Origin of the sequence: Sphingobacterium sp. 18053 (assembly GCF_902706145.1) — a bacterium.
Taxonomy (GTDB): domain Bacteria; phylum Bacteroidota; class Bacteroidia; order Sphingobacteriales; family Sphingobacteriaceae; genus Sphingobacterium; species Sphingobacterium paramultivorum.
Genome location: NZ_CACSJW010000011.1, coordinates 115,343 through 173,013 on the forward strand (window position 1 = coordinate 115,343; position 57,671 = coordinate 173,013).

General features: G+C 42.3%; 38 protein-coding genes (2 of these 38 running past the window's edge). 9 read left to right on the forward strand and 29 right to left on the reverse strand.

The features are described from left to right. The 12 genes from GVK91_RS23945 to GVK91_RS24000 form a co-directional block, all read right to left on the reverse strand. Nucleotides 1–475: the start of a glycoside hydrolase N-terminal domain-containing protein gene (locus GVK91_RS23945; protein ID WP_159731649.1), read on the reverse strand. The gene continues 1,877 nt to the left of window position 1, outside the view; the window shows 475 of its 2,352 coding nt (coding positions 1–475); the start codon lies at nucleotides 473–475; its stop codon lies off the left edge, out of view. Nucleotides 476–493: 18 nt separating this feature from the next. Continuing rightward, entirely contained in the window at nucleotides 494–2,467 is a 1,974-nt protein-coding gene (locus GVK91_RS23950; RefSeq protein WP_159731651.1) for a sialate O-acetylesterase, read from the reverse strand. Between the two features lie 97 nt (nucleotides 2,468–2,564). Then, a complete protein-coding gene (locus tag GVK91_RS23955) occupies nucleotides 2,565–4,763 on the reverse strand; it encodes an alpha-galactosidase (protein WP_153845198.1) in 2,199 nt (732 codons plus the stop codon). A gap of 12 nt (nucleotides 4,764–4,775) precedes the next feature. Continuing rightward, a complete protein-coding gene (locus GVK91_RS23960) occupies nucleotides 4,776–7,016 on the reverse strand; it encodes a glycoside hydrolase N-terminal domain-containing protein (protein ID WP_159731653.1) in 2,241 nt (746 codons plus the stop codon). Nucleotides 7,017–7,038: 22 nt separating this feature from the next. Beyond that, nucleotides 7,039–8,634, reverse strand: a complete 1,596-nt coding sequence (locus GVK91_RS23965; protein ID WP_159731655.1) for a solute:sodium symporter family transporter — start codon at nucleotides 8,632–8,634, stop codon at nucleotides 7,039–7,041. Nucleotides 8,635–8,651: 17 nt separating this feature from the next. Continuing rightward, on the reverse strand, nucleotides 8,652–9,692 hold the full coding sequence (locus GVK91_RS23970; RefSeq protein ID WP_153845195.1) for a GntR family transcriptional regulator: 1,041 nt from the start codon (nucleotides 9,690–9,692) through the stop codon (nucleotides 8,652–8,654). A 9-nt stretch (nucleotides 9,693–9,701) separates the two neighbouring features. Next, nucleotides 9,702–11,726, reverse strand: a complete 2,025-nt coding sequence (locus tag GVK91_RS23975; RefSeq protein WP_159731657.1) for an alpha-galactosidase — start codon at nucleotides 11,724–11,726, stop codon at nucleotides 9,702–9,704. 11 nt (nucleotides 11,727–11,737) lie between these two features. Beyond that, nucleotides 11,738–12,916: a DUF4998 domain-containing protein gene (locus tag GVK91_RS23980; protein WP_159731659.1), complete on the reverse strand. Its 1,179-nt coding sequence runs from the start codon at nucleotides 12,914–12,916 to the stop codon at nucleotides 11,738–11,740. A gap of 20 nt (nucleotides 12,917–12,936) precedes the next feature. Continuing rightward, nucleotides 12,937–14,124 (reverse strand): DUF5000 domain-containing lipoprotein, encoded by a 1,188-nt coding sequence (locus tag GVK91_RS23985; RefSeq protein ID WP_153845192.1) that lies wholly within the window; start codon nucleotides 14,122–14,124, stop codon nucleotides 12,937–12,939. 25 nt (nucleotides 14,125–14,149) lie between these two features. Further along, nucleotides 14,150–16,075 carry a RagB/SusD family nutrient uptake outer membrane protein gene (locus GVK91_RS23990; RefSeq protein ID WP_159731661.1) on the reverse strand — a complete coding sequence of 642 codons (1,926 nt, stop codon included), beginning with the start codon at nucleotides 16,073–16,075 and terminating at the stop codon, nucleotides 14,150–14,152. 13 nt (nucleotides 16,076–16,088) lie between these two features. Further along, the gene (locus GVK91_RS23995; RefSeq protein WP_200845693.1) at nucleotides 16,089–19,280 is read right to left on the reverse strand and encodes a TonB-dependent receptor; all 3,192 of its coding nucleotides are present in this window, start codon (nucleotides 19,278–19,280) and stop codon (nucleotides 16,089–16,091) included. Between the two features lie 280 nt (nucleotides 19,281–19,560). After that, nucleotides 19,561–19,866, reverse strand: a complete 306-nt coding sequence (locus tag GVK91_RS24000) for a hypothetical protein (protein WP_075993880.1) — start codon at nucleotides 19,864–19,866, stop codon at nucleotides 19,561–19,563. Between the two features lie 222 nt (nucleotides 19,867–20,088). Between GVK91_RS24000 and GVK91_RS24005 the strand changes: the two genes are divergently transcribed. The 3 genes from GVK91_RS24005 to GVK91_RS24015 all read left to right on the forward strand — a co-directional run bounded on the left by GVK91_RS24005 (nucleotide 20,089) and on the right by GVK91_RS24015 (nucleotide 22,888). After that, a complete protein-coding gene (locus GVK91_RS24005) occupies nucleotides 20,089–20,961 on the forward strand; it encodes an AraC family transcriptional regulator (protein ID WP_159731663.1) in 873 nt (290 codons plus the stop codon). A gap of 135 nt (nucleotides 20,962–21,096) precedes the next feature. Then, entirely contained in the window at nucleotides 21,097–21,429 is a 333-nt protein-coding gene (locus GVK91_RS24010) for a hypothetical protein (RefSeq protein ID WP_159731665.1), read from the forward strand. A gap of 493 nt (nucleotides 21,430–21,922) precedes the next feature. Further along, nucleotides 21,923–22,888: a DKNYY domain-containing protein gene (locus GVK91_RS24015; protein WP_159731667.1), complete on the forward strand. Its 966-nt coding sequence runs from the start codon at nucleotides 21,923–21,925 to the stop codon at nucleotides 22,886–22,888. 399 nt (nucleotides 22,889–23,287) lie between these two features. Here the strand turns inward: GVK91_RS24015 and GVK91_RS24020 are convergent, their stop codons facing one another. The 8 genes from GVK91_RS24020 to GVK91_RS24055 form a co-directional block, all read right to left on the reverse strand. Next, complete coding sequence (locus tag GVK91_RS24020; protein WP_159731669.1) at nucleotides 23,288–24,751, reverse strand: polysaccharide lyase 6 family protein; 1,464 nt, start codon at nucleotides 24,749–24,751, stop codon at nucleotides 23,288–23,290. Nucleotides 24,752–24,779: 28 nt separating this feature from the next. Beyond that, nucleotides 24,780–25,547: a hypothetical protein gene (locus GVK91_RS24025; RefSeq protein ID WP_153845186.1), complete on the reverse strand. Its 768-nt coding sequence runs from the start codon at nucleotides 25,545–25,547 to the stop codon at nucleotides 24,780–24,782. 24 nt (nucleotides 25,548–25,571) lie between these two features. Continuing rightward, on the reverse strand, nucleotides 25,572–27,134 hold the full coding sequence (locus tag GVK91_RS24030) for a RagB/SusD family nutrient uptake outer membrane protein (RefSeq protein ID WP_159731671.1): 1,563 nt from the start codon (nucleotides 27,132–27,134) through the stop codon (nucleotides 25,572–25,574). A gap of 58 nt (nucleotides 27,135–27,192) precedes the next feature. Then, complete coding sequence (locus GVK91_RS24035; RefSeq protein WP_159731673.1) at nucleotides 27,193–30,291, reverse strand: TonB-dependent receptor; 3,099 nt, start codon at nucleotides 30,289–30,291, stop codon at nucleotides 27,193–27,195. 204 nt (nucleotides 30,292–30,495) lie between these two features. Further along, on the reverse strand, nucleotides 30,496–32,631 hold the full coding sequence (locus GVK91_RS24040) for a TIM-barrel domain-containing protein (RefSeq protein ID WP_159731675.1): 2,136 nt from the start codon (nucleotides 32,629–32,631) through the stop codon (nucleotides 30,496–30,498). Nucleotides 32,632–32,637: 6 nt separating this feature from the next. Continuing rightward, complete coding sequence (locus GVK91_RS24045; protein WP_235032984.1) at nucleotides 32,638–33,777, reverse strand: glycoside hydrolase family 105 protein; 1,140 nt, start codon at nucleotides 33,775–33,777, stop codon at nucleotides 32,638–32,640. A gap of 162 nt (nucleotides 33,778–33,939) precedes the next feature. Next, the gene (locus GVK91_RS24050) at nucleotides 33,940–35,178 is read right to left on the reverse strand and encodes a M57 family metalloprotease (protein WP_159731677.1); all 1,239 of its coding nucleotides are present in this window, start codon (nucleotides 35,176–35,178) and stop codon (nucleotides 33,940–33,942) included. Nucleotides 35,179–35,852: 674 nt separating this feature from the next. Then, complete coding sequence (locus GVK91_RS24055; protein WP_159731679.1) at nucleotides 35,853–39,104, reverse strand: carboxypeptidase regulatory-like domain-containing protein; 3,252 nt, start codon at nucleotides 39,102–39,104, stop codon at nucleotides 35,853–35,855. A 465-nt stretch (nucleotides 39,105–39,569) separates the two neighbouring features. Between GVK91_RS24055 and GVK91_RS24060 the strand changes: the two genes are divergently transcribed. After that, a complete protein-coding gene (locus GVK91_RS24060) occupies nucleotides 39,570–40,046 on the forward strand; it encodes a hypothetical protein (RefSeq protein WP_159731681.1) in 477 nt (158 codons plus the stop codon). Between the two features lie 77 nt (nucleotides 40,047–40,123). On the opposite strand, the gene GVK91_RS24065 is transcribed toward GVK91_RS24060, so the two are convergent. From GVK91_RS24065 to GVK91_RS24080, 4 genes are all read right to left on the reverse strand, one after another. Next, nucleotides 40,124–40,936 carry a M48 family metallopeptidase gene (locus GVK91_RS24065; RefSeq protein WP_159731683.1) on the reverse strand — a complete coding sequence of 271 codons (813 nt, stop codon included), beginning with the start codon at nucleotides 40,934–40,936 and terminating at the stop codon, nucleotides 40,124–40,126. A gap of 126 nt (nucleotides 40,937–41,062) precedes the next feature. Beyond that, nucleotides 41,063–41,713: a glycerol-3-phosphate 1-O-acyltransferase PlsY gene (gene plsY / locus GVK91_RS24070; protein ID WP_075993893.1), complete on the reverse strand. Its 651-nt coding sequence runs from the start codon at nucleotides 41,711–41,713 to the stop codon at nucleotides 41,063–41,065. A gap of 15 nt (nucleotides 41,714–41,728) precedes the next feature. Continuing rightward, nucleotides 41,729–42,586 carry a carboxylating nicotinate-nucleotide diphosphorylase gene (gene nadC, locus GVK91_RS24075; protein WP_120336251.1) on the reverse strand — a complete coding sequence of 286 codons (858 nt, stop codon included), beginning with the start codon at nucleotides 42,584–42,586 and terminating at the stop codon, nucleotides 41,729–41,731. Nucleotides 42,587–42,663: 77 nt separating this feature from the next. Next, nucleotides 42,664–43,122 (reverse strand): DUF4783 domain-containing protein, encoded by a 459-nt coding sequence (locus GVK91_RS24080; protein WP_159731685.1) that lies wholly within the window; start codon nucleotides 43,120–43,122, stop codon nucleotides 42,664–42,666. A 173-nt stretch (nucleotides 43,123–43,295) separates the two neighbouring features. Here GVK91_RS24080 and gpmI point away from each other — a divergent pair, with 173 nt between their 5' ends. The 4 genes from gpmI (at nucleotide 43,296) to GVK91_RS24100 (ending at nucleotide 48,384) form a co-directional block, all read left to right on the forward strand. Continuing rightward, entirely contained in the window at nucleotides 43,296–44,828 is a 1,533-nt protein-coding gene (gene gpmI, locus GVK91_RS24085) for a 2,3-bisphosphoglycerate-independent phosphoglycerate mutase (RefSeq protein WP_159731687.1), read from the forward strand. Continuing rightward, nucleotides 44,809–45,396 carry a hypothetical protein gene (locus tag GVK91_RS24090; protein WP_159731689.1) on the forward strand — a complete coding sequence of 196 codons (588 nt, stop codon included), beginning with the start codon at nucleotides 44,809–44,811 and terminating at the stop codon, nucleotides 45,394–45,396. Before gpmI ends, GVK91_RS24090 begins: the two co-directional genes overlap by 20 nt. A gap of 215 nt (nucleotides 45,397–45,611) precedes the next feature. Then, a complete protein-coding gene (locus tag GVK91_RS24095) occupies nucleotides 45,612–45,926 on the forward strand; it encodes a hypothetical protein (protein WP_159731691.1) in 315 nt (104 codons plus the stop codon). A 163-nt stretch (nucleotides 45,927–46,089) separates the two neighbouring features. Beyond that, nucleotides 46,090–48,384: a TonB-dependent receptor gene (locus GVK91_RS24100; protein WP_159731694.1), complete on the forward strand. Its 2,295-nt coding sequence runs from the start codon at nucleotides 46,090–46,092 to the stop codon at nucleotides 48,382–48,384. A gap of 98 nt (nucleotides 48,385–48,482) precedes the next feature. Here the strand turns inward: GVK91_RS24100 and GVK91_RS24105 are convergent, their stop codons facing one another. Continuing rightward, nucleotides 48,483–49,037: a ferritin gene (locus GVK91_RS24105; RefSeq protein WP_153845174.1), complete on the reverse strand. Its 555-nt coding sequence runs from the start codon at nucleotides 49,035–49,037 to the stop codon at nucleotides 48,483–48,485. Between the two features lie 233 nt (nucleotides 49,038–49,270). Then, nucleotides 49,271–49,927 (reverse strand): tetratricopeptide repeat protein, encoded by a 657-nt coding sequence (locus GVK91_RS24110; protein ID WP_070563675.1) that lies wholly within the window; start codon nucleotides 49,925–49,927, stop codon nucleotides 49,271–49,273. A 342-nt stretch (nucleotides 49,928–50,269) separates the two neighbouring features. Here GVK91_RS24110 and lon point away from each other — a divergent pair, with 342 nt between their 5' ends. Continuing rightward, nucleotides 50,270–52,747 (forward strand): endopeptidase La, encoded by a 2,478-nt coding sequence (gene lon / locus GVK91_RS24115; protein WP_159731696.1) that lies wholly within the window; start codon nucleotides 50,270–50,272, stop codon nucleotides 52,745–52,747. A gap of 224 nt (nucleotides 52,748–52,971) precedes the next feature. On the opposite strand, the gene dctA is transcribed toward lon, so the two are convergent. The 3 genes from dctA to GVK91_RS24130 form a co-directional block, all read right to left on the reverse strand. Beyond that, nucleotides 52,972–54,234, reverse strand: a complete 1,263-nt coding sequence (gene dctA, locus GVK91_RS24120; protein ID WP_220801672.1) for a C4-dicarboxylate transporter DctA — start codon at nucleotides 54,232–54,234, stop codon at nucleotides 52,972–52,974. A gap of 132 nt (nucleotides 54,235–54,366) precedes the next feature. Then, the gene (locus GVK91_RS24125; protein ID WP_153845171.1) at nucleotides 54,367–56,277 is read right to left on the reverse strand and encodes a class II glutamine amidotransferase; all 1,911 of its coding nucleotides are present in this window, start codon (nucleotides 56,275–56,277) and stop codon (nucleotides 54,367–54,369) included. Nucleotides 56,278–56,397: 120 nt separating this feature from the next. Further along, a protein-coding gene (locus GVK91_RS24130; protein WP_159731698.1) for an Nramp family divalent metal transporter crosses the window boundary here: on the reverse strand, nucleotides 56,398–57,671 show its 3' portion. It continues 604 nt past the right edge of the window; the window shows 1,274 of its 1,878 coding nt (coding positions 605–1,878); its start codon lies off the right edge, out of view — the gene reads right to left on this strand; it ends in the stop codon at nucleotides 56,398–56,400.

Here is a 57,671-nt window from a genome sequence, read left to right on the forward strand (position 1 = left end):
GATCCAATTCCCGGCGATAGTTCTGCACTGCATTGAGATCCGTTTGTCCGTCAAAAGCAAGCATCAGATTGCCGAGCACTTGGTAACAGCCCCATTGCTTGCCGCCCGATCCGGGGCCTTTGCAGATAAAATGCTGGTCTATCAGACGCTGAGCAAGGTCGTTTTTCCCACTTTTGATCAGATTTCGAATACTATCCAAATACCTGCTGGCCTCATAATTATTGGCATCCTGAGGACTTCCCGACCATAGTGTGATATCATTGAGTACAATATGGTCATTCTTCAATCCACCGTCGGGCATCATACCAATTTTTCCATTACCCAGGGGTAAGGTCTCCTCCCATTGTTTTGCCGGCTGCCGATACCAAAGTTTGCCGCCCTGCACTTGCCCAAATAAGTTGCCCGAAAAAAAGAAAACCACAAGCGTGCAAAGTAACTGACCTTTCCGAAGATTTATTTTTGATGATCTATTCATGTGGTTTTAGTTTTTTGTCTAGTCATCAGTTCGGAAGGGAGATCCGGGTATCCCGGCTTCGTTGTATAAAGTCAGGTCCGGGTTATCGGCCCAGCCGTAGCGCACTGCGACGGGCGATGGTACTTCTTTGGCAGATACGATCAGCTTGTTTCCGACCTGTTTGACTTCAGCAGGATAAAAAACCTGATCGGCACCAGCAATTGTGAAACTACCGTTGCGGTTATCCGTTCCTTTCAGCACCAGTTTTTTGCCCATGGGGTTAAAACTAAGTTCCATTTCTGCAGCTTTTGTCGTCCAGTGCTGAAGGACAGGACCCGAATAAGGGATCTTCTTGCCATAGAGCTGCGCTGTTGCGATCCAGCCAAGTCTTCTACCGACATCCTGCTTATTTTTCGGATGAATATCCTGTGCATCGCCGATATCCGTTATAACAGCCATACCTGTATAAGGCAATTTGAGTGTTTGTCGTTGCGCTTCCCGTAATCTCGCCCAGGAAGAAGGCTGCGGTGTTACACTTTTCGCCTTAAAGTTGGCCAGTTGAACAAAATAAAAAGGCATCTTTTCATTGTTCCACTGCTGGCGCCAGTCCTGAATCAATGCGGGCAGCAGTTGCTGATAAGGAGCGTCTTTTGAATCCGCGTTACTTTCACCCTGGTACCAAATGGCGCCTTTTATTTTAAAATCCACAAAAGGCTTAACCATGGCATTGTAAAGCACAGTAGGTCTGTTGGGACCCTCCATCGCATTAGGTTTTGCGGGCAGCTTAGCCAGATCATAACCTACTTTGCATTTCCAGTCTCCAACCAGAGATAGCTGTTCACCATTTGGTCCTTCCAGTCGCGGCTGTTCTGTACCGCCATATATTCCACCATCGCCGGCTCCATCAAATACGCGAACGGCGATATGCAATAGGCTGCCGTTGTTGGCCGTTGCAGGAACAGTATACTTCCGAATCTGGTCGTAACCGACAGTTTCGCCCACTTTTGTACCATTGACATAAGTGATATCGTTGTCATCAATCGCTCCCAAAATCAACTTGAGGGGTTTACCTTGCCAATGTGCCGGTAGTTTAACGTCTTTGCCAAAATAAACGACACCATCCATTCCCGGAAATAGGTTCTTGTCAAAAAAGCTCGGAATAGTAATCGTAGACCAGCTGCTTTTATCCAATTGTGGCGCAAACCACTCGCCCTGCGTTGCTGTCTTCACCTGATCCTGCTGTTCGGCGACGCGATTCCATTCGGCCAGATCTTTCGCATAGATTTCCTGTGCATCCGGACGTTGGATTTTTTCAATGGCCGCCGTATAGGTTGAAAAAGGTGTAAGTGCCTCTCGGCTCATCCAGGCTTCAATGATTGTTCCGCCCCAGGAAGAATGGATCAGGCCAATGGGAATGCCTGTTTTCTCGTAGATCTCGCGTGCAAAAAAATAGGCCGTCGCCGAAAACTCCGGAATACTTTGTGGCGTCACCGGATTCCATCCACCCGACTCGACCTTCACTGCTGTGGTAGGTTGATTGGCCGTTGCTTTTGGGATCTGCAAAATACGAATATTGGGAAAGTTGGCTGCTTTGATTTCCTGCTCAAAGTTATTGATCTTACCCCAGCCCGCCAGGGGCATTTCCATATTTGACTGTCCTGAACAAAACCAGACTTCACCGATCAGAATATTTTTTAGGATCAATTGATCACCATCGTTGATGGTAATTTGGTAGGGTCCACCGTATTTCGGTGTCTCCAGATAGACTTGCCAGGCTCCTTGCTGATCGACCTCAACCTGATAGCTCTTGTTGTTCCAGCTGGTGTTTACGCTAAGTTCCTTGCCGACTGCGGTACTGGTTCCCCAGATCTTGACCTTTTCTTTCTGCTGCAGCACCATATTGTCGCCAATAAAAGCCGGCAACTGTACTTTGGCCTGTAGGGCAGAAAATCCACTGGCAACGCTGAGTAGCAGGGCCAACAAAGTCCGTTTATACTGTTTAGGTTTTATCATGATTTTTGAGTTTGTTGCTCAATTGGGTTTATACATTTGGCGCATCCAAAGTCCCGACTGTTGGAGTCGGAGCTTCGGATATGCCACAGTTATTCTTTTAAAGTGCCGATATTTTTAGTAAAACACTGGTACGGTTGCTATTCAGGTCTGGATTTACGCCAACTTTCATCAGGTAGTCGCCCGAATAAGTTTGTCCCTGACCTAAGCTCGACTTGGTTCCCGGATACAGGTTGATCTCCTCCACCCGGTATTGCTTTTGGGCATCCAGTCCTTTTAAACGAACAGGATCGGTTGTTCCGATACCATAGCGATTATTGACCAGGTAGTTGAAGATGACAGCCTCGGTTTTTTGGCTATTTACATAGCTGAGGGCGGCAAAGTCACCTTCACGTGGATCGGCCAAACGATACTGCTCGCCATGCCAGATTGTTCCTTTTAGCGCGTCGTAATTCTTTACCGCCTGCTGGCAGAATAGCAGATCCTGTTCTTTCAGGTGGCTCACCACAATATCAAAACCCAGTTTGCCCATCATCGCTACATCCGTACGGAATTTGAGGGACTGTTTTCCCCAGTCTGTCACATGGTTTGAGGTGCTGATTGCCGGGAAAAAGTACGAATACTCGTACTGCATAAAAATACGTTCCAAAGGGTCTGTATTGTCCGAAGGCCAAAATTCGGTAAAGTACCGAAGTGCCGCATAGTCCACACGACCACCACCGCCCGAACATAACATCATCGGCACTTTCGGATACTTCAAACGAATGCGCTCCAGCACTTTATAAAGGCCTTCCACATAAGAAACATAGAAAGCACCCTGGTCTTTTAGAAATGCGGAATGCGCATTGTAAATGACCGCATTACAGTCCCATTTGATATAGGCCAATGCCGGATTTTTAGTAAACAGATCGTCCAGAATCTGGAAAACAAAATCCTGCACCTTGGGATTTGTCAGATCCAGGATCAACTGATTACGGAAGTAATGTTCTTCGCGCTGTGGCTGTTTGACGACCCAATCCGGATGTTGCTCGTAGAGTTCGGATTTGGGGCTAACCATTTCGGGTTCTACCCAGATTCCAAATTTAACGCCCTGTTTGGTCGCTTCTTCCACAAGTGTCGCGATACCATTGGGTAGTTTTGTCCGGTTCGGTTGCCAATCTCCTAGACTGGAATGATCGCTGTTACGCGGATATTTATTTCCAAACCAGCCGTCATCCAATAAAAATAGATCTACGCCTAGTTTTTTGGTATCCTGGAGCAAACCTTTTAATTTTTGTTCATTAAAATCAAAGTAGGTCGCCTCCCAATTGTTGAGTAAAGTCAGGCGTTCGCCATTTCCATCCAGCAGTTGATATTTACGGGCCCAATTGTGCAGATTTCGGGAGGCGGTGCCTTTTCCCTTTGTCGACAAGGTATAGATCAATTTGGGTGTTGTAAATTCCTGGTTGCTGGCTAATTTTACATTGGAAGCATAGTTATTTATGCCGGCAATGATACGCAGGTTATTGAGGTAATCCACTTCAAAATCCACCTTAAAATTCCCACTATACCCAAGGCTTGCCATCAGTACTGTCCCTTCATCTTCGGATGCCGCCTTGCCCAGTGACACCATAAAGGAAGGTGGCTGAAATAAATTCGCGCGTGTTCCGAGCTTACTGTCCAGCACCTTAATGCCATGTGTTAACGGAGCCTCGTCCACCTGCATTTCTTTTGCCCAGTCACCATGGTACTGCCGTAGCCAATACGCGTTGGAGCGCAGGGTCAGATTGGCCGAAGCAAATTTTTCCAGCGTGACGGCTTTCTTTTCCTTATTCTGGATCGTTGCCCACTGCTCGATGATATCCTCATTCAAAAACGATTTGTAGTGTAAAACGACGTAAATATCGTATACCGGATCTTTTAGGGTGATATCAAGCTGTTTGACATTGGCATCTAGGTTTTTCACCGCATGCTTTTCATAGCGCAGGTCCAGGGAGCGGTTACCATCGGCATGAACGACACTGATGGCTGGTTCCAATAGGTTTTTCGAACCTGAGGGGGTATACGCCGCATTGGAGAGGCCACTATAATCTGTCAATTGCTTATAACCGCTTGCAATGGTCGAGTACTCTTTAGAATCACTCAATTTTTCACCGTAATAGAGCATTTTCAGTGTTTTCGTGGAATCGTACTCCAGCACTAGGGCATTCGATCTGGTTTCAATAGGAATCTGTTTGGACTGCGCCTGTGCCTCCAGATGGACAAGCCCCTGGGTCATCAAAAGCCCGAGTACAACATGTTTAAAATGATGGGTTGGCATATATAAATAGATTTAGGATTTGTTAACGAACTTGACTATTTTGTTTGCTTTCAATTGAATCTTATAAAGGTATTTACCATTGATTTCCTGCTGTGGGCTTAGACCTGCCAATTGGGAAGGACTTAACACCTGAATCGTTTGATCTTGCGGCGATGAAAGAATAAGCTGCCTAATACTGCTGTTGTTCCATTCCATCTTTTCGATGTGTACATTGCCACGGGCTTTGAGCCCTTTAACTGTTCCGGCCGACCAGCGATCAGGCAGTGCAGGAAGTAATTCCAGCACATCCGTCTGCGACTGCAGCAACATTTCACTCACCGCAGCCACATAACCCAGGTTGCCATCAATCTGAAAGGGTGGATGCGCGCAGAGCAAGTTGGCGTAAACGCCACCGCCATTGTTGTAATCAATACCATCGCCGCCAACGAGGTTAATGAAATTAGTCAGGATTTTATAGGCGTGATTCCCATCCTGCAAGCGGGCCCAAAAAGCCACCTTCCAGGCCATGGACCAACCTGTCGATTCGTCGCCACGCGCGGTCAGCGTAACTCGTGCAGCTTTGGCCAGTTCCGGTGTTTTTAAAACAGAGAATTGTTTACCGGGGTACAGACCAAACAGATGCGAGACATGGCGGTGCTTGTCCTGTGGATCATCACGATCCGTTTCCCACTCCTGCAGCTGTCCCCATTTACCGATTTTGGGTTTGAGCAGCGCATCGCGAAGTGCCGTGATATGCTTACGGTAATCGTCGTCCAACTTTAAAATTGTACTCGCCTGGATGTAGTTGTTAAAGAGATCGTAAATAATCTGGTGGTCGTAGCTCACGGCATCCTCTGTGGGTCCATGTTCCGGCGACCAGCCCTTTGGCGCCACCACAGTTCCGTCTGGTCGTCGAACCAGACGATCATCCCAAAACTCACTTATTTCTTTTAAAATCGGATACGCAAATTCGCGTAGGTATTTCTCGTCCCTGTTAAACGCATAATGCTCCCAAAGTGCCTGAGCATACCAGGCACTTCCGGGCGTGTTCCAAAGGAAGCTCTCCCCACCGAAGATATTATTTTCGGTCTTTACGGTCCAGCCTCTTACGCCCGGAAATTCCTTCTGTGTATTTATTTTTTTCACCTCACGCATGCTATTGATATAATCGAGGTAAGGCCAGGCCGATTCACGCAGATTAGCGACTTCTGCAGGCCAATAGTTCATCTGTACATTGATATTGGAATGGTAATCTGAGCGCCATGGTGGATTGTTACTGTTGTTCCAGAGCCCCTGCAGATTTGCAGGCAAACCGCCTTTCCGTGAGGAACTGATCAGCAGATAACGTCCATATTGGTATACCAAAGCTTCCAGAGCCGGGATCGGCTGTTTTTTATAGGCTTCCAACAGCGCTTTTGTTGTTTGCTTGGCGTCCAGCTGGCTATGGTCGAGATCAAGCTCCACGCGGTTGAACAGCGCTGTATAATCTGCAACGTGCCGTGCCAGGAGCTTATTTACGCCATATTTTTCCGCTTGCTGCAGATAACGTTCATTGACCTTCATCGGTTCTTCGGCCGACTTCCATTTGGTCGCCCGTGTATTGGCGTAATCTGTTGCGGCACTCAGCAGCAGAACAATTCGATCGGCAGATTTTACGTTAAGGACAGCCTGTCCTTTTTCATCTGTCGTTTTGGAAAGTGAACCACCTACGACCTGTACGCGTACCTGTGCGGCATACCGCATACCATTGTCGAGCGTTCCCTGAAACCACAGATGACCATCTTCTACCTGCACCGCCTGCCCATGTGCATCCTGAAGTGCGATCTGGGCATTGAGTTTCCCTTTTTTACTGTTCGCATACTCAAATACCATGACCTGATCGGGCTGACTCGCAAAATACCGACGGTTGATTTGCTGTCCATCCTGCTGATAAGCTATTTCATGCAGCCCTTTATCCAAATTCAATTTCCGGCTATAGGCGGTAAAGGATTTATTAACGTCGGAGTCAAAGCGAACAAAAAGATCACCAAAAGCCTGATAGGCACCTGTTTCCTGTTCATCACCTGTCCATAGGCTATTTTCATTAAATTGAATATGTTCCTGATTTACGCCCGCGAAGATCATGGCGCCAATTCGTCCATTTCCGATGGGGTATGCTTCAGTCATCCAGTCCGTTGCGGGCTTATTATCCAAGAGGTAATAGCGTTGTGCCTGGGAAGTGCCAAAACAAATGATCAAGAGTGTTAAGAGAACGTATTTTATTTTTGTGTGCATCAACATAGCGGTTTATACAATTTTATTGGGCAATGCCCAAGGGTGAAAAAACAAGGTATATGACAATCATCAGGACAATCAAAATTGCGCCCACACCATAGCGGCCTTTCCAATAAGCTTCTTTATCCTGGCCCGAAAACTCAAATTGATACTCCGATAGATAGTTTGGCTGGCTCAGTTTACTTCCCCCCCAGATAACCAGTGCCACAGCGATAAACAACAGCGCGAACAGGTGCAGATAGTGTAGCTCTGTTTTCCAGACAAACACCAGAAAAAAATAACTGAACATGTATAAAAACAATCCAATCTGTGCCATGCGCGGTGTCACACGGCGGGATAAAATCCCCAAGATCATAATCGTGAAAATGGGCATATTAAATAAGCCCGATACGGTCTGCAAATAGGTATAAAATCCATCGTGGGCAAAAAGGATAAAAGGGGCAATAAACATCGCTGAAATTGAAATAATCAATTCGAACAATTTCCCTTTTCGTACCAATTCCTTTTCACTGTATGGCCTCTTTTTATAAGCCAGATAGGGTTTGTAAATATTAAAAATAAATAAACTGCCACAGCTCTGCAGCCCTGCGGTATATGTTGTCATCGCAGCGCCAAAGACCAAGGCCAAGGAAAAACCGATCAGGATATCGGGAAAAATTAAAACGATAAGTTTCGGAAAAACAGAAGCCGTAGGCTGTACATGCGGCAACAGATGCACAGCCAAAAGTCCCGGCAGATTGATCAGCAAGGGCATAAGGAGCTTACCTCCCGCAGCCAAAGTCATCCCTTTTTGTGCCTCCTTTAAATTCTTAGCACTCAGGGCCTGCTGTGCAATATAGGGTTCCATCCCCCAGTAATAGAAATTGATCAGCAGCATTCCGGTAAATAAGGTCGAAAATGGGACCGCATCATGCTTTCCGCCGACAGCATTGAGGTGCTCTTTTTTTTCATGCAGTAACTGCGCTAGACCAGACCAGACATCGCCACCTCCAAGGTGCCAGAGCGCAAAGACAGGAATGAGCACAGCAAGTAAAAACAGACATAAGCCTAAGCTTAAATCCGATAAGGAGATCAGCTTGAGACCTCCCAAAATACTATATAAACTACCTATCACGCCTAAAGCCCATACCAGCAACCAGATGCTCTGCCAATAGGTAATATGCAATAACGCCGGGACATCAAACATGGTCGCAAGGCTCAATGCTCCACCATACAATACAGGAGGCAGCAAATTGACAATATATCCAATCAAGATGAGGATAGAAACCAGCATTTTTGTTTTGGTGTCAAATCGCAGTGCCAAGAAATCCGGAACCGTCCGAAAGCCATGCTTAAAATAAATAGGTAGCAGAAATTCCGATACCAAAAGCATGGCAACAACGGAACTAATGCCCCAGCCGATAACTGAAAGATTATTGATATAAACCGATTCGTTTTCACCTATAAACTGGTTGGCGCTCAAGTTTGTCAACAGCAAGGCTGAACCAACCATCCAAAAGCTATTGCTCTTTCCAGCTAAAAAGAAACCGTTGAGCGTCGTGGAATAGGTGGTCTTAAATTTCCATAAAGACCATAACGCAACCAAACCGGTAAAAAGACAAAAACTAAAAATTATCATCGTAAAACTTTCTTTTTTTATACAGAGCCGCGATCTGCCAATGTTGTCGGCACCACTTCCCGGATCAATGTTCTTTCGAGCACAAACTTGGCTGCTTCGGCCCCAATCCGTGCAAAACTTGTCGAAAAGGTGGTAATACCACCGCTGATAATCTCTTTAATAACATCATCATTATGCGATAAAATCCCCAGATCCTCACCCAAAGTCCAACCCTTTTGCAGCACCTCTTTTAACATCTGGTAGAGCTCCGGATTATGAATGGTAAAATACAGTTTCCCCTTTTTTAGATCACCTACATGGTATTGCTTTTCGATATGCCCTTTTACCTTATAGTCTTTCAAAAAGCGCAAGAACGCATCTTTGATTTCATTGGGTTCGGCTGTATTTTCCCTAAAATAGAAGATCACTTCTTTATACTTTTTGATCTTTGGATAAAGCTCCTGAAACACGGCATAGGTGGCTGCTTCAAATTCCTGAGAAACATAAGAATATTCCGCACCCAAATCCATCAGACGGTCGATAATCAATAGTTTTGACACAGGAATATTTCGCAATAAACGCTCAGAATCGGCATTTTCAATCGGAGCGACAATATATACCGTATAGCGTCCCTGAATACGATTGAAGATATCTTCAAAGGTTTCCATATTGTTGTGATGGAAAAAAAGATCGACCGTCACTTCCTCCGGAAGATTGGCCCGCAATTCGGATACCAAGGTATCCTGAAAAGTATCGTAAGCATATAACAAGACGGCAACTTTCTGTTTCAACTGCGTGTTATTACTGACTACAAAATATCCTTTTCTATTTTTGGATTCCACGACTCCATGGGCAATCAGATCGCGGTAAGCCTTAGCGAAGGTTTCGCGTGCATAACCCAGGTATTGGATCAAGTTATTGACAGAAGGTAAACTGGCATGTACCTCCAGTTCATTGGCATCAATGGCATCCAACACGCCCTGCACAATACATTCATGTTTAGAGAGTGTATTCAATGCCTCCAGGCGTTTGATCCGATCGATCAATACTTTAAAATTTTCTTCTTTGCTTATCTTCATATGTTGTGATTAAAACAGGGCAATCTTAAATAATTTTGCACCTGCCTGCTCAAAGGCAATGGATTTCTCAGCGACAAATTCCTGCGCTGTTTTTTCAAACAGTTCCACCGCCTTATAGGTTGTATTTGGCGCTAGGCCAATCTGTTTAAAATCTATGTTTATTGCTGCCGGGGCTGTATTGAAATTAAATACGGCCACATACAGCGTTGTTCCAATCTTTTTGTAATAATACGTATTTGCGGCTTTTCCTTCTACAAATCCTGCCGGACGGAAGCTTTTACCGTCGGCTATAATTTTTAGAATTTCGGGATCCTGCAGATATTGATTCATCTTAGGCTGCCAGTTTTCTTTTTTCGACAGGTCATCACCAAGGATAATGGTCCCCGTTACCACACCGGAAAGCAATCTTGCCTTATTGACTTCAGGACTTTCATCGTGAAAGACCAGGTGGTCGGCATCGATAAAATCGTAGAGATAGGTCTGCCACCAACCGTAGCTGACACTATTTAAGGTATACTGTGTTTGGTCGATCGTCTTCCAGGCATCGCAGGCTATTCTGCGCATGTGTGCAAATTGGGCTGTTGCCAAGGATGGCGAAATTGCTGCGTAGATCAACATTTTACCCTGCAGCACGTCGACGAGATGTTTCATCCCCACAGCATAAGCCTGCATACCTGTCTGAATTTTCTTATCGTAAAAACCTGTGGATTCGATTGCCGCGTGAGAGAGGAAATCGACCTTGATCATTCGGAAGCCACAGTCGACCAATTTGCCCAGGATCACATCCATACGGGCCAACGTACCGGGATGTGTCGGGTCAAGAGCCCGACCACCATCTAAATTGTGGTAGCCTTTTTGGGTTTTGGTCCAAAGCTGGCCAAAGGTAAACTGGCTTCCCTCCGCCTTGCGGTCGGGACCACTTCCATGCCCCCAGTCTGTAAAAGGGGCCCAATACACACCGGGCTTGAGGCCCAAAGAATCACAATAGCGAACAAATTGCTTCAGCTGCGTGTAGTCACCTGACATACCTCCGGGCGTCATATTATCCCAGAAAGAGTCAAGATCTATAAAAGCCTCGCCATCTGCGTTCCGGAAATAAGGAATATCTTTTGCGAAATAGTCTGCTGTGCCTGTGGCATTCTGAAAATTAAGTTTTTCCTGTATCACGCCCCAGCTGTTCCAGCCGACAGGTGTGGCTCCTTGCCAAGATTTCACATAGGCCGGCGATAGCTTCCGGTGGATTTTAGCATAGTTTTCGAGCCCAATGCGCCAATCCTTGTCGTAAGACACGAGGTATTTTGGAGAGTGAATGACATCCCCCTTCACCGTCCCGTGCGCCATGGAATCACGTGTGATAGTTACATCTGTAAATCCCGCCTGTACTGCCAGGTGGCTATATTGCCCCTGATCTCCTTCGATCGCGATACCCGATTTCCAGACGGATTGATCCAATGAACCAATCAACAGACCGTTTCCGCTGTCCTTATCGTATACAACGCCGACCTCGGCGCTGCGCTTACTATTCATTGCAAGGACATTGTTTTCATACGAAATAAACGTATCGTTATCAAAAGGAACAGCCAGCTGGTACAAGGATTTTCCCAAGCCGGCAATTGAAGCATTTGACCAGATCGGCACAAGTTCATTACTGGCTATATTTTTACCCCTAACTTCCAGTTCAAGGATGACACCATCTATTGTGTCGTAGAAATAAAAATGCTGCAGCAATGTGATGCCCTGTTGGGTTTTAACAGAAATGGTATACTGTATACCTTTGCCCAAATTGTCCTGAATAGGCTTTTCTGTGACGCTGCGGGTTCCTTTCAGTTTATCTGTACTAATTTTCTGTCCATTAGCAAGTGCCACATAGGCACTTGCTTGTTGGATATAGGCGACTTGATCTTTACTTAGTGAATATGTTCCATCTTGTTTGTTATAGGTCAACGTTAGGCCATTTTTCTTGACCTGAAAAGGCTGCGCGTATAACATGAAGGTACATAGCATAAAACTTAGCGCGAAAATAACTGTCTTCATTCTGCTTGATATTATTGTAAATTGATTTGAAAAGCGTTGATCTTCATGTAATGGTCAGGTTGAAAATTGACCAGCATTCCCATATTGACAGTAACCTTTTCTTTGATTTCAAAATAAACACCATCTGATTTAACATCAGCATGGGCCATTGCCTGTTGAATCTGCTCAAGATCTGGAATTCCACTGTTTGCTTTGCTAACAACCAGTTTTGCTGGTGGTTGATCATAATTTGTCCAGGATAAGTTACAAAAAAAACGATACTTACCGGGTAATAAGGTTACTTTTTGCTCTATTTTACCATTTATGATAGCCGGAGCTCCCCAGCCTGCTTCAATGTTGACCACGCCGCCATCGTCCGATCCAAAACCACCGTAACCGTTATGGTTTTTCATGGCGGCGTTTGTCATCCAGTTGTCCAAAACTCCCCAGCGATTACCGTCATAGACCGTCGCTGTAAATGGTGTTTTATAATTCTGGAGGTACCAAGGTGTGATATTGTCTTTTTTCACAGCCAATTTGGTCGATTTGACCATAAAGGTATCGATGGCCGAACTATCGGGTCTGAACACGGTACGATAGGAAACTTCGGCACCAGGAAGATAGCGTTGAAGGCCAATCTTTTCATCCTGATTTTTAGTACGCACCACGGTATCTGTGGTACCACCATCCCAATTTCTATACGCGATACGCAGTCCATCAAAGCCCATGGTTTCCGATACATTTTGCAAACCCAATTGCAGTTGCTGTCCAGCAATAAAATTCTGTTCGAGTACCACACGTTGGTAAAGTCCTTCGCGATAACGATCGCCATATACGTTCCCCACCACATAGGTCGGAACAGAAAAGCGTCCTGCGGCATCCACACTACGAATTTCTAAATTCATAGGCCCTTCAGGCAGTTTATCGATTAAGTAACGTACGGTATCCACCTTACCCGTCAGTTTGACCGGTATCTTCATCGAATCCTGCTTACTGTTCCAATAGATCCGTAGCTCAGACACACCCGAGGAAGCTCTATAAACACCTTCTACTTGTATACGGTATTTTCCCGAACGAACTCTAATCGAGTCGAGCTTTGCCGGGTAGATAATTGCTTTCCCGTCTGTGTGCTCGGTAAACTCGTCCATTTTGGAACAGGCCGCCAACAGCGCCACGATAAACAAGGACAGCAATACGATATATCTTTTCATAACTTTGCTTTTTAAATTGATTAATAAACGCCCCACACCTGAATCTGGTTAATCTGCATAAAATAACTACCCCGCCAATTGCGCAGATTGCGAATGCGCAGGTATTTGTATTTCGGAGCATCTTCCGGTAGATCAAATGACCAGCCAGAGGTACCATACACTTCGTCTGCATTGGTATTTGTTCCCGACGGTGTTCCCGATGGTTTACGTACCGTGCAGGTAGCCAATTTGGTCCAGGACTCCCAAGAGCCATCCAAATTCGGCGTATTGCTTCCCCAGATCTCAAAATCACGTAAATTGCCCTTATCGTAGAAGCCGTTTTCCCGTCTTGGAAAGATCACCACGCGGCTTAGTTTTGCTTCTCTACCGATCGAGAAAGTGACCGATTGCGGTACCCCTGCATTCTCTACCGTATAAAAGCTTGGCCATTTGCCCGTATTGAGATTGCCATCCCATAGATTATCCATAGAACCGTAGAGGATTTGCGCATCTCCGGGCAAGCGTAATGGCGTAAACAATTGCCGGTTAAACAGATTTTCCTCCAATGGCGTAATCGAAGTGTACAGTGTATCGGATTTATTTAACCAGCGATCACGGACATAAAATGCGAACTTCATTTCTTTGGATTTCAATCCACGGACATTATATAGGATGATAGAATCCTGTCCATAGTAATTGTCCAAGGGCAGGTACTCCCCATTGTTGAGCGAGTCTACCATCGGTACGATCACAACATTTCCTTTTTCCTTATTGGTCGAGGTAATGCGGATACCGCCAAAGGCAGCCGTTACTTTCATCTCCCCAAACACCAGATTAAAGATCGGCGTCTTGGGCTCAACAATCACATCTACGGGATCCGACACAACCTCAGCCTTGCTTACCGCGTATAGTTTAACGGTTTGCGGCTTGGTATCGGGGAATCCATCAATTAAGATTTCATTGGTGTACGTCGATGATTTGACAACACGGGTGGCGCCACTCGCCATCACGTATTCGGCTTTGACATAAAGTATGTTGTCATTCTCCGGAAGGCTATAATGTATGGTTGCCTGTCCATAACCGTTCACGACGGAGGGATGCTGTACCAGTCCCGGTTTGGTCTGGTCGTCCTCCATTAAAGTCCAGCCTTTTTCCTCTTTACAGCCGAGCAGCAGAAACAGCAAACCAGCCATGACATAGATACTATTGCGATATATTCGTTTTTTCATGATTTTCTTCAATTTAATACGCTAATTACCAGCCTGGATTTTGTACCAAATTCGGGTTGACCAACAGATCGCTTTCTTTAATCGGCCAAAAATAGTCCCTTGGTGCCACGAATCGTTGTTGATAGAAGGTCTGTTCCTGATAGAAAAGCTCCGGATGGTCCTTATCCTGATTGCGATCCCAGCCCGTGATATTTTTGTTGAGTTCCTGCGCGGCAAGCTTCCAGCGTCTCAAATCCCAAAAGCGGGAACCTTCAAAGCTCATCTCAATATTACGTTCACGTTGTATGATAGCACGGAGTCCTTCTTTTGTCGTTGGTTTAGCGCTATTAAAAGCATACTTTGCCCAGGATTCTTTCACCCCTTCCAGACCAGCGCGCTTGCGAATTTTATCGAGATAGAGGAATACATCGGCTGTCGGTCCTTCACTTTCGTTCAACGCCTCGGCATACATCAGATACAGGTCGGCAAGCCGTAGCATAGGCCATGGATATTCTTCGATATGCGAGCTGTTTCCATCCTTAAAGGCAAATTTCCAATTGACCAGTTTCTTTGGGTAATAGGTTGTGATCGGCACGGAAACACCACTGCCAAATAAGCCTAAACGAAGCTGTGTTGTCCAGGTATTTTCGTCTGTCTGACTTGGGCTATTTTCCATGTACCAAACCCCACCGTCAAAGCCCACATTGGCGTAGAAACGATTTTCACGGTCAAAATGCAAACGCGCTGTTCGGTAATTTTCGATATTGTTGAAGCGTTCGTCATGCGTTCCAGTACGCAATTGATTTTTATTGCTAAAATCAAGGGTTTTGTCTTCATCCATCGGCACCCCGTTTTTCGTATAAAACTGTTCAATGATTTTAATTGTCGGGGCCAAGGTACCGTTGACGCTGTTGTTGCCGGCATTATTCGGATCGATATGCGCCATGGACGAGTACTGCAACTGCCATGTCCGCGAATTCGAATTCCCCCAGATGATCTCGCGGTTCCATTTTTCCGTCACAGCGTTACGAATGCTCATCTGAATCATTGTGGTATTGGACAGTGGACGTACCGGTGTTGGAAATTCGTATAGATTCATACCCAGCTCCTCACAGGCAGCAATAGCTTCTTTTGCAGCCTGCGCTGCTTTACGCCATTTCTCGGCTTGGAAGCTCTGATTAAAAAATAAGGTGCCGTCCACATTTTTGAAGGTTGCATAATCCGTATTACCATTGAATAACGGGCTCGCTGCATATAATAGGACTTTCGCCTTGATGCCTAAGGCAATCGGTTTTGTGATATGCCCCAGATCAGTTACTGGCGACTGCACCGCACTTGGCAGCTTACTTGCGGCCTCATCCAGTAGCTTCACGATATAATCCGCTACTTGGTCAATCGGCTGACGCTTTACCTGCGTATCCTCAATTGGTGCTGTGACAGGTACGTTGACATCCATAATGGGAATAGGGCCATAGTGACGCATCAGCATAAAGTGGTAATACGCTTTTAAAAACAGGACTTCACCCTCCCAGGTGGTACGTTCATCTTGCGTCATATCACGTACCTTTTCGGGATTTTGAATGTTTTCCAAAAAGATATTACAGTCGCGAATGGCATTGAACATCGACCGTTCGCGAACATTATTGATTATATGTCCGTCCCAATAGTTGACATAAGGATCGGTGACACTTTGATTGCCACGGGCGATGTTCCAGTTTGTCCCGTTGATACTCCGCGTTGGGTAATCCAGCCAGAGCTCATCTCCTGCCATAAAAGCAGGATTTATAGTCGGTTCACCATCATTGGGCAAATAAGAATAACAGGTTGCCAAATATTTGATCGCTTCGCTACGCATGGTAAAGGCATTATCTATTGTGGGGGCATTGTCGGGTACGACATCCAAATAGTTGCAGGATTGAAAAAACAATAGACCTGATACCACCATCGATTTAAATACAGTTAACTTTTTCATGATACATTGTTTTTTATAATCCTACATTGATTCCGATATTATATACCGCCTGAACCGGGTACCCCAAACCATCACCGCCCATTTCAGGATCCCACATTTTAAATTTGCTCCATACAGCAAGATTCAGGGCATTGGTATAAATGCGGATATTGGACATCTTCCAGCGATCCAGGATCTTCTTTGGTACCGTATAGCCCAATTCAACAGATTTTAGGCGAAGGAAGGCACCATTGCGCATCCACCAGGTCGAGAATTGATTATTGTTGTTATTGAATCCGTCGGTCAATCGTGGCCAAAATGCACGGATATCCTGATTATCTTCCGACCAGTGACTATCGGCCACCTGTTTTAACAGTCCATTTTGATAGGGGCCATTGATGGCGAAAGGCGTGATATTTCCGGGATTAATAAAAAACGATGAACGTGCAGAGCCCTGTAGGAAAGCACTGACATCAAATCCTTTGAAACCGACGGTGAATCCCATACCGTAGATAATTTCAGGATCCGTTGGAAAACCGATGGGCACTTTATCCAGATCAGTTATTTTGCCATCACCGTTAATGTCACGGTATTTGATATCACCGCCCATTGTTTTCAATGCTCCACCAAAATTTTGCAATGGCGAATTATCGGCTTCAATATCATCTACAAATAAGCGTTCGGCGATCAAACCATATTGTTGTTTAATCGGATAACCTAAATGTGTCAGGTAAGATAAATTTGCCGGATAGTTTGGCTCTTCGTTGGTCAACAAGCGATTGGTCGCATAGGTCATATTACCGCGCAACTGCGTCCACCAGGTATTTGCAAAGGATTTGTTGTAATCCAAAGCCAGGTCAAATCCCTTGCTTTCCGCTTTGCCCATATTGGATTGAATATCGGCCTGAAAACCTGCAGTCGTCGGAATCGTTGAGCGTACCATTAAGATATCACTTCGCTTGGAGTTGTAGTAGTCAAAGACAACACCCAATCCATTTTTAAGATTCAGATCAAAACCTGCATCAAATGTTTTGGCACGCTCCCAGGTAATATTGGGATTGGCGTAACGCGAGATGGAATAACCCGGTCGGGTATAATCCCAAAGATTTCCCCAGGAAAAGCCTTTTCCATTATCATTTGGATTAACCTGCGATAAATAGAAAAAGCGGTCGCGGTCGTTACCGATCTGGTCGTTACCCACCAAACCGTAGGTTGCCCGTAGTTTTAAACGAGATACCACCGGTGTCATAAATTCAAACATCGGCTCTTCCTGGAGGTTCCAGCCTACCCCAAAAGAGGGGAAAAAGCCAAATCGTTTATCTTTAGAAAAGCGCTCGGAACCGTTGTAACCAAAGTTTGCTTCGAAAAGGTATTTATTTTTATAAGCATACGTTGCGCGTCCAGACACACCAATGTTACGTGCTGGCAGAGAGGCCTGTAAATTGCCCCCGTTTGCTGTCTGATAATTGCGCATGATACCGATGAGCATACCCGTGATGTCGTGATCCTTTCCAATGGTTCGGTTATAATTGACCGCAAATTCGCCATAGGTCGTTGTATTCTGTATCCTATCGCCTTGACTGTAGTCCAGGTATTCCGTTCCCTGGTTTTCATTCAGCAAGCTCAATACCGTATTGTTTGTACCCGGTATTTTCAGCAGATTATAGTAGAAGGGCTCAAAGCTTCTGCGTACTGAAAAATACGAGTACCGTTGTGTATAAGCCATCAAACGGGCCGACAAGCCTTTTGTGATAAAATCAAAGTTCTGTTTCAGCTCCAATTGTACATTGACGGTTGAACTATTGTATTCCTGAAAACCGTTGACCATCTTGGCATAAGGGTTATTGTACAAAGTCTTTGTCGTCGGTATAAAGCTATTTCCGAAGAGCGGATGGGTTGTAAACGGTGCGTAAGAAGCTGGATAGACTGCCGGGAACATCACCGGATTGGACCAGATGGCCTCTTTGAATACCCGTTGCCCCCCATTGATCAAATTACCCCAATCATCATAACCACCGATGGGTCCCTTATAATCGTCAAACTGTGCCGATGTACGGATAATTCCTATGGTCGTCGGGGTTACATTTAAAGTGATATTGGAACGTATCGAATAATTTTTGAGGTTAATGTTATTGTCAAAATTATTGCCGCTTTCTGATTTCAAAATTCCCCTGTCATTGTTGAAAGTACCCGCGACATAATATTGCGCCAGGTTTCCCCCGCCAGTTACGTTGAAATTGAAACGCTGGTTGTTTGTATAATCTTTAATCAATTGATCGATCCAGTTATTATTTGGATAAAGTAGCGGATCGTCGCCCCTTGCGGTATGATCGATTTTATTTTGGTCATAAGGCAAAGCCCCTTTGGGATTACGCGTCAATACCGCTTCATTTGCCAGGTTCATGTAGGTAATGTTATCGGCAAATTGGAAATTTCGTGTATTGGTAGAAATTGAGTTTTCGAAACGCGCATTAAATTTTGCTTTTCCCACGATACCACTTTTGGTATTCACCAGAACCACACCATTTGCACCTCTGGCACCATACAATGCAGAGGCGGCCGCATCTTTCAGTACCGAAAAACCAGCAATATCATCGGGCTGTAGCCGCGCTAAAGCTGTTGTATTCGATTCCATCCCATCGATCAGAATCAAGGGATCTTTTTTTCCGGCACCAAAGGTCCCGACACCACGAATAAAGAACGAGGCATTATCATTTCCGGGTTCACCACTGCGCTGATACGCAATTAAACCCGCTACCCGACCTGCCAGCATGGTGGTCAGATTGGAGGTAGGGCCTTTAATTTCTTTTGGATTGATCGAGGTGATCGAAGCGACCATACTCGTTTTCTTCTGTGTGCCATAAGCGACGACAGTTACTTCATCCAGGTTTGAACTTGATGAAGACAGAAAGATGGTCATCCGGTTGGTACTGGTGACCTGAACAGTTTTTCGGTCGAATCCGACCGAAGTCAGGACAAGCTGATCGTTGAGGTGTACATCTTTGATCAGGAACTGCCCCTGTGCATCCGTTGATACAGCAGCGCTTTTTCCCACAAAAGCGATTGTAACATTGGAAATGGGTAAATGTCCGACACTATCTAATACAACTCCTCTTAATTCAAATGATTTGGACTGTGCGTTCACAAAGCCCGTTAGCAGAAGAAAGAGGAAGACAAGACTACATCGCTGCCATTTACAGATTCGGTAATACATGTGGTAGATCATAAATTGGTCTTCTTATAGATTGGTTATTAGTTTATAGTATAGTGGCTAGTAATCTATACTATTCTATACTACTTTACAATAGTAAAAACATTTTCTGACATGGGCAAATATTTTTTTCAATAATAGGTTCAGGCTGTGTGTCATAACTAGGCTAGCGAGCCACTATTTACCACGAGGAAATAAGGGAAAAATAAAGCGGGATGTACAATCATGGCTGATTATACATCCCGCTTAGTAAATAATTTAAAAAATTTTGATCACAAAAAAAGGTAGGCCTAGCCTACCCTTTTGTCAATGAGTGATGATATTTTAACGTATGATTGAGTGAATGTGCGGTCTGCCGGGCATCGTCCTGATAGGACGATAAATCTTGGCAGGCTCGGATATCTGCTACATCCACCTTGTTTCTTACTTTGCTGATGACCTGATTTAATTCCGATTTCCAGTTGCCTGGATCGCCAAAATCGTCCACCCAATTTTTGTTGATAAACCTTTTATAGTTCAAAAGCAAAATATACAATTCCTCACCACTACCGGCGCGATTGATTGACGTGCGCCAGTTCTCTAATTTTTCTTTAAAACTCATAACCAGCAATATACAAAAAAAATATTACTTTTTCAAATTAAGGAGATTATACAGCCTTTCATTGACCTGAATATGACATGACTCGTATTTTTTTGACCGGTAGCCCTTGCATTTCACGGATGGGGCCTCAATTCCCTGTCAAGCAATATTCAGAAAAACTATTATATTTATTCATTGCGATTTTAACGCTTAGGCGTTTCCTATTGGCTTGAAGACATTATTATGCGTTATTTTGATTTTGACGACAGCAAATACGGCTTTCCCTTAGCGATGGATGCCCATCGGTTCGAGGATAATACCGATCTGATTTTTGAGGCCGGTCCGCACACCATCAACTTTTTTGAGATCATGTTTTTTGAACAGGGAAACGGAGTCGCATATACCAATGAAAAACGCATCGAATTATGCCCAGGCACAATCTTATTCGCTTCACCCAACCAAATTAAGCAATGTGACTTTGATAAAAACGGTGTCAAAGGATTTCATTTAATCTTTAAGCCCGAGTTTTTGGAATCTTTCTTTCAGGATAAAACACTGGTATACAAACTCCCCTATTTTTACAACTATTCGTTTGCACCTTATATTGTCGCGATGGAGGGTGATTTTGAGTTGTTCAAGTCCATGCTCTCCGAAATTGTTTTTGAAATCGGCGCGTTCCGATCCGACAGCCCCAATATGATTCGCGCATTACTTGCCAGTATTTTACTTCGACTGGACCGGCTATTTCGTGCATTTCATCATATAGCCAGCGAAAGCGCGAACAACAATTTGTTCACTCGATTTAAAATGCTCCTGGAAGAGCATGTCAATTCCAACCTGAACTGCAACCAATATGCTAGTTTACTAAAAATACACCGCAATGAGCTGAATAACAAAATCAAAGCCTACACCGGACATAGCCCAATTACCCTCCTCCAACATCGAAAAATACAAGAAATCAAACAGCGGCTGCTATTGGATGAACAGTCTATCGCCCAAATTGCCTTTGAACTTCATTTCAGCGATCCTAATAATCTTTCCAGATTTTTCAAAAAACTGACGGGCTTATCTCCTTCCGCATACAAGCAGAAAATGCAAAATGATAGTTTTTCATAAGCTTGTGATATGTATTCAATGACGCAGCAGGCTACCTTTGCATAGATCGTCATTCCAATCGCGAGGTGAGGATCTCCGTTTTAAGATTCATCAGCTGGTTACCTGTATGTTATCGAGCTACACCCTTGGAAAAATATGCTAAAACTACTGCTACTCTCTTGTTCACTGTATGGGCTGTTTACTACTCCACCTTACCGTATTACGGGTCGGTTAGTTGACCATCAGTATAACCCCGTTGGGTATTTTATTATTGAAACCTATGCGTCCAATAAGGAAAGGGAACCCTTGGCTTTATTAGGTCGGGATACCGTTAGAAATAGCAATGGCGAATTTAAAATACAGGTGGTAAAAAAGGGCAGCTATCTCCTGCGAATAGCCGTTCCGAATTACACCGATTATTCCCTGTTTACCACGATCCAGGATTCCAGCTACTCCTTTCCCGAAATACACTTACAGCCGACCAAATAAGTGCCATCTATGCAACCTTGTATCCAGCCTTTTGCTGTTAGGAAGCTTAGCTTACCCATAGACCCTGTTTTTGCGATCGCATTAGCCTTCTCTAGGGTGATTGGTCGTATTCGCGTAAGGTATGCTAGGGACATACTGGCCCCCTTGCTTGCTTATTCTTTGCCTATTCTGTGCCGATTGGTTGCTATTTAATTACCATTTTAGCAGAGAAACAGCGAAGAAACACCAAAGAAACACCAAAGAAACGGCAAACGAATAGCAAACCATTCTCGAAGCAGATACGAAGAAGACCCGAAGAATAAGCAAAGAAACGGCAAACAAACAGCAGAGGAACAGCAAAGAATCAGCAAACAAACAGCAGACCGATCTCGGAACAAGGGCAAGATAGCGTACAAAAAATTTAATTAATGACTAAACTTTACTCGTATTACCGGGTCTCATTAACAAGAGTACACCATGATCATTTGCTTTCAAATTTAACCCGATGCCCTATATGATGACAAAAGTCCCATTTAAAACCATGCTCGTTCTTCTTTTGTTGACTACTGCCACACAGGCTATTTGTGCAAATATTGCGCAATATAACCGTACTGCCCTTTTCCTTCAGGACCATCTGGGCGATGGTTACAGCAAAATCGGATCACGCGTTTATTATCGCGGTAAAGAAATTCCGAACGCCAATGCCGGTTCATTTCAATTTTTAGGTTCGGGTTATGCAAAGGATACCTGGAAGGTTTATTTTCGAGGAGCAATAATAGCTGATGCAAGTCCATCCACTTTTCAATTCCTGGGAGACGGTTATGCTAGCGATGCCTGGAGGGTTTATTTTAATGGCAAGCCACTGTCAAATGCAACAGCGTCTTCTTTCAAGATACTGGGAAATGGTTACAGCAAAGACCCCTGGAAAGCTTATTATTTAGGCAAGGAAATTAATGGAGCCAATGCTTCAAGCTTTGAAAATCTCGGCCGGGGTTATGCAAAAGATAATTGGTCGAGCTATTATAGGGGTGAAAAGAATGATAAATTTGCAGGTCCTAACACACAGCCCCTTGGCGGTCAATACACCAAGGATAATTGGTCTGTTTTTTACAAAAATCAGAAAGTGGAAGAGGCTTCTGCTTCAACCTTTGAATACCTTGATGATGGCTATGCCAAAGATGCCTGGAATCTTTTTTATCGCGGAGTCAAAGTCGAGGGCGGCAGCCCCAACTCGTTCAAATTAATCGGAAACGGCTATGCAGCAGATCCCTGGGTAGTTTATTATCAGGGGGTAAAAGTTAAGGGTGCCTCGCCATCTACATTTAAAGCGCTTGGAGGAGGTTATGCAAAAGACTCCTGGGCAGTTTTCTATCGGGGCCAGGAGTTAAAGGGAGCCGGTGCTAGCACGTTTGAGTACTTAGACAACGGCTATGCACGGGATGCGTATACGAAATTTTATCGGGGCGAAAAATTGGATTAATTCATTCTATAATAATGTTAATACCGACCATTTTAGCCTTGTATTTAATCTTTTCGATAAGGCCATAGTAGCTCCAGTTACGCAACAGGAATTCATTGAACAATAGCCAATCCACGGAAAGATAGCATAGCTGCAGCAAACGAAGATCAGAGGGTGACCAAGTTCGGTCTTTTTACAGTGCTCGTTCAGTGATTGTTCAGTGCTTGCTCAGTGACGACTGAATAAACAATGACTGATTACTGTCTAAAAGCTGATTGAAAATTGTTTTTAGGTATAATTTGGTAGCAGTATGTTTCCGTTGATCTCAAAATTATATGCGGCAAATACAAGCATTATTTACCGCAAAAAAAGCGGGGAATAAACGATTTATTCCCCGCATAAAATAATGTTTAGTGTCTTTTAAGGATTAATGACCAAACTATTTCCCAGGCCGGTCATAAATACAGGACCTATATTTTGGGCTTTCAGCAGATCGCGGTGTTTTGTATCCAGTTTAGGCGCTCCAGCATCTGCCGCTGCCGCAAAAGGATAATTCCCTACAAAGGCACCCAATACCGGGCTGCTACTCGTTGGCTCATAGATGCCATCTGTTGTTAGCGTATACTGTGGATTAACTCGGGTAAATCCAGCCGGCAGTTGTTGACTTGTCGGTACATCAAAAACGATGTTTCCCTGATACACAAAATTGACCGGTTGATCGGTAAAGGTCAACATGGTAGATTGGGCAGATTGAGAAACCACGTTATTTGCGATATGCCCATCCGTTGGCGGCAATGTCCGGCTATTGCCACCTTTGCCTGAACCTATATCAAATGACTGCTTACACTTGATCATTGTATTGGCAACAACTTTCACGCGTTTTACCTGAAAGTAACCGCTTAAAGGTGAATTTGGTACACCGTCCATAATGGCCAACGCAGCCTTTTGCCCCGTGCCGGCCATATTCTGGAAGTAATTGTTGTAGACAAGATGATCTTCACCTATGATACGAATACCGCCAGCGGCGCTATTGCCATTACCAACAAAATAGTTGCCATAAACGGCAGATCCATTGCCATGCCGCAGACATAGGGTTCCTTGGCTTTCATAGAAATAGTTGTTGCGGATCGTATCGGCCCCCATCTTATTGGATATAATTTCCGTTTCGCCGTTACAGCGCTGAAAAATATTATCTTCAATGGTTGTCAGTGCATTTGTCATCGACCAGTCGCTGGTTCCGACACGGATGGTTTCCCCGCCATTATCCGGTACCGCAGCACGCTCACCAAAGAAGTTGTGATCAATTCGGTGTTTCATTGGTTTACTGGTTCCCCATACGACCATGGTCGGTCCCTGATGGGTCTTTCCTTTTAAATAGCAGTGGTCAATGCGATGGTAGGATCCATTGATGGAAACCCAACGGTAGTCGGTCGTTGCTGCCGGTGGATTATAGTCTACAATCGACGTATTGGTAAGGCGGCAGTTTGAAGAGGAAGAGGTGAAATCCACCACATTTTTTCCTGTCGTATACCCTTCCTGGAATACAAGTCCATCCACAACTAACCATTGTCCCGTGATACTAACAGAAGAAGTACCTTTCATGATAACTGCCCCCCGCTGCTCTGCCATCAATACAATAGGTTGCTGTTTTGTCCCCTGAGCACTGAAGGTTAGTTCCTGATTGGTCCATTGGCCGGACTTCATAATGACCGTGTCTCCGGGCTGTAAGCTCAGTGCCTGAAGATCCGCTGCCGACTGAATGGTGTGGCATTGCACACAGGCAATACTGTTTAAAGTGAGTTTTTCGGCTGGCGATTTCTCACAGCTAGTTCCTACCGCCAATAGCAGCAGAAGTGAAGCAATAACTGAATTCTTTTTGATCATATTTAAATTTGTTTAAAAGGTTCTTTCGTTAAAGTGCTCCCGAAAAAGGATAAACTGTTGTATTGCCCTTGCTTCCAAAGACATGAACCACGCCATTCGTCACAATATACCCCCCGGACCGATTGGTTGTTTTATTGTTAATCTGAATCGGCGCCAAATCGCTGTTATTAACCAGCCGTAACACCATCAGCCCTTCCTGATCAAAACCTTTGCCTTCATTCATGTATCCCAATAAAGAACTTTTGCTGGCAACAGTGTTCGCTGGAAGCATCGTTTTGGCTTTGGTGTTTTCAATAGTTAGCTTATCGAAGTTGTAATTCCCTTGCAGCATGAGATAAAGAAAATAGTTACGGACATCATCTTTATTGTATTCTTCCCATTTTGTTGCCGGCCTCGTAATCGGTTTGCCTGTTCCATCCACTCCGGTCACAATTGGGAAGTCAAAAAACAGGCCTGCTGTCACCTTCTTCGTTTTAGTATCCCAAGTCTTTATGGCTTCGTTATGTAAGAAAATAAAGGTTCTATCGTTTTTCTCAAATTCTTCCAAAGGAATTCCTGCATATTCTAAGCCCTTCCGCATCCATTTGAAAACTGTATCCGTTGGGTTTTCTACCGTCTCATACGATCGGTTCTCCAAAAATTTCCGCGCACTTATCCCAATATTGGGATCTAAAGTTTTATGTTCGTAGTCGTAATCTTTTTGCAGTTCCAAATCGAAAAGTGAACAACTTGTCATTAATAGACTTGCTACGATGATAGCGCTATATGTCCATTTGGTCTTAAACATTCTTTTCATGACTCTCTGATTTAAATTCTTCTATTAATCTGTATATCCGGGATTTTGAACCAATGATTTATTGGAGTTTAAAACATTCCGATGAATAGGCCAATACACTCTGTTTGTTGGATCTAGGAATCCAGGTTTTTCTAAATTACCCGCTTCTTCCTGTCTACGTTTCAAGATTGGATCCATCACGTCCTTCACACGTCCAGTGCGTACCAGATCAAACCACCTCTTACCTTCACCAAAAAGTTCCAAACGACGTTCATCCAAAATTGCCGTTTCCAACTGGTAGCTTGTGGCAATAGTTGCATCATTTGCATCATACTGTGGCAGGCGTGCACGCTTGCGGACAAAGTTTAAATATTTGAGGGCATTGGTTCGGTCCCCGAGGCCATTCAACGCTTCAGCGTATAAGAGATACATGTCACTCAGCCGGTACATGGTCAAATAAACCGGTAGGGCCTGATTTGTCACCGGCCATGGATCCGCTTTGGTTGGATTTGCATCGGTTGGATACCACTTAATAAAGCGATCTCTCTTGTTGCTTGGCAATCCAAAATAGACATCCAATGTTTGCTGAGGTCGAATATCAGGACTTGGCGAGGTTGTCGTTTGTGGCTGAAACCAGGTTGCCCACACTCCTTCATCGACTATGATCTGCTTATTATTGGGAGACCACGACGTTTGCATACAGGCACAGCCATTTTTTAAGTAGTCCCAATGGATACTCCAAATCGTTTCTTTACTGGAAGTTGGATTGACAAAAATAGTTTTCCAGCTTGCGCCATCCTGCAAATTGGTTTCATTGGTTCCGGCATAGCTCACTCCTGTAGGAGACTTTGTCAAAAACAGGCGTGTAATCCATTTTGTTGCATTTTGATAATCCTTTTTCCACATATACACATCAGACATGATCGCGCATATTCCTGCCCCTCCGATTGTCCATAGGGCGTTTTTCGCATCTTTATCGACCAAAGAATAGGCTTTTTCCAGATCTGGAATAATGACCTCATTCAATATCTTATCTTTCGGTTCACGTGCGCTGGCAGCGGGCTGTTGTACATCCTCATAAGGTTCAAGCCATATCGGAGCATCGCCCCATACACGGACGAGATAGAAATAACACATCGCTCGAAGCGCATAACACTGCGCGAGATAATCCTTAAGCATCTCCGGGGTAATACGGCTATCCAATTCCGCTGCCTTTGGAATATACTTGATATTGTTATTGATACGCCCAATGGCGGTATAGAGCCCGCTCCAGTCTGAAAACTGGTTGGTTGGTGTAAGGCTATTTAATACGATCTCGTCTACATAGTCTTTGGTGTAACTAATTGCACGGTCAAAATTATCGGCACGATACTCGCCCCAATACAGGTATTTTTCGAGATAATTGTCTTTGTTGTCCTGATAATTCCCCTTACCGACCATTTCAAGCTGAAAGGCGCTATACATTCCGGCTATTGCGGCCTGCACATCGTATAAGTTTTTATAATGCTGGTCCAGCGCAACTTCGGCCAACGGCTTCTCTTCCAAGAATTTGTTACAGCCCCCCAATGTAGCTGACAGCAGTAACAGTGCTAAGATCTTTGTTTTCATGTCAAAAATATTTTATCTGTCCCATCCTTCAGACGGAACTTACCCTAATCGATAAATGCTAAAAATTGATATTTACGCCAAATCCAAACTCCCGTCTCCTCGGATAACGGCCATCATCCTCTCCCGGTGTCAGCGGATTGTTTGTACTGAATTCGGGATCGTAGCCCCTATAATTGGTCCATGTCAACAGGTTGCTTCCATAAACGAAGACTGTAAGCCCTTTCATTTTTAATCTGTTGATCAACTGCGGATCGAAGGTATAGGCCAACCGCGCACTTGACAGACGAACAAATGTTGCATCTTCGATATAAAGGCTATTCTGGTTTGTTTTTAGATTTCCACGGTTGTTTCTCTCCACATAATTTGGATATTTGGCCACATCGCCGGGTTTGCGCCATACATTATAGACCATATCCGGAGATCCTGCTCCTGTGTTGGTCGGATAATTTTGACGTTGCAGCAGCGCATTGTAAACCTCACCCCCAAATGAACCATTAAAGAGTACATTTAGGGTAAATCGTTTGTATCTAAAAGTCTGCATAAAACCAAAGTAGAAATTTGGTGTCGCATTGCCGAGAATCATACGGTCTTCGTCATTGATCAAACTATCTTTCTTATTGTTAAGCCATTCAGCATCTCCACCTTTCAGTTTACCATCGGGTGCATATAGCTGATGTACTGTACCCTGGTAATCACTACCATTGAAGGTATAGACTGCTTTTCCATCACGATACATCGGTTTGCCCTGATCGTCAAGTACAAGTGTCAATTTCTCCCAATTGTCATTGTAGGCATTAGACTCGTCCCAGGCATAAACCCCTAAATTGCGCCAGCCATAGAAATTTCCGATACGGCCGCCTTCTTCCGCGTACCATTTATTGCCCGGGAAAAATGGAATGCCATCTGCCAGCTTCACGATCTTACCGCGTTCAAAAGAAATATTACCATTCACTTCCCAGCTGAAATCAGGTGTTACGATTGGTTTTCCACTAATTACAAACTCCATTCCGCGGTTGCGAATTGTTCCAAGGTTGACATTCACCTTTGCATATCCGGTCTCCTTAGCAAGCTCCCGTGGATACAGTAGATCGGTGGTGGTCTTGACATAGTAATCTGCCGTAAATCCTAATCGGCCATTTAAGAAAGTCAGGTCTAAGCCCACATTGTTCTGGGTGGTTGTTTCCCATTTGATCCGATTATTTCCAAATGTACTTGTCAATGCAGCTCCGCCGACACCATTATAAGACCCGCCAAAGGCTACTTTTGTATACGATTCATAATCGCCTACTTTATCATTTCCAAGCTGTCCAATGCTGTATCTTAATTTAGCATCTACCAATGCCGGCTTCGCCCATTTCATGAAATTCTCGTCCGAAAAGCGCCAAGCAGCAGATGCTGAGAGAAAGTTTCCCCATTTATTTGTCGCGCCGAACCGCGATGAACCATCCCTTCTGTAGGATCCCTGAACGAGATAACGTCCTTTGTAATTGTAGCCAATCCGGCTAAAAACAGAGGCAGAAGCGTTGGCCGTTGCTGTGGTATAGGTTTTTGACGGCGTGAGGTAATCTGGAAAAGTCACCAGAACTTCCTCATTGACGCTATTCATATATTCAGAATGAAAACGATCATAGCGTCTGCGATCCGAGCTGAATCCCAATAAGGCCGTGACATTATGGTCCTGTGCAAAAGTCTTATTATAATTCAGGTAGGATTGAAACTCCCAAGTGAACGTTTTATTAAACTCGTTTGTTCCGCTATTCTGATCCTTGTTTGCCGATAAAAACCGTGGTGAGAATTGGGTATTCTGTAAATTGTCCAACCGCACATTAAACAAGGTCGTAAATTTCAGGTCGTCTCGAATTTGATAATCCAACTGATTGTTAAATTGCCCGGAATAGGTTTCATCCATATTTTTTTCAAACAAGGCGTTGGCGACAGGATTCCGCTTCGAACCGATGTAGCTTGTTAAAGAGCCATCAGGATAGTAAATCAAGGAATATGCCGGACGGTCCATCACGACGCGAATCGTATTGCCGATTGGAATCGTATTGCCTTTTTGCCAGGAAAAAGAAATGTTGTTGGAATACCTCAATTTGGATGAAAACTGATATTCAACATTGATACGTGACTGTAAACGCTTGGCGTAACTATTCAAGATGATCGATTTATCATCCAGGTAATTCAAACTGCTGTAGTAACGGAGATTTTTCTGACCACCGGAAACGCTCATCTTGATTTCCTTCTTTTGAGCAAGGTTTCCCAACAAGATTCTTTGTAAATCGTTGTCGGAATTGAAACTTGGGTTGATGGAATCCGTATTGGTATTGAGGCCTTGAATATACCGGAAAGCCCTTACTTCAGCAGAGTTACTTACCGGGATATAATGAGCTAGACGGCCGAAAAGATGATTGTAATTGACATTAACCATGGGTCTTCCCTCTGATCCGCGCTTGGTTGTGATGAGGATTACGCCATTGGCTGCACGCGATCCATAAATAGATGCAGAAGCAGCATCTTTGAGGACCTCGATATTCTCGATATCTGTTGGATTTATGGTGGCACCATCGGGGTTAATTACTCCATCGACCAGGTATAAAGGACCATTTCCCCCATTCAACGTGGAGGTACCCCGCACCTGAATAGAGCCTGTCGCCCCAGGTGCTCCACCACCGTCATTGACAATAAGGACTCCGGCAGCCTGCCCCTGTAAGGCATCGAAAAGGTTAATGGGCTGACGTTCTTCTATTTTCTTTGCGTTGACGGAAGAGATAGCGCCCGTAAGGTCACGTTTCTTTGCAACACCACCATAACCCGTAACAACAATTTCATCCAGCGCATTGTCACTATCTTCCAACGTCACATCTAGTTGCCGCTGGTTACCGACAGCGCGCTCCTGCTCTTTCATGCCTACTTGACTAAAGACAACGGTACTGGATGATACAACATCGAGCTGATACTTCCCCGTGGCATCTGTACTTGTCCCCTGACTTTTCCCTTTGATACGAACAGTGACTCCCTGCAGTGCCTCTCCTTTTTTGTTGGTCACCTTTCCTGAAAGCCGAATGTTTTGTTGGGCAAAGACCGGTAAGCCTATACTCCCCAAGGCTAGAAATAGGAAGAGTACAAAGCACCCCATTTTTGTGATACTTTTTATCATAATAAATCAGTTTTTATGGCGATTGTCTATCATGAGAAGATGATCGATAACCCGGCCATGCATTTAATAAATTGGTTATTTTTTATAATCAGTTACCTCAAATATCAGTCAATCTGCGAGGTTAAACAGTGTATTTTTTGGTCTTTTTAGCGGTAAAAAATGGTTTTTAGGGGCTTAAAACATAGATTATTGTTCGAAACAATATCAATGCCCCATAAATTCAAACTTTACTGTACCTATCGTATTCGGTTTATTTTTGGCTGGTGCCGAGATATCGCCTTCCAGTTTCCCGGACGCATTTCTTTTCAGGACTACCCTACGCCAAGAATAGGCCCCTTTCTCATAATCGAAACTCAGACCATCATCGTCATACAGGTTATACATCCCCTCCTTCTCCCCATAATGCCGGATAACCAGGTTTACTTTTTCTCCTGCTGCAGGCGCATGAAGCCGCGCTGTCGTCATTGGAATGATGCCACCATCTTTTACATAGACGGGTATCCGATCGTCTTCGGGTTTGGCAACGATTTCCTCGCCATTACCGACATAACGGCCCGAATAGAAATCGTACCAGTTACCCTTAGGCAAAAGCACCTTTCTAGTAGACTCGCCTGTAAATAAAGGCGCCACCAACAGATATTCACCACACATGTACTGATCTTTTACCTCCTTGTTTACCGCTTCCAGATAAGGATTGGTTTCCAGATCCTGATTGCTCAGGCTCGCTTTTGTTTGCCCCTGAAATCCCTCTTCTAAGACCATGGCCCGAAAAGGAGGTGTTCCTTCAAAATGATATTTTGCAAATTCAGAATAGAGATAAGGCATCAATTCCATCCGCAACTGCGCATAGTACTTCACTTTTTCGGCCACTTCAGGAAAAGACCAGGGTTTTGTTCCACTCGACCAAGCATTGATCATGGCCATTGGTGAGAATACAACAGTCTGGAAACGGCGCAACCACTCCTCGCCTGTTTTGGAGCCCCTTACCTCCGGTGTCCACAGTACGCCGCAAAACCCGCTATTGACCAGTGCGGTGATGAAGTCCTGATGACTATAATAGTCGTTATAGATCACGTAGGGCATGTTGTTGGCTCCAGCGTTGGATGCACGCACAAGTCCAAACGTCCGTTTGTTGTGCTGGCGGTATAGACTGTCGGTCAATTTTTGTGCAAGTACACCATAGGTTTGCCGCATTTGTATCCCACTGATGCCTGAGGGAAATTTCGCCATGTCCGGCCAAAGGTAGTAGTCGTAACCATCGACTTCATCAATCTTATATCCGCTGATGCCGATATCGATCTGCGAACGGCTCAGTTGGCCTGCAAGGATGCGTTTTGCGTCTGGATGATTCAGATCAGGAACAGTTCCATTCCACACCGTATGCGAGCCGGTAAAAGGTTCAATAGTTTTACTGATAGGAGATTCTGGAGAGATATAAGGGTTTGTCCATAGGTTTAGGCGCACACCTTTATCGGCCAGTTTCTTTATCAAGGCTGCCGGGTTTGGAAAACGTCCCTTATCCCATTCAAATGAGCAAGGGTAAGCCTTGGACTGCCAGCCGGGTTCGAGACCAATAAAATTAAGCGGGAAGCCATGTTCCTCAAATTCCGCCACCTCCTTGATCACCTCATCAGCCGTATAAAGCTTTTGTACACGTTGCGTAAAACCAAGCCCCCATTTCGGCGGCAGGGCACCACCACCACAAAAGAGGTTATAGCGTTTTATGGCATCGAGCGGATTGATGCCTGCAAATACATAAACTTCCGCTCCTTCTGTAGGTACATATACTTCCACCGCATCGGAGTAAGGCCGGGAGTTCCAGCTTTTATCGGTATTGCGATCTTTTACCTCTGCAGGAACTTTAGCATCTTTCCGTACGCCTGTTCCCACATAATACGTTAAATATTGTGCTGAGTTAACCAATACACCATATCCTCTGGAAGAGACGTAGAACGGAACAGGTGCATGGGTGCGCCCATTATCTTTGCCACCGTAATGGTCGACATGCAGATTAAGAATCTTCCCTCGCTGATGTACCGTCTGAAAATTAAGTCCCAATCCGTAGATCTGTTCGTTTTTTTGCAGTGGGAACCGCAGGTATGTTTTACCATCGATCAGTTCGGCATGCACCTCCATCTTGGGTAAAGGAAAATCGACAGACTGCAAGCGTTCGAGGGTCGCAGCTTGAGGTGTGGCCCCTGCTGCAGATAGCAGCGTATAATTATCGGGTTTGCCAAATGTTCCTTTCCAAACACCGGGGTATTGTTCCTGCCAACGAATAGGTTGTGCCGATGCTGCTGTCGCCAACAAAAGCAGCAAAATTATCCATAATCTCATCATAGCTGGTTATTTTTTTAATAAAGCGTACACACACCAAAGTATGGGCGCCTGGCCGTGCATATCCCCTGTTTTCTGTTTTCGATCGAGGTAGTACTGGTAATCATTTTTTCGGTTGGTACCTTCACAGACGTTGCTGATATCGCCGTCTTTGTTGATGTAGCCCGTCAAAGCAATCCATGCCTTGCGTGCGATCGGCGTATATTCCTTAGCATCGAGCCATCCCTGTCTTATGCCCATAATAATGGCATAAGTGAACATGGCGGAACCCGAAGTTTCTACCCAGGATTCAGGTTTATCAATCAATTGCCCCCAAAGGCCGTCCGGACGCTGATACTTCTTTAGGCTTGTGATCATTTTGCGGTAAGCAGCCAATATTTTGGGTCTATTGGGGTTATCTTTCTTTAATGAAGATAGCAATTCGCTCATTCCCGCGGCCATCCAGCCATTCCCGCGTCCCCAAAAGAAAGGCGCATCCGGTGCATGATAAAAAAGACCATTTTCTTTTTGAATAGTATCGAGATAGACCACCATTTCATGGGCGGCACGATCAATATAGTGCTGATCTCCCGTTACCTGAAAGGCTTTTGATTGAATCATGGTAATCATATACATATCGTCAATCCAGTAGCGGGTCTGCCAGGTAAGTCCTTTATCGAGAAATTTCTGATAACCGTCTTTTACAACCTGAGGGGAGTCAATCGGAATGGACCATTGTGCATTTGCAAAACGCATTCCCATGGTATAGCATTTCTTGTTTTTCGTTTGCAAATAGATTTCCAGCGGAACCGTTCCAAAGACGGAAAAGTCCACATGCCAAGGTCGCGGAACAAGGTGTTTTTCCGTGTCAAACAAAGGCATAAAGCGTTGTGTCAATTGCGTCAATAAGGTCTTATTGTTGCTCACTTCGGCATACTTCAATGCTCCATACCAGGCACAGACTTCGGGATAAGTAATGTTTTTTGGTGGAGCTGGCGGTTTAAAACTGTTATGCGGACTTGCCACAAAACGTTGAGCCACGAGATCACCTATTAATCTGGGGTCAGCCTGCGCCGGCCAATTAACCAGGTCTGTGCTTTGCGCAAATGCACAAAGAGACATGCAGACGCCAATACCCAGGAGTATGGACATACAGAACTGCTTCATCATCAGTTGGGTTTATAATTAAGTTATAACCAAATATCAGCAAGCCAGTCTGTATTAAGGGGGTAGTTTTTGTTCGTTTAGGTGGAAAGATCGATTAGTATAATGGAAAAGGTCAAGATTATCTCTTAACCTTTTCTGTTATATATTATGTTATAATGACATATACTATCTCATTAAATATAAGTCATAGTCAGGATATACAATTACCTGATATTCATCTTGAGATACAGTCGTTCCCCATTCTAATACAGAAGTATTGGTATATGTTCCAAAAACATAAGATTGAACTCCCGTAGGAATGTTTATATTTAATTGCTGAACAAGCGAATTATTATGAAAAAGAGCTCCCCGAAGTATAAATGGAGAAGTAGGGTAATATGGGATTGTTCCGGCTTGATCTTTGTAAAATTTCGCTTCATATTTAACGTCATAATCATTATAATCGCAACAAGAACTATAGGAAGATCTATCTTCCAAAATAATAGTGCTTAAAGCTACATAGAAAGACGGGACTTTTAGCGGATAAATTGTTTTCAATGCTAAAATATCATTTTGAGTAAAGGGTTTATCTAAGCCATCACTACAAGCTAACATAAAGGAATTTGTCTCGCCATCCGTGGGAGTTCCAGGTATATGCACTGCTCCTTCCGCTCCACTCCCTTCATTAGAAGGTGTAGGTCGTACACCACAACTAAACACGCGATTCATATAGTCCGTATGTCTCAGCCCAATACAATGACCAATTTCATGGGCCAATGTTGAAGCAATATCATACCTTATTGTATTATTATTATAGTAGTTGGTATTGACTAAAATACTATTATACGGGGCTCCTGATGATTGTGGAAATCCAGCTTTCATAAGGTACTTTTTCGGTGTGCTATTGTCCGCCGGGGTAATTCTTATTGAGGCAACATTTGCATTTTGAACCCGAATAAATTTTAGCGCAATGTCTAGATTGTTATAACGAGTGATAGCCTGATCTAATCCATTTCCAAGAACGTTATTTAATGAGGGATCTAAATAGAGAGAAATTGTTTTTGTGTAAGAACTGTGATCAATGAAACTAACAATATTTGTAGTACGATATTGTGATTTTTTACCTCCACCTGCTTTTGCAGAATTCAGTGAAGCATAAGTACTCAAATCATGTAACTTCACGACTTCAAGTAATTTTCTATTTGAATGATAATCGATATCCTCTTTAGAGAGAAAAATATCATTTTCAACTATAAAACCACCATCATCCTCATAAAAACCCTGCGATAAATCGAAACCCAGTGCTTTAAGTTTTTCAATATAAACATCATTTTGTGATATTTCAATCGAAGTAACATCAGCCTTATTACATGAATGTAATAGCAGAAAGATCCATACTAATGGAATGCATAAAATTCTTTTCATAAAATATAGTCAATTAATTATACACTAATATAATAAAACCAAGAAAACCATCAGTAAACAAGTCGTTAATTAATCAAAAACACCTTTCTATTTATGAAAAAAAAAGAAAAAAACTAAACTTAGGTATAACTGAATGGTCTACGGAATTTTTTATTCAAGTAAAATGGATTGCGATACTCTCTAAAATACTGTCTATTATTAAATAAAAAAGCCGATCAAATCGATCGGCTTTTCGAGTTTTTAATGTAGTTAGCCTATCATTAATTAAAGATATAGTGAATACCTAACTGCATTGAGTATCTGGAATCAATACCTGTATTATTTCTGAAAGTCTGCTCTTTAAGATTTTGGTTAATAGTATAAGTAGGCTTATTGTTAGCCACACCCTGATATTGCATTAGGTTGGTAATATTAGGTATTTTCGTACCCCCTATTTGCTATTCAACACGTTACCAGCATTGATAATATCTAGAGAAACTTGTAACCTGTGATTATCTTTTATTTTTATCAAGCGAATTATTCGAGATACTTAATACCTATTTTGATTTTGCGTAATCAATTTACAATTAGAAGATAAAATATAAATTCAAAAGAGAAGAGAACTAAATGGATATAAAAAAAGAGGTCGCCATATTAGTTACAGCGACCTCTTTCTCTTAAATGGGTTATTCAGACTAGTTGAAGATATAACGAATTCCCACTTGTGCAGACCATCTTGAATATATGTCTTGCACATAATAAGGTACATTATTATTTATATTAGACAACCTGTAAGTAGGTTTCTTTGTAGTTCCTTCATATCCCGCAAATGTAACAGGTATAAAACTATTGTCCCAGAAACTTCCTGCCCCAGTATATTGTTTACCCCAATTGCCATTTAACAAGTTACCAACGTTCATGATATCAACCGAAAGCTGAAGTTTGTTTTTAGTGTTTCCGATGTTGGTAAACAAATCTTGCACAATTTTCAAATCAAACTTATGAGAAAATGGTGATCTAGCGCCATTTCTTTCTGCATATTGACCTCTTCTGGATTTTAAATAATCATTTGATTCGATAAATCCATTCAAAGCTTCCCATTGTTGCTGTGGAGTCTGATCTCCATTTTGAACAAAAGTAATTTCAGACTGATCCCTAGGAATGTACATTAAGTTGTACTGATTGCTAGATGAAGTTGCATAGCCAGTTAAGTTACCTCCAGCTAAATAAGAAAATCTTGCACCAGATTGGCCTGTATAAACAAGAGATATTGATGTACCTAAATGTTTAAGGTATTCTTTCGAGAAAGATAAAAATCCGATAACTCGACTTCCTGTACTAAATGGGTTATTCGCAAGGGTTACGTTGTTTGAACCATTTACAGAAGCTACTCTATACCAATTTGACTGATTTTGGGACGATGTACCAGAGATTAAATCTTTTGCAGCAGTATAAGTATATGCTACTGATGCATCCAAGCCAAATAAGAAACTTTTTGCCAAAGAAGCCGTTGTGGACCATGAATAACCTTTATTTACATTATTTACATAAATAACTTCCGTATAATTATCCAATACACGGCGGTTATTATTATTCGCATCATAAACTAAACGATTATCAGCTCCTTCTAAGGTTCCGATCGGACGTTCTAAGTTTAAATCTCTAAAGTTAAATGCACTCAAATTTTTCGAGTAAATGAACTCTAAAGTACCCTTAATTCCATACGGTAATACTTGATCAACTCCTCCTGAGAAACGCGCGATTTGAGGCAATTTCAAATTCTTATCAAGTACTGTAATATTTCCGGATGGTGTTACAGCTCCACTATATTTAGGCAACTTGTTAACGTCACTGATAAATGGAACATTTGCATCTGTACCATTACCGAGACTATTACCACCCAATAATGCACCACTTTGGGTAAATGCACCTGCCGCCCAAACAAAAGGAACCCTAGAAGTAAATATTCCCATTCCCCCACGTACAATGGTTGAACGATCTCTATTCACATCCCAGTTGAATCCAATTCGAGGTGAGAACATCAACGCTGGGCTTGGCATACGATTGGTTTGTACATTATACTGCTTTGCCAAAATCGAATTGTTAAAGTCAGTATTTTCCATTGGTTTATCCAAATATATTGGAATATCCACACGAACCCCTGCAGTAATTTTCAAATTATCCTGCATTTGAAATTCATCTTGAGCATAAAAACCTAACTGTACAGCATTAAACTTGGCGCCTTGACGTGGATCATCCGTGTTGCTATAACCATATTGCATACTATTAGCCATTCCACGCTCAAAGTTTTCGATCGCTGTATATGCTTTTCCGGTAGCCGGATTTATATCAGCTGCTTTGGAATCACTAAATACAAATGCGCCATTTGAATTCCCTGTATATGCATTGTACATTTTATAGAACTCATTGTGCGTACCGAAGGTTAATGTATGTAATCCCTTATACCAAGTTAAGTTATTGGACAAAGTATAAACATCTTGATCCAATTGATTAATATTAGTGAATGGGTCAACACCTAAGTAGTAGGTTCCCGTCACAGTCGTTAATTTTCCATTGACCTCCACTTGTCTAGGAACATTTATACGAACATTTGGAAATAACTGACCTTTATAGTTTCGTGCATCTCTTACGCGACTATATCCTGCAATAAAGCTATTAGCCAATGAATTATTTATACGGCTGCTTAATTCTAAAGTAAGAGTATTTGACTTAAAATCCTTTAATATAGCACCATTACCAAAAGTCAAAGAAGATTGTGTTCTAGTATTGCTTACATCAACGCCATCCACATAATTGTATCTCAAAGAAAGTTTATTTTTTTCATTGATATTCCAATCCAAACGCGTCATTACTTTATTAGATGTATTTTCATCTGCTAAGTCTGTATATGAACCAGCATCGTAATTATATTTACTTAATGCAATATCATAAATACGTTTAGCATCAGCATCTAATAGATTAGAACTTGAGGATCCTACAGGATAATTTTCTGGCGTATTATTTTTCGTATGTTCGTAATTTACAAAGAAAAATAACTTATCCTTAACAATAGGTCCTCCTAAACGCACACCGTATGTTTTTTCAGAAAAGTTTGCCAATTTAGTTCTCTCTTCACCATCTTTAACCAAAGATTTTGGGGTTTTTCCAGTAAAATCTTGATTTCTGAAATAATGATAAACCGAGCCCTGAAATTGATTTGTACCTGATTTTGTTACTGCGGAAATACCACCTCCAGCAAATCCACTAGAGCGAACATCGAACGGTGCAACTTGAACGGACATCTGTTCGATAGCATCTAACGATATTGGATTTGTACCACTACCACCACCGTTCAAACCATTTGCGTTAAGACCAAACACATCATTAGTAACAGCTCCATCAATAGTGAACTGATTGAATCTATTATTCATACCGCCAATTGAAACAGACTGTCCTTTCACATCTGCTTGCGGAGTCAATCTAGTAAAATCTTCAATTGAACGAGAAACAGTTGGTAAATTTTCCATCTGTTTTCTTGAAATAGAGGTTTCAGCACCAGTCTTCAAGTTTTTAGAACCGCCTGTTCTAGTTACTGTGACCTCATCTAAAACTGTCTCATTACTTCCAAAAGTACTATTTAAGACATAAGGCTGACCTAATTGTATATAAACATCATTATAAACAATAGGATTTTGTCCAACATAGGTTACTTCAATTTTGTAAGGTCCACCGACACGCATCGCTGGTAGGTTAAAACGACCTGCAGCATTCGAGGATCCAGAATAAACCGTTCCTGATGGCACATGCGTTGCCTTAATTGTTGCTCCCGAAGTTACACTGCCGTTTGCTTCTTTTACAATACCTGTAACGCTACTTGTCGTAACCTGAGCTTGTACAGCACCATAGCTGGCCATAACAAGAGCGAAAAAGAGTAAAGATCTTTTCATATAATGTGATTTGTTAAAAAATGTTAAGCAAAATTACTAAGAGATTTCAAATTACAAAGGACTTAATATAAACTTAACACACTAAACCACACATACTTCATGAAATACACACGAAAATTACTATATTAACATACAATTTCTCAGCAAAAAAAACGTTGTAACATGTTTTAAACCAGCATCCCCCTCCGCACAAACTGTTCTAAAATAATTTTCCACATCAAATCCGCAAAAATCTTTTGTAACAACATTCTTCCAATCGGAATTTAACTTTTTAAAAATTTTTAACTAATTTCCTTTCAATCGAGACTTTTATTAAACAACTCAGTTTCTTGTCGAATTTGAGCCACTGTAACCTATTCTGATCGAAAAAATCAAAACGATTGTATAGACGTGATGGTTTATATAAAAAATGTTTCAAAAGCCGAGAACTTTTCAGAAATTCGCGCACCTAATAATTTATGCTTCATGGAAGACGGTATTCAAAATTCTTCTTTTCAAGAACCTGCAGACATTAAATTGTCTCCGGCAGGACTCTCCTTCTTGGCTTCAGCGGCCAAATGGGCCAATTTTTTGGCCATTGTCTGTTTTATTTTCATCGGCATTTCTGCCATAACCATGGTCAGTCTAATCTTCGGAGCCAGTGCATTATCACTTGGGGCCGACGAATATGTAACAGCAGGGGCTTTATCCACATTCGGTGTACTTTACCTCCTGTTTCTTGCTTTCTTCTGCCTTCCCATCTATTACCTCTATAATTTTGGATCTAAAGCAAAAAAAGCAATAGAAAATCGCGACAGCATTCAACTCGAATTATGCTTAGATGCCCTCAAAAAGCATTACAAATTTATTGGCATTATGGTTATCATCACCATCGCCTTTAATTTTATGGGGCTAGTCGTTGGTGTCGTGCTCGGCATTAGTGATGCTTTTGCGGGCGTATAATACTTTCGTAAATAAGGCTTATAAAAAAAGCGGAGTATGCTAGGTGCATACTCCGCTTTTTCAATTGTATTGACTCTTTATTTTTTATAATATTTCATCGCGTTTGGAATCAATCTCTGAATATCCGCAATCCGTCGCTCATCACTCGGGTGCGTACTCAAAAACTCAGGCTGCCCTTTCTGACTACCCGATGCCATACGTTTCCAGAAGTCTACAGCCTCATTTGGATTATAACCTGCCAAAGCCATAATAATCAAGCCTGCTGCATCCGCATCAGATTCATCGCTTCTTGAAAATTTCAATTGCGCCAGGTTTCCACCTAAACCATACAGATTGTTAAAAACACCAAGCGTACTGTTTCCAGATACCCCTGCAGCTGAACCTAAAATCTGTCCTCCCAGCTGTAAAGCAATCTGATTCGAAGCCTGAGCTACAGAATGCTCCTCAATAGCATGTGCGATCTCGTGCCCCATAACGGTTGCTAACCCCGCTTCTGTACGTGTTACCGGCAATATTCCGGTATATACCGCAACTTTACCTCCAGGCATACACCATGCATTCACATCATCGCTCTTCACCAGATTAAACTCCCAGTTGAAGTTAAACTGATTTGCGCGGCCTGTACTTTGCAAATACTGGTTAACCGCAGTTGCAAGCTTGTTACCAACGCGTTTCACCATGGCTGCATCTGCAGTTCCGGTTACTACTTTAGCATTATTTTTCGATAAGAAATCTTTATAAGCCAATGCAGCTTGTTGGTTCACTTGATCTGCGCTGACCAATTTCAAATATTTTTTACCCGTAACAGCTGAAGTTGCGCAACCTGACAACCCCGATGCCAGTGTTACACACGCTAATACCATAGCCGAATACTTAAACACTCCTTTCATATGTATATATTTTCTTTCAATGGCCATATGGAATATCCGAGCGATGGTGATCGGCTTTCAGCTTTTCCAACATGGATATTTCACAATAAATTATTAAATACGTTATAGCGGATGCAATTATTGTGCCTATTCTTTTTCCTTCGGCTTTTTCTTAAAGAGATAAATCTTGGATTCATGTCCCTTTAACAGACGCTCTATATTCTTTTGGTGGGTAATTAACAACAGGATACAGATGGCTATCCCATAAAGCAGCACAGAAGGTATGGTTGTTTTAAAAATAAAGGCCAAACTAAAAGGAAATGCAAAACCTGCTGAAATGGAACCGAGCGAAACATAATGTGTTGTCAGCAGGATGATGATAAACACTGAAACACAAACTAAAGCGGCAGGCGTATGTATAGCGAGGATCATACCACACAGGGTTGCCACCCCTTTTCCACCTCTAAACCCTGCAAATACAGGAAACAAATGCCCCAATACCGCAATAACGCCAAGTGCCAGCTGAAAGTTGACAAATTGGACATCGCTCGTATTTTGCCCCAGTTCTATTAAATAAGCCAGGTTTGTTGCTGTCCAGCCTTTAAATATATCTACAAACATCACGATCGATCCCGCTTTAGGGCCCAATACGCGAAAGGTGTTAGTCGCCCCAGCATTACCGCTACCATACTCACGAACATCTACCCCATAAAATGCCTGTCCCAACCAAACTGCTGTAGGTATGGATCCAAACAAATAAGCTAGTAATACTGCAGTTACTAAATAAATTGATATCATTAATTAAATCAGTTCTTATATTAATTTGGCCTTCAGACTAAGATCCAGGCTCCTTACACTGTGTGTCAAAGCACCTACTGAAATATAATCTACCCCAGCCTCCGCATACGATCGGATCGTGTCGAAAGTTATTCCCCCAGAGGCCTCTGTCTTGAATCGATGGTCAATAATCTGAACAGCTTTGGCTACATCCTGCGGCGAAAAATTATCTAACATGATTCGGTCCACTTCGCCAAAGTTAAGAACTTCATCAAGCTCCGCAAAATTTCGGACTTCAATTTCTATTTCTATTGGTTTATTTAGGTTCTTTCTGTAATCATTTGCGCGCTTTAGAGCCGGTACAATACCGCCACTATAGTCCACATGATTGTCCTTAATTAAAATCATATCAAAAAGACCAAAACGATGATTGGTTCCACCTCCTATACGAACGGCCTCTTTCTCCAATACACGCAATAAGGGGGTGGTTTTCCGTGTATCCAAAACTTTCGTATCTGTACCTTTGAGAAGGTCTACATATTTTCGGGTAGTTGTCGCAATGCCACTCATACGCTGCATGACATTCAGCACCAAACGCTCTGCCAGCAAAATACTTTGGATATTTCCCCTCACATAAAAAGCAATGTCACCTACTTTAACCTGACTTCCATCCTGGATAAACACCTCACAGGCCAACGTATCGTCAATATAAGCAATAATCGCCTGAGCGACTTCAACCCCTGCTAAAATACCATTATCCTTAACAATCAATTTGGCTTCACCTTGTGCCCCAGTCTCAATCGTAGAAAGTGAGGTATGATCTCCATCGCCCAAATCCTCCGCGACAGCCTGTTTTACAAAATGGGCCAGATAGTCCTTGATTTCCTTCTCCATAAATACTATTTATTGGGCTAAGATGTGGAATAATTTTTTAATCGAAAAATAGATTTATAAAAAAAGCATCGCTAGCTTTAATTTTTGTCGATTCTTAGCTCTTCAATAGATTGGTTATTATTTCCTACGCCGATCTTAATAAAGACACGATAGTTTGTTTGTTCTGTAGCTAATGTAAATGTAAAATATTGATAGCCATTGTTCGCATTGCTGGCTTGCGTCAATTTAACAGTCTTGGGTTTATGCTGATTAAAAAATGCCGCCAACATGATTTCTGACTGATACTTTGTATAGACGCCATTCTCCCCCAAAATAGATAAGGTTAAGTTTGAACCGAAATACTTGGCCATATTTTTTGCATTACCTTCTTTCAAATACGATTTCAGTTCTTCTGAAATACTTCCTAAAGAATCATCATCACCTGGCAAAGCTACCTTTACCGCTGTATTCACTTCTCTTAAATAATGCCCGAAGGCCGCAGTGTGTACAAAAAGACTATTAATAAGTATAAATGCGCAATAGCTTAAAAATTTCATATAGCTCAACATATTATAGAACAGCTTCTATCATCAATATCAATCATTAGGTAGTTCCGCTTTTTAACCAAACATAAACTATGCCACAAACCTATAAAATTATTAGGGATTAACAAGGGAACTTTTTAAGATGCGTTGATAGATTCTAAAATTAAGATTATCTTTGTTATACGATGAATAAGAAAAAAGTTGCACTCATGATCCTAGACGGACTAGGATATGGAAAACATGATAAATCAAATGCAGTTGAAGCTGCAAACACCCCATTTTTAGATCATTTATTAGAAGCTTATCCAAACTCGAGCTTAGAGGCCTCTGGTGAAGCTGTAGGTTTACCTGCTGGACAAATGGGTAACTCGGAGGTTGGTCACATGAATCTTGGCGCCGGAAGAATCGTCTACCAAGAATTGGGTCGTATTCACAAAGCTGTCAATGACGGCGTATTCAATTCGGATCCTATTATTCAAGACGCATTTAAATATGCATTGGAAAATAACAAAAAGGTACATTTAATCGGATTACTTTCTGATGGTGGTGTACACGCACATACAAAGCATTTAAAAGGCTTATGTGATGCTGCAAAACATGCCGGCTTGACAAGTGACCAAGTTTTTATACATGCATTTTTAGATGGCCGTGATACGGATCCAAACTCCGGCATTGGTTATGTTAGGGACTTACAAGACTATTTAAAGACGACAACAGGTACTTTTGCCTCTGCAATCGGCCGATATTATGCAATGGACCGCGATAACAGATGGGAACGTGTAAAATTAGCCTACGATCTTTTAGTAAAAGCGGAAGGTGAAAAATCCAATGACCTTGTTGCATCGATCCAAAAATCATACGACGAAGGTGTAACCGATGAGTTTGTGAAACCAATTGCATTGGTAGACGCAAATGGTGCGCCAGTGGCAACAATCCAGGAAGGTGATGTTGTATTCTGTTACAACTTCAGAACAGATCGTGGCCGCGAGATTACAATCGCGTTGACACAAAAGGCATTTCCGGAATATGATCTACAACCATTGGATCTATATTATGTGACTATGACTTCTTACGATGAAACATTTCAAAATGTCAGAGTTGTTTTCCAAAAAGACAACTTGTCCAATACTTTGGGTGAAGTGTTGGAAGCAAACCATAAAACACAAACGCGTATTGCCGAAACAGAGAAATATCCGCACGTGACATTTTTCTTTTCAGGAGGTCGTGAACAACAGTTTGAAGGTGAAAACCGCTTGTTGGTTCCCTCCCCAAAAGTAGCGACTTACGATCTTCAACCGGAGATGTCTGCCAAAGGAATTACAGAAGCTATCGTCAACGATATGGAGACCCTTCAACCAGATTTTATCTGTCTGAATTTTGCAAACCCAGACATGGTAGGTCACACAGGTGTTTTTGAAGCTGTCATAAAAGCGGTAGAAACAGTTGATCAATGTACAAAAACGGTTGTTGAAACAGGCCTTAAAAATGGTTACTCCTTTATTATTTTGGCCGATCATGGTAACTCCGAGTTTATGGTCAATGAAGATGGATCGCCAAATACGGCACACACAACCAATTTGGTTCCGTGTATCTTAATTGACGATCAGTATAAGAAAATAGCAGATGGTAAATTAGGTGATATTGCCCCAACCGTCTTACAACTTTTAGGCGTCAATATCCCCGTTGAAATGACAGGAAATGTATTGGTATCAGAATAATAATTTACTTAAAAATAGCAGCAGAGCACTTTCCCTTCTTATGGGCAGTGCTCTGCTTTTTTGGAGCTGTGGATCTCCATCCGCAACAAAAAAAACACAAAAATCTACAGCTATATTTTCTGTCGATTCGTTTTTTAATGCCGAAGTCAATCGCTTGCAGCAGCTCAATCCCGCGGTTCTGAAATCTGTCAGCAAAGACGGTGAGAAAGAACAACGCGAACTAAAAATTGGCAGCTGGAAAAATGAACTCTCCGCTTTTCAAGCTGCCGATATCAGCAAAAACTTCGATCCATCACTGTATGAAATCAAAGCTGTAGACTGTGTAACAGAATTTACAGCTAAAAAGAAAGAACTGCAGATACAGAAACTGCGCATCGAGTTTGACAAAAACGAAAAGGTAAAACACATCCATATCGATAAAAAGATAACAAATACCTTATACGATAGTCAAGAAAAATTAGACTATTACAGCGACTCGCTGTATCGAATTGTCAAACTGCAGGATGTCCAAGGTTTGGATGCCAATCAATACGAAATTGAAGGCAAGTTTATTCCTTCCAAAAAATAGACCGCCTGATCAGTACCATACACAGCGCCCTCAAGAATAGCATCCATTTTTGAGGGCTTTTTTGTAAATTCAGTTTATCTTTTAAGCGGACATTTATGCAATGTCACAACAATAATAAATGCAACACAATTGCTTTATATTTTATTTTCCTTATCTTTGACCAGATTAACAAAATTACTCAACGGATAAATGGGTTTAAACGTAGTGATTTCAGCGTGAAAGATATCTCATTGAACAAATTCGCAGCATTAATGCTCTTAATGACCTTCTTAATTGGTCAGTTCATTGTGTATACCCATGCGCATCCGCAAACTGCACTCAGTATCGTAGACAGTCCTGCAAAAAAACACCATGCAGACCATCCGAAGTGTTCCATCTGTGATCAAAATTCACATCCACAAATTGTTTTTCATTTTACGCTACGCGAATTAATACTCCCGACACGTCAGGTCGAATTTGGCCTGTTTATCACAGGAGATCAAATTATTCGATCACTGCTTTCTGGCAATCGCGGTCCCCCCATCGCTTAATTTTTACATAAGTCCAATAATGTCACTCCTATATTCTTCTCATTATTGCGACAAACGACTTCATAAAAGTTTTTAGAACTCGACAATCTCAAGAATTCATACGATGAATTATTGGGCTGCTGTTATCCTTGATGTTATATATACGTAAAAATTATTCGTACAAATGAAACTTAAAATTATAGGCTGCATTTTTATGCTTGTCTCCTATTTCTCCATATTTCCAGCTCTCGCCGCAACAATCAGCGGTAAAGTAACAGATGCAAAAACGAATCTTCCCATTGCTGGTGCTACAATATCACTGCAACAGCTTCGTTCGAGCACCGCATCAGACCAACAAGGTCATTATAGCTTTAAATCACTTCCTTCAAGTGGACGCTACCTGGTTGAGGTCCGTTTCTTGGGCTATCAGTCCGTTGTCAAGACCGTCGATCTAACTTCGGAAAATCTTTCCCTTGATTTCGCCCTAACCGAAAGTATTATTGAAACCAATGAAGTCGTCGTTACAGGTACATTGGTCACTTCACAGAGCCGGCGCAACAGTACCTCGGTTGCTGTAATCTCCAAAGATGAACTGCAGGGAAATGCAACGAATCTTATTGATGCTCTTGCCCGACAAGTTCCCGGACTAAGCCAGATCACAACGGGACAAGGCATTTCAAAACCTGTTATACGGGGACTCGGTTATAATCGTGTCGTCACGGTGAGCGATGGTGTCAAACAGATGGGACAGCAATGGGGTGACGAACATGGTATTGAAATCGACCAAAATCAACCGGATCGTGTGGAGGTCCTGCGTGGTGCCGCTTCCTTGATGTACGGATCTGATGCTATTGGCGGCGTAATCAATGTGCTTGAACCAAATGTTCCTACAGCTGGGCAAATTAAAGGTGAAGTATTGAGCAGCTACTCCACCAACAACGGACTAACTAATAGTTCGGTTATGCTTACCGGTAATGAGAATGGCTTCGTATGGCGTGGGCGTGGTTCTTATCAAAACGCCTATTCTTATAATACGCCCGCAGGCCGATATGGCAATAGTGGTTTTAACAACAGTAATTTTAGTGGTATGCTCGGGCTAAACAAGCAATGGGGCTACTCTCATTTGAATTTTTCATACCTTAAAAATAATATCGGCTTTTACGATGCCGAACTTGGTGACCCGCTTTACATAAACTCAAAAAGCCGTACCTTAGATTTCCCAAAACAGGATATCCGCCATTACAAACTGGCCCTCAACAATAACTTTATCATTGGTTCCGGTAGTTTAAAACTTGATCTGGGCTATCAAAAAAATCAACGTCGGGAGCTTGAAGAAGCAACACCTTCCTTATTCTTTGATTTGAATACGTATTCACTTGACGCAAAATATTCGTTAAGTGAAAAAAATGGCTGGCAACATGTCTTTGGTATCAGTGCTAGCCAGGAACACAGTTTAAATAAAGGTGTTGAATTCTTAATTCCGGCCTATGATCAGTTGGAATTGGGCGCTTTTGGCTATGCAAAGAAAACCTGGGGCGAAAATACCTTTAACGTTGGATTACGCTATGACTACGTCAATAACAAAGGCAAGCAGCTCTTTATTGAAGACGAAGAGCAGTTCGCTGGTTTTAAAAATAGTTTCAGCAATGTTAGCGGAGCGCTTGGATATACACATATTTTCAGCGAAGACCTCAATTTCAAAGCGAATGCCGGTTCGGCTTTTAGAGCGCCTAATCCGGCAGAATTAGGTTCCAACGGGGTACACGAAGGAACGTACCGCTATGAAGTTGGTAATGAAAACCTAAAACCTGAAAGAAGTTACCAAGCGGATGCAACCCTCGAGTTTGGACATAGCATCGTTACAGGAAGTATCGGAATCTATGAAAACTATATCCACAATTTTATCTATGCCTCAACAACAAAAGGCGACACGAAAACCGTGGTAGGTGAAGATGGCGATTCGCACACCTACGACGTATATCGCTATGGCCAGGTAAACGCCAATCTTTACGGTGTCGAAGGAAGCCTAAATTTTCATTTGTTAAACTGGATACATCTGGACAATACGTTTAGTTATACCCATGCACAGAACAATACCTTTAACAGACCCTTGGCATTGATTCCAGCTGGCGTTGTACACAATACACTGCGTCTTGAGCCCAAGATTAGCGGATTGAATGCTTTCTACGTTTCTGTGGGGCTGGACAATTATTTCAAACAGAACCGCATTGATGAGACCTTCGAAACGCCAGCAAACTCGTATACTTTATTGAACGCAGGAATCGGTACGACATTACATTTCGGATCGCAACAGCTCAAAGTGTTTGCAGCAGCTTCAAACTTGACCAACAAACGTTATTACGATGCGTTGAGCCGATTGCGCCCAGGACGTCTTTCACAGGAAGACACGAGCTTTGGTGTCTACAATATGGGTAGAAATATCACCTTCGGTGTGTATCTGCCATTGAGCATCAAGTAAATTAAGCGTAGTAATAAACGATCGTGAGATCGTTTAAGATTAGTACACGGCAAAATAAAAAATCGGGATCTTGAAGATCCCGATTTTTTATTTTATAATTATTTGGGGTCATCTGCTGTCGCTTCCCTTGCCAAGGCTACTTCGTCGGGCATGGCTTCCAAGGAGGAATCCAACGCAAACAAGGATTCATCTGAAGCGCGGTCACCACCAGCGATTTTCAGTTTATCCATCAATTCCAATGCTAACTTCTCTTCCTCGATCTGCTCCTTAACAAACCACTGTGCAAAGTTCCATGTTGCCCAGTCCTTCTCCGCCATCGCTAAATTGACAATGTTATAGATCGCTTCGGTATTATCTACTTCATGTTTAAAAACGCGATTAAAGCATTCGGTCAGCGATTGCGGGTCCGCTGGCGGCTCTGCAATAGCTTGTATTCTGGGGCGGCCACCTCTTTCCAGAATATAACCCATAATTTTAGTCATGTGATTACGCTCTTCCTGGGCATGTCTATACAGAAAATTGGCGATTCCGCCATAACCCTGATCATCTGCCCATACCCCCAACGCCAAATAAATCTGTGCAGCTTCAGCCTCTTTTGTCATCTGACTGATTAAAATTTGCTGCATTTCCTTTGACAATCGATTCGTTTCCATAATATTCATTTTGATTTAGGAAAAGAACAGTTTCAGTGCGTATTTCGTTTGAAATTTATCAAAGTAAAAACGGTAAAGGCGATCCCGTTAAAATGAAAAGCAGCTCATTTGTGACCAACTGTTACATTCCAATAAGTACATTTCAACCGGCACAAATCAATAGGTACAAAATCAACAAGCACAAAAAAGGGAATACTATTGGCATTCCCTTTTTTTGTGCTTTTATAGCGATACTATTTCAAGTTATCTCTATATACTTTCGCTTTTTTGATTTCTGTTTGGATATCTTTTTTCGATGCATCAAAGCTCAACACTTTTTCGTAATCCTTGATTGCATTGTTATAAGCGTCAGTTGCCATTGCCTTATTGTAGTTAGGCGTGCCCTCCGTTCCGATCAAGATACCTAAATCGCGATTAGCGATCGCTCTATTTTGATAGAATTTCGAATCAGTCGGCGTAATGGCAATTGCTTTTGAATAATCCTCAATAGCAACTTTCAACAACTGCTCTTTGTTGGCAACAGATGTTTTATTTGTGGCCTGAGTAGCAAGATTGTTTGTTGCTTTCGCTTTGAAGTATAAAGCATTTGCATTTTTACCGTTCAATGCAACTACTTTTCCAAAAGTTTCAGCTGATTTTTTATAGTCACCATTTTGAAATTGAGAATATCCCAACATATATAATACATCCGGATCTTTCCCTTCTTGAGGGAGGGCTTTAGTCAAGTATGACTCCGCATTCTTGAAATCACCATCCAAAAGAGCTTTTTGCCCCATTCTCACATTAGCGTTGCTATGCTCAGCCTGTTTAGGTTGTTGTGCATTCGCGCTAAAAGCAACTAAAGCAAAAACCCCAGTAAACAAACCCAATTTAAATGATTTTAAATTCATATCTAAATAGTTACGTTTTTATATTCACTCTTTAATGATCACTTGTGATCGTTTCTACATCTGTAAAAAAGCATCCGATTGATTTCTTTAAACTTAAAAACTGCCATCGTCGCCCTTTCACATTCCAATATTACAATTATTATGCCTATTTCTCCAACAAATGGCAGATAAATTTTATTTAACCTGCCTTTTTTTCCTATTCTAGAAAATAGATTTGTAATTTTGCTCACTTTTAGCAATTGGCACTTCCCTTGCAATATAGGGGAAACAATAATAGAAGCTTAAAATTTGAAAGTCAGCCGTCAACATGTCAGCGACTGCCAAATACACAAAATAAATACTATGAGCAAATTCGAAACTTTTGATTTCAGTCAAGCAATTCCAATCGTTGCAGAGGATACCGAATTCTTCCCCCTACTTACACAAGAGGATGAAGATAATATGGCGAATGCTGAAATTCCAGAAGCATTGTCTATTTTGCCTTTACGTAATACCGTATTATTCCCCGGTGTTGTCATTCCGATTACCGTAGGTAGAGATAAATCCATCAAACTGGTCAAAGAAGCCTATAAAGGCAGCAAGACCATTGGTGTTGTTTCTCAAAAGGACATGACTGTAGAGGACCCAGGATTTGAAGAACTAAATAAAGTGGGCACCGTAGCTCATATCATTAAAGTACTCCAAATGCCTGATGGTAATACCACCGTCATCATCCAGGGAAAACAACGGTTCAACTTGTTGGAAATTGTCGATACTGAGCCTTATTTAAAGGCACGTGTGGAGAAATTCAATGAAGCGAAGCCGAAGATGACCAAGCACTTTAAAGCGACAATTTCTACCTTAAAAGAAATGGCGCTGCAGATCATCCAGCTTTCGCCAAACTTACCTAGTGAAGCTGGTATCGCGATTAAAAATATTGAAAGCCCTTCGTTTCTGATCAACTTCATTTCGTCGAATATCAATGTCGAAATGATCAAAAAACAGGAACTACTTCAAATACCTAAAGTAGAGAATCGTGCCAAACTTTTATTGGAGCTGCTGACAACAGAAATCCAGATGCTGGAACTAAAGCACCAGATTCAGAATAAAGTACGCGTCGACCTTGACAAGCAACAACGTGATTATTTCTTAAACCAACAGCTCAAAACAATCCAGGAAGAGCTGGGTGGAAACACGCCCGATCTTGAGCTGGAAGAGCTTAAAAAACGGGGTAAGAAAAAGAAATGGAATGTTGATGTAGAAAAACATTTCACAAAAGAACTCGAAAAGCTATCGCGTATCAATCCTGCGGCTGCAGATTATTCGGTACAGCTCAATTACCTTGAGCTACTACTTGATCTACCCTGGAATGAAACAACAAAAGACAATTTTGATTTAAACAAAGCACAAAAAGTGCTCGATAAAGATCATTATGGGCTTGAGAAAGTAAAAAAACGTATCATTGAATACCTTGCGGTATTGAAATTAAAAAATGATATGAAAGCACCTATTCTTTGTTTAGTAGGCCCTCCTGGAGTCGGTAAAACCTCTTTGGGAAGATCTATTGCCAAAGCATTGGGGCGTAAATATACCCGTATGGCCTTGGGTGGTGTACGCGATGAAGCAGAAATCAGAGGACACCGCAAAACTTATATCGGCGCAATGCCGGGCCGTATCATCCAGTCCCTGAAAAAAGCAGGAGCAGCAAATCCGGTTTTTATTTTGGACGAAATCGATAAAATGAGCGCGGACTTCAAAGGAGATCCTTCGTCGGCCTTATTGGAGGTATTAGATCCGGAACAAAACACACATTTCTATGATCATTATGTCGAAATGGAATTTGACCTTTCCAAAGTGATGTTTATTGCGACGGCCAATTCTTTGAGCGCTATTCAACCAGCGTTATTGGATCGGATGGAAATTATCGAAGTGAATGGTTATACCATCGAGGAGAAAATCGAAATCGCGAAAAAACACCTCTTGCCAAAACAACGCGAAATGCATGGAATGGCATCCAAAGATGTTTCGCTAAAGGCTAAGATCATCGAACAGATTATCGAGGATTACACACGTGAATCTGGTGTCCGCGGATTAGAAAAAAAGATCGGCTCCGTGGTACGTGGCATTGCAACACGCATTGTCATGGAAAAGGATTACAGTCCGAGCATCAACGAACAAGATCTGCTCGATATCCTAGGTGCTCCAATATTTGACAAGGACATCTACGAAAATAACAATGTTGCCGGCGTCGTAACGGGCTTGGCCTGGACTTCCGTAGGTGGCGATATCTTATTTATAGAATCTTCGCTGAGCCCTGGAAAAGGACGTTTGAGCCTAACAGGTAATTTGGGTGATGTCATGAAGGAATCTGCGTCGATTGCACTAGCCTACCTGAAAGCCCACGCTTCGGATTTCGGCATTAACTACCGCGTTTTCGACCACTGGGACATCCATATTCACGTTCCTGCGGGTGCTATCCCAAAGGATGGCCCTTCAGCTGGTATAACAATGCTCACAGCACTGACATCGCTATTTACCCAACGTAAAGTGAAGGAGAAATTAGCTATGACAGGTGAAATTACCTTACGTGGAAAAGTATTACCTGTTGGCGGTATTAAGGAGAAAATTCTTGCTGCAAAACGCGCGAACATCAAAGATATTATCCTTTGTAAATCCAATGAGAAAGACATCCTGGAGATCAAGGAAGATTATATCAAAGACATGCAGTTCCACTATGTGACTGAAATGTCGCAGGTGATCAAACTCGCGCTATTGGAAGAAAAAGTAATTGGCGCCATCGATCTGACACAAGATTTAGAAAATACAAAAAAAGAGAGTTAATAGATCCCCGAAAGGTCTTGAATAGAAATGGGCTATCCAAAATTGGATAGCCCATTTGTTGTATAATGAATACGTATTCCCCTCACAGATTATACGTATTCCCTCATTATATGCATTCCTCTTACTAAATCTTATCAGCTATTCTTAAACGGTTTGAGCTGACTTCTCAAACACCTTCTTTGTTGAGTGAAGCGTCTTTTATCCTTAGCTTTTGATTGCGGAAATCATCGTTTAGACCCTAACTTTTCATGTAGGAGCTCCTCGTCCAAACTGTCTTCATATTTTGAAATCACCAGCGTTGCCGCTGAATTTCCGATCAAATTGGTTATCGCCCTTGCTTCACTCATAAAACGATCTACACCAAAGATCAAAGCGACAGATTCTACCGGTACATGGCCAACAACAGGCAAGGTCGCAGCAAGGGTAACGAAACCACTTCCTGTTACGCCTGCAGCACCTTTGGAGGTCAATAGTAATACCAACAATAAGGTAATTTCCTGCTCCAAGCTGAGATGCATATTGAGGGCCTGCGAAATAAAGACCGCTGCCATAGTCAAATAGATACTTGTCCCATCCAGATTGAAAGAATAGCCCGTGGGGATAACTAAGCCCACAACAGGCTTGGCACAACCCGCATCTTCCATCTTCTGCATGATACCTGGCAACGCCGACTCGGAAGAGGAAGTCCCCAATACAATCAAAATTTCCTCCTTAATATATTTTAAAAACTTAAAAACATTCACCTTGAGATAAAAATACAATACGGCCCCGATCACGATGATCACGAAGATAAAACAGGTCAGGTAGAAGCTCAACATCAACATACCGAGTTTAGATAAGGCCTGGATTCCAAACTTACCGATCGTAAAACCCATTGCTCCCATTGCCCCAATTGGAGCCAGGTACATGATCATTTTGATAATGGAGAAGAGAACCTTCAGAAAAGATTGCAATACATTGAGCACAGGCTCGGAAGCTTTCTGCCCTATTTTTGTCATACCGATCCCAAATAGCACTGCAAAAACGAGTACCTGCAACATGTTGTCCGAAGCTACCGCAGCAATCACATTATCTGGAATGATCCCGATGATAAAATCCATAAAACTATGTGGCTCTTTGGATTCTGAAATATAATGGGATACCGAAGATACATCAAGACTCGCTGGATCGGCATTCATCCCGGTACCCGGCTGTATCCAATTAACAAAGACCAAACCGATAATCAGGGCAATCGTTGTCATGATCTCGAAATAGATAATGGAAGTTAAACCGATTTTCCCCACTTTTTTCGTATCCTGCATTCCCGCTATACCGATTACAATTGAGCTAAAAATCAATGGTGCAATAACCATCTTGATCAGTTTAATAAAAGCATCTCCTAATGGTTTTAGCTTAACAGCAAAATCGGGGTAATAGATACCACAGATGATCCCTACAAGTATACCCACGATGACTTGAAAATAGAGGCTCTTAAAAATGTGCTTCATGATAGATTTATTTACGGACAGTAATTCCCTTTGCTTTAATCGGTTTTTTAATTTAGGATATTGAAATTAATTGGTACGAATATAAAAAAAAAGGGATGCATAAATGCATCCCTTCCTATTATAATTTTGAACTTAGCTGCTGAAATATGCTCTTACATTCTTTCCTTCAATCCAGTTCATATACGCTTTATTGACAACCTTGTTTCCACCAGGTGTTGGGTAATCACCGGAGAAATACCAATCACCCTTATGGTCTGGACAAGCTTTGTGTAAATTATCCAAAGTTTGGTAAATTACTTCAAGCTCTGCTTTCAGGTGGTGAGGTCTTACAATACGAGCGATTTCTTCCGAAATCTCTTCATCAGTAAAAGGCGCATAAATGGCTTTGACATAATTATCGATATCATTGACATCTTGGGTCATTGATACCACACATTTTTGATAAACTTCATCGATAATATGTGCCATACCACGTTGTTTTAGGAGATTAATTGCGGCTTCGAAAGCGACAAACTCACCCATACGTGACATATCGATACCATAACAATCTGGGTAACGGATCTGAGGCGCAGATGAAACAATCACGATTTTTTTCGGATTCAAACGATCCAAGATCGTTAAAATACTTTGTTTCAATGTTGTTCCCCGAACAATCGAGTCATCAATGGCAACGATCGTATCTTCGTGATCTTTTACAATACCGTAAGTTGTATCATATACGTGCTGTACCATGTCTGTACGGTCCGCATCTTGCGTAATGAACGTACGCAGTTTAGCGTCCTTCACGTTGAGTTTTTCAAAACGAGGTTTAATACTCAAGATCTCATCTAACTCTTCATCAGAAATTTTTTCTGAGCGATTCAATAAAGTATCTTTTTGAAAATCCCGAACGTAAGCATTGATACCATCCATTAGGCCATAGTACGATACTTCAGCTGTATTTGGAATAAACGAGAATACGGTATTTTTGATGTTATTTTTGACAGATTCCAATACCTGAGGTACCAGTAATCTTCCTAATTCTTTACGTTCTTGATAGATATCAGCATCTGATCCACGAGAGAAGTAAATCCGTTCGAAAGAACAAGAACGTTGTTCTACGGGCTGTCTAAACATCTCTTGGGATACTGTACCATCTTTTTTAGCGATCAGGGCATGGCCTGGTTTAATTTCCTTCACAGCACCAATAGGAATATTGAATGCAGTTTGGATGACCGGTCTTTCCGATGCTACAACCAGGATCTCCTCATCCTGATAATAAAACGCCGGACGGATACCAGCTGGGTCGCGCATAACAAAAGCATCACCATGACCAAAGATACCTGCGATGGTGTAACCGCCATCCCAAGTTTTGGCCGAACGCTTCAATATTTTGGTAACATCAATATTTTTAGCAATCAGCGAACTGATCTCAATATTAGAATGACCTTCTTTTTTGAATTGATCGAAAAGATCTTGGTTCTCATCATCTAAGAAATGGCCAATTTTTTCCAAAACGGTTACGGTGTCCGCTTTTTCCTTTGGATGTTGCCCCAACTCATATAATTGTTGCAACAATTCGTCCACATTGGTCATGTTGAAGTTACCCGCTACCACCAAATTACGAGACATCCAATTGTTTTGTCTTAAAAATGGGTGACAGCTTTCGATACTGTTCTTTCCATGCGTTCCATAGCGCAAATGTCCTAAAAGTACTTCTCCCGTAAAACTTACGTTATCTTTTAACCATTGCGTATCTTTTGACTCCTCCGGAAATGCTTTCTGAACAGAAGCAAATTTTTTCTGTACATATTCGAATATGTCTGCCACAGCAGTTGAGCCCATTGCTCTGTAACGCGAAATGTAACGATTTCCAGGTTTAACATCAAATTTAATGGTTGCAATTCCAGCCCCGTCTTGTCCACGGTTGTGCTGTTTTTCCATTAATAGGTACAATTTGTTGATGCCATAAAATGGCGTACCATATTTTTCCTGATAATAAGATAAGGGTTTTAACAGGCGAATTAGTGCGATTCCGCACTCGTGTTTAATAGCGTCGCTCATATCTTGATTTGATGTCGCAAAAGTACGAATTATTTAGCACTTACCGACTCCTCCCTTCACTTTTTCAGCAATAAAATTACAGTGAATAGACAGAGGCTCTTTGGGATAGCTCCTTAAGACCTATTGTGCGATAAAAACAGGGACTTTCACCGCATGTCGCAGCTTGTTAACTGTCTCACCAAAAACAAAATCCTTCACACCACTGTGCCCATGGCTTCCAACGACCAATAGATCGGCACCGTATTTTTCACATACTTCTGCAATACTCTTGATCCGGTTATTGTATCCCAGTTCATATTCAGTTTGATGTCCTTGCGACAATAGAAAATCAGCATACAATTTCAGCCGTTCCAAATCCTGACGCGATTCATAATCATCCGTCGAATCCCCGGTATATTTCACCGACGCACTCTCCACAATATGTACAACGACAAAGGTCGTGTCGTCATGCGACAGCTGTAAAGCATATTGAATTACTTTCTGATCTGAATTTGAGAAATCCAACGCGATCACAACTTTCTTAAAAGAGCCCTTATGTTCAAAATGCAATGCCTCGAATGGTGGGTGAACTTCCAGCTCCGTTGGTTTCGATTTGAGTAAAATGGGGTATAATACCGTCATCATTAATAAGGCAAACAAACCCACAGCGCCCAAGATCAATAATACGGTTACCACAATATTATTGGCTTCACCAATCCAGCCGGCCACTTCGTCGTATACCAATTTAAAATTCAGAACAGCGATAATGGCCGCTATCAACCAGGCCGCAATTTTTGTTATCGGTTTAATGGCAAAAATACCCATCTTGACTTTATCGCTCACAAAATGGATCAACGGGATGACTGCAAAAGCGAGCTGCATACTCAAAATCACCTGACTAAAGATCAGTAGCTGTCCAACGCGACCTTCACCCGAAATCAGAATCACCAATACAGCCGGGATAATAGCCAAAAGCCGGGTTATAATTCTTCGTAAAGTCGGGCTAATCCGCAATCGAAGGTACCCCTCCATCACAATCTGACCGGCTAGGGTTCCCGTCACCGTTGAGCTCTGTCCGGCAAGAATCAAGGCAACAGCAAACAATTTTGAGGCCCATTCCGTTCCAAGAAGATTGCCCAATAAGTGGTAAGCATCTTCAAGTTCGGCAACGTCATGCATACCGTTTTTGTGAAAAACAGAGGCTGCAAGAATCAATATTGCTGCGTTCACCAAAAATGCCAGGTTCAAGGCGATCGCACTATCCCAAAAGTTATACTTGAGTGATTTTCGGATAGAAACCTCATTCCGGTCAATCTTCCGTGTCTGCACGAGCGCCGAGTGCAAATATAGATTATGCGGCATGACGGTTGCACCTATAATGCCTATGGCAATATATAGTGCGGCACTATTCGGGA

Bases quoted from the DNA above. Each gene is read 5' to 3' on its own strand.
- GVK91_RS23950 (WP_159731651.1), bottom strand. From the start codon at position 2,467: ATGATAAAACCTAAACAGTATAAACGGACTTTGTTGGCCCTGCTACTC.
- GVK91_RS23955 (WP_153845198.1), bottom strand. From the start codon at position 4,763: ATGCCAACCCATCATTTTAAACATGTTGTACTCGGGCTTTTGATGACC.
- GVK91_RS23960 (WP_159731653.1), bottom strand. From the start codon at position 7,016: ATGCACACAAAAATAAAATACGTTCTCTTAACACTCTTGATCATTTGT.
- GVK91_RS23965 (WP_159731655.1), bottom strand. From the start codon at position 8,634: ATGATAATTTTTAGTTTTTGTCTTTTTACCGGTTTGGTTGCGTTATGG.
- GVK91_RS23970 (WP_153845195.1), bottom strand. From the start codon at position 9,692: ATGAAGATAAGCAAAGAAGAAAATTTTAAAGTATTGATCGATCGGATC.
- GVK91_RS23975 (WP_159731657.1), bottom strand. From the start codon at position 11,726: ATGAAGACAGTTATTTTCGCGCTAAGTTTTATGCTATGTACCTTCATG.
- GVK91_RS23980 (WP_159731659.1), bottom strand. From the start codon at position 12,916: ATGAAAAGATATATCGTATTGCTGTCCTTGTTTATCGTGGCGCTGTTG.
- GVK91_RS23985 (WP_153845192.1), bottom strand. From the start codon at position 14,124: ATGAAAAAACGAATATATCGCAATAGTATCTATGTCATGGCTGGTTTG.
- GVK91_RS23990 (WP_159731661.1), bottom strand. From the start codon at position 16,075: ATGAAAAAGTTAACTGTATTTAAATCGATGGTGGTATCAGGTCTATTG.
- GVK91_RS23995 (WP_200845693.1), bottom strand. From the start codon at position 19,280: ATGATCTACCACATGTATTACCGAATCTGTAAATGGCAGCGATGTAGT.
- GVK91_RS24000 (WP_075993880.1), bottom strand. From the start codon at position 19,866: ATGAGTTTTAAAGAAAAATTAGAGAACTGGCGCACGTCAATCAATCGC.
- GVK91_RS24005 (WP_159731663.1), top strand. From the start codon at position 20,089: ATGCGTTATTTTGATTTTGACGACAGCAAATACGGCTTTCCCTTAGCG.
- GVK91_RS24010 (WP_159731665.1), top strand. From the start codon at position 21,097: ATGCTAAAACTACTGCTACTCTCTTGTTCACTGTATGGGCTGTTTACT.
- GVK91_RS24015 (WP_159731667.1), top strand. From the start codon at position 21,923: ATGATGACAAAAGTCCCATTTAAAACCATGCTCGTTCTTCTTTTGTTG.
- GVK91_RS24020 (WP_159731669.1), bottom strand. From the start codon at position 24,751: ATGATCAAAAAGAATTCAGTTATTGCTTCACTTCTGCTGCTATTGGCG.
- GVK91_RS24025 (WP_153845186.1), bottom strand. From the start codon at position 25,547: ATGAAAAGAATGTTTAAGACCAAATGGACATATAGCGCTATCATCGTA.
- GVK91_RS24030 (WP_159731671.1), bottom strand. From the start codon at position 27,134: ATGAAAACAAAGATCTTAGCACTGTTACTGCTGTCAGCTACATTGGGG.
- GVK91_RS24035 (WP_159731673.1), bottom strand. From the start codon at position 30,291: ATGATAAAAAGTATCACAAAAATGGGGTGCTTTGTACTCTTCCTATTT.
- GVK91_RS24040 (WP_159731675.1), bottom strand. From the start codon at position 32,631: ATGATGAGATTATGGATAATTTTGCTGCTTTTGTTGGCGACAGCAGCA.
- GVK91_RS24045 (WP_235032984.1), bottom strand. From the start codon at position 33,777: ATGATGAAGCAGTTCTGTATGTCCATACTCCTGGGTATTGGCGTCTGC.
- GVK91_RS24050 (WP_159731677.1), bottom strand. From the start codon at position 35,178: ATGAAAAGAATTTTATGCATTCCATTAGTATGGATCTTTCTGCTATTA.
- GVK91_RS24055 (WP_159731679.1), bottom strand. From the start codon at position 39,104: ATGAAAAGATCTTTACTCTTTTTCGCTCTTGTTATGGCCAGCTATGGT.
- GVK91_RS24060 (WP_159731681.1), top strand. From the start codon at position 39,570: ATGGAAGACGGTATTCAAAATTCTTCTTTTCAAGAACCTGCAGACATT.
- GVK91_RS24065 (WP_159731683.1), bottom strand. From the start codon at position 40,936: ATGAAAGGAGTGTTTAAGTATTCGGCTATGGTATTAGCGTGTGTAACA.
- plsY (WP_075993893.1), bottom strand. From the start codon at position 41,713: ATGATATCAATTTATTTAGTAACTGCAGTATTACTAGCTTATTTGTTT.
- nadC (WP_120336251.1), bottom strand. From the start codon at position 42,586: ATGGAGAAGGAAATCAAGGACTATCTGGCCCATTTTGTAAAACAGGCT.
- GVK91_RS24080 (WP_159731685.1), bottom strand. From the start codon at position 43,122: ATGAAATTTTTAAGCTATTGCGCATTTATACTTATTAATAGTCTTTTT.
- gpmI (WP_159731687.1), top strand. From the start codon at position 43,296: ATGAATAAGAAAAAAGTTGCACTCATGATCCTAGACGGACTAGGATAT.
- GVK91_RS24090 (WP_159731689.1), top strand. From the start codon at position 44,809: ATGTATTGGTATCAGAATAATAATTTACTTAAAAATAGCAGCAGAGCA.
- GVK91_RS24100 (WP_159731694.1), top strand. From the start codon at position 46,090: ATGAAACTTAAAATTATAGGCTGCATTTTTATGCTTGTCTCCTATTTC.
- GVK91_RS24105 (WP_153845174.1), bottom strand. From the start codon at position 49,037: ATGGAAACGAATCGATTGTCAAAGGAAATGCAGCAAATTTTAATCAGT.
- GVK91_RS24110 (WP_070563675.1), bottom strand. From the start codon at position 49,927: ATGAATTTAAAATCATTTAAATTGGGTTTGTTTACTGGGGTTTTTGCT.
- lon (WP_159731696.1), top strand. From the start codon at position 50,270: ATGAGCAAATTCGAAACTTTTGATTTCAGTCAAGCAATTCCAATCGTT.
- dctA (WP_220801672.1), bottom strand. From the start codon at position 54,234: ATGAAGCACATTTTTAAGAGCCTCTATTTTCAAGTCATCGTGGGTATA.
- GVK91_RS24125 (WP_153845171.1), bottom strand. From the start codon at position 56,277: ATGAGCGACGCTATTAAACACGAGTGCGGAATCGCACTAATTCGCCTG.